The sequence below is a fragment of the Bacillus sp. PSXD-155 genome (assembly GCF_049310765.1).
Classification (GTDB): Bacteria; Bacillota; Bacilli; order Bacillales; family Bacillaceae_G; genus Bacillus_A; species Bacillus_A cereus.
This window is the reverse complement of the sequence record NZ_JBMOWC010000004.1, coordinates 1-57,671: the sequence shown is the minus strand read 5'-3', so window position 1 is coordinate 57,671 and position 57,671 is coordinate 1. Positions and strand designations below refer to the sequence as shown.

The following is a 57,671-nucleotide window of genomic DNA, read 5'->3' as shown; positions in this document are numbered from 1 at the left end:
ATTGTAATCAAATTGAATGAAATGACTGGGGGAAGAAAAATGAGAGTGAAAGAGCAATTGTTAACTTTGAGAGCGTATGTGCCTGGGAAAAACATTGAAGAAGTAAAAAGGGAATATGGATTATCGAAAATTGTGAAATTAGCATCGAACGAAAATCCATTCGGTTGCTCAGCGCGTGTGACAGAAGCATTAACTTCTTTAGCGAGCCAATATGCCCTTTATCCAGATGGATATGCCTTTGAACTTCGGACAAAAGTAGCGGAACATTTAGGTGTAAAAGCAGAACAACTACTATTTGGTAGTGGATTAGATGAAGTCATTCAAATGATTAGCCGAGCGTTACTACATGAAGGAACAAACGTTGTAATGGCGAATCCTACGTTTTCACAATATCATCACCATGCTGTTATTGAAGGAGCAGAAGTTCGTGAAGTATCACTTAAAGACGGTATTCACGATTTAGATGCAATGCTAGAGCAAGTAGATGATAAAACGAAAATTGTATGGATTTGTAATCCGAATAATCCGACAGGTACATATGTTGAGAAACAAAAATTACTTTCATTTTTAGAATCAGTTCCTAAGTCGGCTCTCGTTATTATGGACGAAGCATATTATGAATACGCGGAAGCAGAAGACTATCCGCAAACATTGCCACTTCTTGAAAAGTATGAAAATCTTATGGTTTTACGCACGTTTTCAAAAGCATATGGTTTAGCTGCTTTTCGTATCGGATATGCGATTGGGGATGCGAAGTTAATCGGACAGCTAGAAGTAGCGAGGTTACCATTCAATACATCAACTGTAGCGCAATCTGTAGCACTCGCTGCATTAGAAGATCAAGCCTTTTTACAAGATTGTGTGAAAAAGAATGCTGAAGGTCTAAATCAGTATTATGCATTTTGTAAAGAATATAACGTATTCTATTATCCATCTCAAACAAATTTCATTTTCTTAAAACTTGGTATACCAGGTAATGAAGCTTTCGAACGATTAATGAAAAAAGGATATATCGTTCGTTCTGGTGCTGCATTTGGTATCGATGATGGTATTCGTATTACGGTCGGTTTGAAAGAAGAAAATGATGAAATTATAGAGTTGCTGAAAGAGCTTGTAAATGAGCAAGTACAGAAAGAAGAAACATATTCTTAAGAGATTGTGAAGGCTCCTATTATAGGAGCCTTTTTTATCGTATTAAAAATAAAGGTTGAAGACTGGTAATTAAGTTGTTCTGTAAATCACGGTTTGTATGGCTTGATAATTAGTGAGAGAAGTTATTTGCACGGTCATAAAAGAAAGCGGTACAATAGAAGATGATGATAAGGTATCGGTGTCATATCCGAACCTTTTGAACAATTACCTACTCTGTAAGAAGAAGTATAAGAAGAAGCATGCTCATTCTAAAGGTTGCGTTCTAACAGTGAGTTGCTTATGATAAATGAACAGAAGAGAATATTTTTTAGAATTAAAGGAGACGTTTATGCAAAAGTTTGAACAAGCTGTTTCATATATTGAAAATGGTGAAGCGGAAAAAGGATTACAATTATTAAAAGAACAATTAAAAATTGCAAATGATGAAGAGAAGTATGATATCGCTCGTTACTATCATACACTTGGATTTACAGATGAGGCATTAGCGATTACTGAAGACTTACGTTTACTGTATCCGGAAGAAAGTGAATTCACTGTATTTTTAGCAGAATTATATATTGATCTAGATAAAGAAGATGAAGCGATTGAAGTACTTCATGATATTCCAGAAAATGACGATTTATATGTTCAATCTTTATTACTTGTTGCAGATTTATTCCAAATGCAAGGTTTTGATGATGTAGCAGAGCAAAAACTATTAAAGGCGAAAGAAATGATGCCTGATGAACCTGTTATTACGTTTGGGTTAGCAGAATTATATAGTAGTAAAGGTGAAGAACAAAAGGCAATTACTTATTATGAATCGCTATTAGCTGAACATAAAGTAATGGGTGGTGTTGTAATCGCACTTCGTCTTGCAGAAACGTTAAGTGCGATTGGAAACTGGGAAGAGGCGATTTCTTATTATGAAGCAGGCCTAGAGGAACAAAAAGATATTCACTCATTATTTGGATATGCCTTCACATTATACCAAGGTGAAGAATATCAGAGAGCAATCGGTGCTTGGCAAGAACTAAAAGAATTAGACCCTGAGTACGCATCACTGTACATGTATTTAGCGAAAAGCTATGAAAAAGAAGGAATGCTTCAAGAAAGCTATGAAACGCTTCATGAAGGAATTAAAGTAGATGAGCTTTCAGTTCCGTTTTATGTAGAGTTAGCGAACATTGCGGCGAAATTAGGAAAAATAGTAGAAGCAGAGGAAGTTCTTCAAAAAGCACTTGAGTTAGACCCAGGGCATTTAGGCGCAACATTAAAATATGCGTATATCTTAAAAGGACAAGAAAAGTACGAAGAGTTAATTGCAATTGTAGAGCGTGCTATTGATAGTGGAGAACCAGATACACAACTACTTTGGGACCTTGCGTATGCAAAAAAACAATTAGAAATGTATTCGGATGCATTAAAACACTATGAAAGTGCATATACTTCTTTTAAGAATCATCCAGACTTCTTAGAAGAATACGGTTATTTCTTATTGGAAGAAGGAAAGCGAAAAGAGGCGAAAGAAGTATTTACCCAGTTATTACAACTAGACCCGACACAAATTCATATTGAAGAGTTGTTATATAATTTAGAGGATTTTTCATAAGTTGGAAGGAAACTGAATGCCGCTTCTTGAATCTAAAAAGAAAAGAGAAAGACAGAGGAGGGACTTAATTGCTATGAATACCCCTGTTTCTGTAAACGAGAAGAAGGATTTTGTAAAATGGTTTTTGAATAATTACCAACTGAAACAGCGTGAATGTGTATGGATTCTGAATTATTTAATGAGTCACGACCAATTGATGCATAAAGTCCACTTCGTAGAGCATGCAAAATATTGTCCGCGTGGCTTAGTGATGTCAGCGAATTGTGTGAAAGACACACCGTTTCACTTTTTTAAACAAAATGTTATGACAACAGATGCTGAAAAATCGTTTCATGATATTCGTTTAAATCGAGATGAGGATATTTATATTCAACTCAACTTTAAATCATCGTTTCAAAATGCGAATTATGTAGCTGTATTAGAAGAAAACCCATATCTACCAAAGCATATTGAAGTAAATGAAAAAGATCGTTTACTTGCAGAAAGGTTTTTGGAAGAAAGTGTATTTTCATTTAGGAGAGAACGCCTTTTGAAACAAATTGATGAAGCGTTAGATAAGCAAGATAAGGAAGCGTTTCATAGATTAACGGCCGAGTTAAAGACTTTATAGAATTTATTTGGATTAATAAATTTTTACAAATTTCAGACTTTCGCCAAGAAAAACTACCTATATTGGGTAGTTTTTCTTTTTTTACCTCTTTTAGTATGGTTTAATATATATAAAGTGAAAGTTCTGTCATTTGCAAGTGAAGGAGGGAAGGAATTTGAAGTGGAGTGTAAAAGATGTGGAACAGTTTGAACAAGCAAGAGAGTATGTTGATACAGGAGTAATACCGCTTTTATCAATTTCGGCAGCACAAGAAATGAAAATGGTTGTAGAACAAGGTGAATTTATCGAATTGTTGAGCACGGAATTGGAAAGAGAGTATAAAGGAAGAGTGCTTTTACTACCTGCGTTTACTTATTTGGTAGAAAGTCAAAAGAATGAAAAAGGTCGTTTGCAAGAATGGACAAATCATTTACGAAGCGAAGGTTTTAAGCATATTGCTTATGTTACAAGTGATTTTTCATGGAAAGAGGATATGCAAGAGTTACAGGGAGATTTATTTTGGTTTCCTTCATTAGCATTAGAACAATTTAGTGATCAAGCAAAAAGAGAAGTTATTCATGCACATATAAAAAATATAATGGTGATGTTGGAAGAGAAGTGGGGAAACTCACAATAAACAGAAAGTTCTTATTATTATGAGTAGTATGATATTGACCTGTGCATGAGCGTATTATATCATGATAGTGTCCTAGTTTTTATTTTTTATATAATTTATCACGAGGGGACAATTTCTGATAGAGGGGGGGAATTTTCGTGAGCGAGAAAGAACATCGCGTGTCAAGAAGACAATTTTTAAATTACACACTCACAGGGGTAGGAGGCTTTATGGCTGCCGGTATTTTAATGCCGATGACGCGATTTGCGCTTGATCCGGTGTTAAGAAAAGAAGCCGGAACAGATATGGTTGCTGTTGCGCAAGTAAAGGATATTACAACAGAGCCGAAGCGTTTCGATTTTAAAGTGAAACAGGTTGATGGTTGGTACAAGTCTGAAGAACCAAAATCGGCTTGGGTTCATAAAGATGAAAGCGGAGACATTGTTGCGTTCTCTCCAGTATGTAAACATTTAGGATGTACAGTTAACTGGAATTCGGACAAAGCACATCCGAATCAATTCTTTTGTCCATGTCACGGGGGTCGTTATACAAAAGATGGGATGAACATTAAAGGTACGCCACCCCTTGCTCCGCTGGATGTGTACGAGTCTAAAGTGAAAGATGGAACGCTGTATCTAGGAAAAGCGAAGCCAAGAGGGGGTGCAAAGTAGATGTTAAATAAAATTTATGATTGGGTAGATGAAAGATTAGATATTACACCGATATGGCGTGATATCGCTGATCATGAAGTACCTGAACATGTAAACCCGGCACATCACTTTTCTGCATTCGTCTATTGCTTTGGAGGACTTACCTTTTTCGTTACTGTAATTCAAATTTTATCTGGAATGTTTTTGACGATGTATTATGTGCCTGATATTAAAAATGCTTGGGAATCAGTTTACTATTTACAAAATGAAGTTGCTTATGGGCAAATTGTTCGTGGTATGCACCACTGGGGTGCTAGTCTCGTAATTGTAATGATGTTTTTACATACACTCAGAGTTTTCTTCCAAGGTGCGTATAAAAAGCCCCGTGAGTTAAACTGGATTGTTGGTGTTCTTATTTTCTTTGTTATGTTAGGTCTTGGTTTTACCGGATATTTATTACCGTGGGATATGAAAGCTTTATTTGCTACAAAAGTAGGGATTCAAATTGCAGAGCAAACACCGCTCATTGGTCCTTATATTAAAACATTACTCGCTGGTCATTCCGAAATTGTTGGCGCTCAAACATTAACTCGCTTCTTTGCTATTCACGTCTTCTTCTTACCAGCAGCACTTCTAGGTTTAATGGCCTTCCACTTCATCATGATTCGCAAACAAGGTATTTCCGGTCCACTATAAGAGATTGCTAAATTAAAGGGGAAAGAACTAAAGGAGGGAGATTATGCATCGCGGCAAAGGGATGAAGTTTGTAGGAGATTCTCGGGTACCGGTAGCTCGGAAACCAAATATTCCAAAAGACTATTCTGAATACCCAGGGAAAACAGAAGCATTTTGGCCGAACTTCTTGTTAAAAGAATGGATGGTTGGTGCAGTTTTTTTAATCGGTTATTTATGTTTAACAGTGGCGCATCCGTCGCCGCTTGAGAGAATGGCGGATCCAACAGATGCTGGATATATACCACTTCCAGATTGGTATTTCTTATTCTTGTATCAGTTATTAAAGTATTCTTATGCTTCCGGTTCATTTACTGTAATTGGAGCGTTTATTATGCCAGGGATTGCGTTTGGTGCATTACTGTTAGCTCCATTTCTTGATCGAGGTCCAGAAAGACGTCCATTGAAGCGTCCTGTAGCAACTGGATTTATGCTTTTAGCAATTGCATCGATTATCTTTTTAACTTGGGAATCTGTAGCACACCACGACTGGGAAGCTGCAAAGAAACAAGGAGCAATTGTAAAAACCGCGCCAGTTGATAAAAATGATGATGGCTATAAATTAATGCAAAAAAATACTTGTTTAACATGTCATGGTGACAACTTACAGGGCGGGGCGGCAGCACCAGCACTGCAAAACTTAACTTTAAAGCCAGAAGAAATTGCTAAAATTGCGAAAGATGGAAAAGGTTCCATGCCTAAAGGTGTATTTAAAGGTACAGATGAGGAACTGAAGAAGCTTTCGGAATTCGTTGCAAAGTATAATAAAAAATAATAAAAAGCTGACTACAAAATTTGTAGTCAGCTTTTCTATTTAGTTGGATGAAGTTTGTTATAATAGAGTAGGATTTAGTGAATGAATTACTTTGCTTGAAAGGTGTTGGACATACAGATTGGTGTACTTGTATGCAATGTTAAGACAACGCTCGGTATTATTATTTTTATTGGTTGTTAACATATTAGGTACAATTTACGGGTTTATATGGTACGGAAATCAACTGAAAGAAACGTCACCTATATTTTGGCCGTTTGTACCAGATAGTCCTATGGCGAGTCTCTTTTTTGTCTTTGTTTTAATTGCTTTTTTGACAAAGAGAAACTGGGGATTAATAGAAGCGCTAGCGATTGTTACTTTAATAAAATATGGTATTTGGGCTGTTGTTGTAAATGCGATTATGATTTACGTAAAAGGTCCTATTGGCCTTATGGGCTACATGTTAATGCTTTCGCACTTTGCGATGGCAGTGCAAGGTGTTTTATATGCTCCATTTTACCGTATAAAAAAATGGCATTTTATAGTAGCGGGTGTATGGACGTTGCATAACGATGCAATTGATTATTTATTTTGGCAAATGCCACGATATGGAATTATGCATTTGTTTGTAGAGGAAATTGGTTATTTTACGTTTTGGTTAAGCGTTGCTGTACTATGTATTACATATTATTGTTGCTTACGTGAGCACAGGAAACAATTTTCTTTATGATGGTTAGAACATTTAGGGGGAGAACATGGAGAAAAATAAGAGTGGTACAAAAATATTGGATCGATTGATTACTTTAGTTGTTTCATATAGCATAGCATTTTCTATTTTTGCACTCGCAACAACGGCAGTTGTGTATGGAAAATGGCTGTATTATTTTGAAATTGATTTTTTAAATATTCCTGATTTAGCGGATATGACGAAGGATGAAATTAAAAGAAATTACGATGTGCTTATTACATATTTATCCCCGTTTTATGACGGAGCATTACATTTGCCAACATTAGATATGTCTACAAATGGCCGTATTCATTTTGTAGATGTTAAAAATATTTTAGTAAAGATTCAATATGTGATGTATGCGACAATTATGATTGCAGTGATAGGGGGAATTTATTTATTAAAAAAGAAAAATGAAAAGTTTTTACTGCACGGATCAATTTTAACAATCATTTTTCCGATAGCGCTTATGTTACCAATCGCTATTAATTTTGAAAAGAGCTTTGTATTATTCCATAAGCTTTTATTCAGTAATGATTATTGGATGTTTGATATTGAAACGGATCCAGTTATATTAATGCTACCAGAGGAGTTCTTTATGCATGCTGCGTGTGCTATTTTATTATTCATTTTAGGTGGTAGTATACTTTGTTATAGCTTATATAGATATTTTGTAAAACGATAATATATTTTTCGGTTCAGTTCTGTTCTATTCTTGTCCCAATTAACATATTTTGTACTAGTAGTTATAGGGGGGACCGGGATGAAGAGAACATTAATTGGATTGATAGCATTTCTAATTATAATGTTTCCGTTACGTATATATGCTGAAGAGTGGAATGAGCTAACAGGGTTGTTAGACGACTCGTTACAGTTAGTGAAGCGTAATGAAGATGAAAAAGCGGTACAAGTATTACAACTTTTCTCAGAGCAATTTTTAATGAAGGGGAATGAAAAGAAGCATGAAGTAACACCAGATCACGTTAGAGTTATTTCTTTAGCTTACGACAAGGCGCAGCAATCGCTCTCTGAAGAAGGTTTAGGTAAGCAAGCTAAAATGGATGATGTGTTGGCATTACAACTTGCTGTTGATGCACAAGTATCGAAATATCAACCACTTTGGATGGAAAGAGAAAGGAAAGTAATGGATGCTTTTTCTCAAATGGAAAAAGCGATGGAAAAAGAAGATGCTGGGCAGTTTCAACAAACATTAAATACATTTTTAAATGAATTCAATATTATTTATCCAAGTTTAATGATTGCTTTGCCAGAAAACGAGGTACAGCGTGTAAATGTTCATTTATCTTATTTGGATGAATTTCGTAACGTTATGTTAAAAACGAAAGGTGGCCAAATGCAATTAGGGATTATTAAAGGGGATTTGCAAAAGATATTTCACACAGTAAAAAAGGATGAAATTGCACCTTCTCTCATTTGGTTTATGACAATTACTGGGGGACTTATTTTATTCACATTAACTTATGTTGGATGGAGAAAGTATAAAGGAGAGAGAGAAAAAAGAAAAAGTAATGTGCATTCTAAAAATAGATAATGTAATAAGTAAAGATATGGATTGTAAGGTTTATTCATTGACAATAGTGGCAGAAGAAAATAGAATGAGAAGTACTATAATTAAAACTTCAATGGAGGTTCATGATGTTTTATTTAATTTACTTCGCGATCATAATGATCATACCGTTGTATGCACAGTCAAGAGTACGAAGTGCCTATAGCAAGTATTCACAAGTTTATTCAACATCAGGTATGACAGGAGCGGAAGTGGCTCGAAAAATTTTAGATGAAAATGGATTATACAATGTAGCTGTGGAAGAAACACCAGGTCATTTATCAGACCATTATGATCCAACGGCCAAGACGGTTCGATTATCAACAGATAACTATTATGGACATTCAGTTGCTGGTACAGCAGTGGCAGCACATGAAGTAGGACACGCAATTCAAGATGCGCAAGATTATAACTTTATGCGTATTCGTCATTCGTTAGTTCCTGTGGCGAATTTTGGATCGAATATATCATGGGTATTTATTATGATTGGTATATTTGCGACAATGTCGAAACTATTGTTATTAGGAATTATTTTAATGGCTGCAGGTGTTGTGTTCCAACTTGTTACATTACCAGTTGAGTTCGATGCTTCAAAGCGTGCAATGCAACAAATTGAAGCGTTAGGTATCGTATCAACAGATGAATATGGCCAAGCTCGTAAAGTATTAAATGCAGCAGCATTAACATATGTAGCAGCTGCAGCTGTAGCGGTATTTGAATTATTACGTCTCGTATTAATGTATACTGGTATGCAGCGTAGCGACGACTAAAGACTATCAATTTTGATAGTCTTTTTTTGTTGTGTGGATTGAATTATATAATGTATTACAAATAGAAATAATAGAAGTAATGCGGAAAGGCGGTGGGGGAAATGAAATATCCAGACCATTTAGTAAAACAAGTGAAAGAGCGTAGTGCTCCTTATCAACTAGAAGGTTTTTTAAGTGGACAAGGTCCTGAAAATCCCAAATTTATGTTGTTAGGAGAAGCGCCTGGTGAAACGGAAATTCATAATGGGATTCCGTTTAGCGGGAGGTCGGGAAAACAATTAATGGGTTTTTTAGAGCGTATTCACGTTACGAGGGAAGAAGTATATATTACGAGCGCTGTTCGGAGTAGACCTTATAAATGGCGAGAGAAAAAAGAACGAAATGGTGAAAGCATACAAAAAAAGTATAATAGAACGCCAAATCAAGGAGAAATAGTTGCCCATGCGCCTTTGTTAGATTATGAATTAGAGAAAATAAATCCGAGGCTTATCGTCACACTTGGAAATATTGGTCTTCAACGTTTAACAGGAAAAAATAAAAAAATCACAGATGTACACGGGCAATTATTAAAACAGCCCATTCAAAAATTAAAGGATATGCAAAGTGCAGAGTTTACATGGTCAGAGAATGAATATCATGTTTTTCCAACTTTTCATCCAGCTTCCATTTTTTATAATCGGAGTTTATTGGAGCTTATTTATGAGGATTTGGAGAAGCTTAAAAGACTTGTAATAAAAAACTAGAAAAGCTAAGGCGCTTTTCTAGTTACATTTAATTATGTAAAGGGTTTTTATTTTCATCTAACGTAAATCCTTCACCAACTACATCATGTACATCACTTACAGCGACAAATGCATGAGGATCTACTGAAGTAATAATATTCTTTAATTTCACGATTTCATTTTTAGCAACAACGCAATACAGTACGTTACGTTCCACTTTTGTATACGATCCAACAGCCTTTAAAAAGGTTGCTCCGCGCTCCATTTCAGATAAAATTTTGGCAGCAATTTCATCGTTTTTCTCTGAGATAATAGTCGCTCCTTTGGCGGCATAGGCTCCTTCTTGCATAAAATCAATGACTTTAGCCCCGATAAAAACAGCAACTAACGTATACATACCCTCGCGGTATGATAAATAGGTAAGAATAGAGACGACGATAACGACAGCATCGAACATAAACATCGTTTTACCCATACTCCAGCCAACATATTTGTGAGCTAGTCGTGCGATAATATCTACACCGCCAGTAGTCCCGCCATATTTAAATATTATCCCAAGGCCGATACCGATAAATGCCCCGGCGAATAAAGCTGCGAGTGTCATATCATTTTGCAAGTTTAAATGTAAGTTGAGCACTTCGTAACGCTGGAAAATCCATAGAAATAAAGATACGCTAAATGTGCCGATTAATGTATATAAAAATGTCGTTCTGCCAAGTAACCTCCAGCCAATAAAAAATATAGGGATATTTAAAATTAAGTTTGAGTAGGAAGGATCAAACTTAAATAAAAAATACAATAATAGTGTAATACCAGTAAACCCACCTTCTGCAAGGTGGTTTTCAATATTGATATTGACAATACCGAAAGAAAATATAGCGGAACCGATTAAAATAAAAATAATATTTCGCATCTTCAATTTTGATGTCATATAGAAATCCCCCTAATTATGTAATGATTACATTGCTCCGCTGAAACGGTAAAACATAATAATAAGTAATTTCTAGTTGCTAGTGAAAATAGTAAGAACTCGATTAGTATGGGCTAATCTTTTGCAAAAAGCGCAAAAGAAAGTTTCACTTTACCCCGTTCCAACGGCTGGTAGGAGATAAAGCTCTGAAGAAAGGCGAACCAGCCGTAGGAACCCGATTGGTTCAACTAATCTTTTGTAAAAAGCGCAAAAGAAAGTTTCACTTTATTATAGTCTATCCAAAAAAGGGTCGCAAATAGGTGTTTGGCGGGGAATAATATTTGTCAAATCGCGATGAATTGGCTAACATGAAAGAGGAAGGATTAGAGGTGAATAGTATGGAAGCAAAAACGATGAAAGATATGCAGAAAGAAGTAGATGCATATATTGGTCAGTTTAAAGAAGGTTATTTCAGTCCGCTTGCAATGATGGCTCGTTTAACGGAAGAAATGGGAGAGCTTGCGAGAGAGGTAAATCATTATTATGGTGAGAAACCGAAGAAAACAACTGAAAAAGAAAGAAGTATTGAAGAAGAGCTTGGAGATGTATTATTTGTTATGATTTGTATGGCAAATAGTTTAAATATTGATTTAGAGACAGCACATAACATTGTAATGAATAAATTTAATACACGTGATAAAGATCGCTGGACACGTATTGATGAGGGAGAGAAAGAATAATGAAAGAAATTAAAGTAATTATCGCCGGACCAAGAGGACGTATGGGACATGAAGCAGTCCTTCTTATGGAAAGAACGGAACATTTTAATTTAGTAGCAGCAGTGGATTATAAGCATGGTGGTGAGAAGATTTCTGATTTACCTGGCATGCCAGCATTACATGCACCGATTTACGCTGATTTACATACTTGTTTAGATGAAGTAGAAGCAGATGTGTTGTTAGATTTAACAACACCAGAAGTTGGGAAACAACACGTTACACTTGCAGTTGAGCGTGGACTTCGTTCTGTTATTGGTACAACTGGATTTACAGAAGAAGAATTGGCACATTTAACAGAGAATGCAAAAGAAAAAGCAGTAGGAACAATTATTGCTCCAAACTTTGCAATTGGTGCAGTTCTTATAATGAAATTCTCACAAATGGCAGCGAAATATTTCCAAGATGTTGAGGTAATTGAATTACATCATGATCAAAAATTAGACGCACCATCTGGTACAGCTGTAAAAACGGTAGAATTAATTCGTCAAAATCGTGAATCAAAGCAGCAAGGTCATCCAAATGAAGTAGAGCAACTAGCAGGTGCACGTGGTGCAAATGTAGACGGTATTCACATTCATAGTGTACGTTTGCCAGGGCTTATTGCACACCAAGAAGTAATGTTTGGTGGAGATGGACAAATGTTAACAGTTCGTCATGATTCATTCAATCGTGCATCATTTATGTCAGGTGTAAAACTATCAATTGAGACAGTAATGAACCTTGATCATCTTGTGTACGGTTTAGAAAATATTATCGACTAAAGGGGAGACAACGGATGAAAATTGCCTTAATCGCACATGACAAAAAGAAAAATGATATGGTTTCGTTTGCATACGCATATAAACCAATTTTTGAGCAACATGAATTATTTGCAACAGGAACGACAGGGCTTCGTATTATGGAAGCGACTGGATTAGTTGTAACAAGATATCAATCTGGCCCTCTTGGTGGAGATCAAGAAATTGGTGCAATGATTGCAAAAAACGATTTAGATATGGTGATTTTCTTCCGCGATCCATTAACAGCACAGCCGCATGAACCGGATGTGAATGCATTGCTTCGTTTATGTGATGTATATGCGATTCCACTTGCAACGAATATGGCAAGTGCTGAAATGTTGATGCACGCATTAGAGCGAGGAGATTTAGATTATCGTAAGTTAAGAAAATGAGGGGAACAATTATGAGTGGATTACATATATTAGCGTTTGGTGCTCATGCCGATGATGTTGAAATCGGCATGGCTGGTACCATCGCTAAATATACAAAGCAAGGGTATGAAGTAGGTATTTGTGATTTAACAGAAGCTGATCTTTCTTCCAATGGAACGATAGAGTTGAGAAAAGAAGAAGCAGAGGTCGCAGCTCGTATAATGGGAGTAAAAACGAGGCTGAATTTAGCGATGCCAGACCGTGGTTTGTATATGAAAGAAGAGTATATACGTGAAATTGTCAAGGTGATCCGTACATATAAACCAAAACTAGTTTTTGCGCCATACTATGAAGATCGTCATCCAGATCATGCAAATTGTGCAAAGCTTGTGGAAGAGGCTATTTTTTCAGCAGGAATCCGTAAATATATGCCGGAACTTTCACCACATCGTGTGGAGTCTTTTTATAATTATATGATTAATGGTTTTCATAAACCGAATTTTTGTATAGATATAAGTGAGTACCTCTCTATAAAGGTGGAAGCATTAGAAGCATATGAAAGTCAATTTTCAACAGGAAGTGATGGGGTTAAGACACCGTTAACAGAAGGATACGTTGAAACTGTGATTGCTCGTGAGAAGATGTTTGGAAAAGAAGTTGGAGTCTTGTATGCCGAGGGATTTATGAGTAAGAAACCGGTTTTATTACATGCTGATTTATTAGGGGGATGTAAATGAAATTAAAAATAGGTATTACATGTTATCCTTCTGTAGGTGGTTCTGGAGTTGTTGGAACAGAATTAGGAAAGCAATTGGCGGAACGCGGGCATGAAATTCACTTTATTACATCGGGTTTACCATTCCGGTTAAATAAAGTATATCCAAACATATATTTTCATGAAGTGACGGTAAGCCAGTACTCTGTATTTCAATATCCACCATACGATTTAGCGTTAGCAAGTAAAATGGCAGAGGTTGCACAAAGAGAAAACTTAGACATTTTACATGTGCATTACGCAATACCACATGCAATTTGTGCATATTTAGCAAAACAAATGATCGGAGAGCGTATTAAAATTGTTACAACCTTGCATGGAACAGATATTACTGTGTTAGGTTCCGACCCTTCGTTAAATAATTTAATTCGTTTTGGTATTGAGCAATCGGATGTTGTTACTGCTGTCTCGCATTCATTAATTAACGAAACGCATGAGCTTGTAAAACCAAGTAAAGAAATTCAAACGGTATATAACTTTATAGACGAACGTGTATATTTCAAACGTAATATGTCTCAATTAAAGAAAGAATACGGTATAAGTGAGAGTGAAAAAGTACTTATTCATATTTCGAATTTCCGTAAAGTGAAACGTGTGCAGGATGTTGTTGAGGCATTTGCTAAAATTGTTAAAGAAGTAGATGCGAAGTTGCTTCTTGTTGGAGACGGACCAGAATTCTGTACGATTTTACAGATAGTGAAGAATTTACATATTGAAGATCGTGTTTTATTCCTAGGGAAGCAAGATAATGTTGCAGAACTACTTGCGATGAGTGATTTAATGTTGCTTCTATCAGAGAAGGAAAGTTTTGGTCTTGTTTTATTAGAAGCAATGGCGTGTGGTGTACCTTGTATCGGAACACGGGTTGGAGGTATTCCAGAGGTTATTCAACACGGGGAAACAGGATATTTATGTGAAGTTGGCGATACAACAGGAGTGGCAAATCAAGCTACTCAGCTCTTAAAGGACGAGGAACTTCACCGTAATATGGGAGAACGAGCAAGAGAAAGTGTTTATGAGCAATTTCGCTCAGAAAAAATTGTTTCACAATATGAAACGATTTACTATGACGTACTAAGGGATGACAAAAATGGAAAGATTTAAAAAAGCTAGTTCTATTATTGAGACATTAAAACAACAAGGACATGAGGCTTACTTTGTTGGTGGGAGCGTACGAGATCTTATTATCGATAGGCCGATTGGAGATATTGATATTGCGACATCTGCTTTACCAGAAGAAGTGATGGCTATATTCCCAAGAAATGTTCCTGTTGGTCTTGAGCATGGAACTGTAATTGTTTTAGAAAATGGTGAGCCTTATGAGGTAACTACTTTTCGAACAGAAAGCGAATATGAAGATTTTCGAAGACCTAGTAGTGTTCAATTTGTTCGTTCATTAGAAGAGGATTTAAAACGTCGTGATTTCACGATGAATGCAATTGCTATGACAGAAGAAGGCGAAATGGTTGATTTATTTGCTGGGCAGGAAGCCATTCAACAGAGAGAAATTGTGACAGTTGGAAATGCTGCGGATCGTTTTCAAGAAGATGCCCTGCGAATGATGCGTGGTATTCGGTTTGTAAGCGCGTTAGGTTTTTCATTAGAAACGAAAACGAAGCAAGCGATTGAAACGTATGGACATTTGCTAGAACATATAGCAATTGAGCGCATTACAGTAGAGTTTGAGAAATTGTTAACTGGTACATATTGTGTGAAAGGTCTCAAAGAATTAGTAGAGACGAAGCTATTTTCTCATTTGCCATATTTACAAATGTCAGAAGAGAGACTGTTAAAAGCTACGCAGTATAAATGGGATTCTTTCGAAACGGATATTGAGGCGTGGGCATTTTTCTTATATTGTATCGGAGAAGAACATCCATCTGTCTTTTTACGTCAATGGAAGTTTTCGAATAAAAAAATAAAAGATATTGTTGCAGTTTTATTGGCAATCCGTACTAGAAAGGAGAAGGATTGGGATACAGTCCTTCTTTATAAAACGGGAATTTATATCGCTGAAATGGCAGAGAGAGTATATGAAGCGATGATTGAAAGCTATGATCCTACATCTGTTAAACGAGTACAATCAATGTTTCATGCATTGCCAATCCAGGGTCGTCAAGAAATGAATGTGACTGGTAATGATTTATTAAACTGGGCAAACAAAAAGCCTGGTCCGTGGGTTGCTGACATGCTTCAGAAAATCGAGGAAGCAATTGTAAAAGGAAACGTAGTTAATGAGAAAGAGCGTATAAGGGAGTGGCTGCAAGGATGCAATCTACTATAAGAAAGCAGTTATTACAAGTTTTTTCTGAAGCGGATGGCGAGTTTGTATCCGGCCAAACGATTAGTGATAAACTTGGTTGTTCAAGAACTGCTGTGTGGAAACATATGGAAGATCTCCGGAGTGAGGGATATGAACTTGAAGCTGTGCGCCGATTAGGTTACCGAATTGCAAGTAAGCCAGACAAAGTGACTGCTAATGAAATTCAGTTAGGGCTACAAACGAAGCGAATTGGTAGAACAGTGTATTTTGAAGAAACTGTTGAATCAACGCAGCACATTGCAGCAAAACTTGCTTATGAAGGTGCAGAAGAAGGAACTATCGTTGTAGCAGAAGAACAAACAGCGGGAAGAGGTCGTTTAAGCAGAAAATGGCATTCACCAAAAGGAACAGGAATTTGGATGAGTATTATTTTACGCCCATCGATTCCAGTTCATCATGCACCGCAACTTACTTTGTTAGCGGCTGTTAGTGTTGCACAGGCAATTGAAAAATGTACAGGTGTAGACGTGGGAATAAAATGGCCAAATGACATTTTAATTCAAGGTAAAAAGGCTGTAGGTATATTAACAGAAATGCAAGCGGATCCTGATAAAATTAATGCTGTCATTATGGGCATCGGTATTAATGCGAATCAAAAGCAAGAACATTTTGATGAAGAAATTCAGCACATTGCTACTTCATTAGCGATTGAATCAGGTAAGCCGATTGTTCGTGCAGAACTTATGCAACAAATCTATTTACAACTAGAAAAATTATATGAAGAGTATTTAAAAAATGGTTTCTCTGTCATTAAAATTCTTTGGGAAAGTTACGCTGTGAGCATCGGGAAAGAAATTACCGCTCGAACGATGAGAGAGACGATTACGGGGTTAGCAAAAGGAATCACAGAGGATGGTGTATTACTTCTGGAGGATCATGAGGGGAAAGTACATCATATTCATTCTGCAGATATCGAAATTAAGTAAAAGAAGTTCCTCTTTTGGAACTTCTTTTTATTTCAATATTTTTGAGTTAAATTTGTAACATGATAATAAATCCTTTTCATATTTAAAGTTCATTTCAAGATATCTTCCGTCTAGTTGGCCTGGCATGTTATTTGACGATTACTTTGCCTTCCATTCCTTTAAGGAGATGGTATCGACATATTAATTCATATGTACCAGTATTTTTAGGTTTCACGGTAATATTCTTTTCTTTTCCTGACTCAACTACGACGTCAATGCCGAGTTTTTTCACTGTAAAGGTGTGCTCGTTTTTACCTTTATTTTTCAATAGTAATGTTGTTGATCCTTCAAGCGGAATCGTGATGACATTTGGATTAAAGTAATCATCATTTAGTTCAACCTCAATCACGTTCGTTACATCGGTGGGTTGTGTTACGACATTAACTGAGGCAAATACATGAAAGGATCCTAAAGACATCCACCATACAATCATTACAAGCAAACTGCTGAATCGAAATAACCACCTGTTCATAGACATCTGCAATTCTCCTTTGTTAAGTACTTTTCCTCAATTAACCTGCATCATTAGTTTAAGAGTTATACTATACAGTTAAATTGATTACAGAAGAAATTAACTTGGAATTTTTTAACATGCGTTGAAAAAACATGTATCTTTTCAGGATTGAATTATCTATAAAAACTTTATCCCGCTATTTACTGGGCAATAAGACCTCCACCTCAAAATTCAGCGGAAGCAAAGAAGTTAGGTGGGGAGCGGGCTGATTAAAGTTTCACTTTCTAGCATATATACTCTCTTGTTAAATTTCATATACCGTAATCAGAATAAAAAATTATTTTTTCAAAAAAATGTAGTAATTCCCTTTTGTAGTTTGCTATAATTAGTTCGAATGTGGGCAGTATCAGAGCGAACTGCACCATGATTCGAAGTAATACGAAAAATAATAACTTGGATTCTGCCTTGATCCAATAACGGACTGGGACAGAGGGATGAATAATGCCGACTAACACACAACCCTTCTGCCCTTTTATGGCCAGAGGGGTTTTTTATATGATTGCGGCCATCTCCTCTCTCCTGCATAAAGGAGGAGTAGTTTTTGAAAACAAAAACAGATTTTTTGAAGATGAAAGAGCAAGGTGAGCCGATTACAATGCTAACGGCGTATGATTATCCATCTGCTAAATTAGCAGAAGAAGCTGAAGTTGATATGATTTTAGTTGGAGATTCTCTTGGAATGGTTGTACTCGGATACGATTCAACAGTACCTGTAACAGTAGAGGATATGATTCATCATACGAAAGCTGTACGCCGTGGAGCGAAAGAGACGTTTATTGTAACTGATATGCCATTTATGTCGTATCACGTATCATTACAAGAAACGATGGTGAATGCACGCCGCATCGTTCAAGAGAGCGGGGCGCATGCACTGAAGGTAGAAGGTGCTGGAGAAGTTATATCAACGATTCAATATTTGACGAACGCAGGAATTCCTGTTGTAGCGCATTTAGGTTTAACCCCTCAATCTGTAGGAGTGTTGGGTGGATATAAAGTGCAAGGAAAAGATGCGGAGAGTGCAAAGAAATTAATAGAAGATGCAAAGAAATGTGAAGAAGCTGGTGCAATAGCGCTTGTGTTAGAATGTGTACCAATGCAGTTAGCAGAACTTATTTCAGAGCAACTAACAATACCGACAATTGGGATTGGTGCAGGACAAAAAGTAGATGGGCAAGTGCTTGTTTATCATGATCTTATCTCATACGGCGTGAATCGTGTGCCGAAATTTGTGAAGCAATATACATCTGTTCAAGAGGAGATTGTGCGTGGGATTTCACAATATGTTACTGAAGTAAAGACAAGGCAATTTCCTGAAGAAAAACATTCGTTCACAATGAAAGAGGAAGAATGCTTAGCGTTATACGGAGGAAAACAATAATGAAAATCGTAACTACAGTGCAAGAGATGCAGCAAATTACAAACGAACTTCGTGCAAGTGGAAAGAGTATTGGTTTTGTTCCAACGATGGGTTATTTACATGAAGGGCATGCTACCTTATTACGTAAGGCAAGAGAAGAAAATGAAATTGTAGTTTTAAGTGTATTTGTAAATCCGCTGCAATTTGGCCCAAATGAAGATTTAGATCGATATCCTCGTGATATTAATAGAGATGAAAATGTAGCAAAAGAAAACGGTGTAGATTATTTGTTTTATCCGAGTGTAGAAGAAATGTATCCAGCAGAACAAACAACAACAGTAGAAGTTGTGAAGCGCACGGACGTATTATGTGGTCAACAAAGACCTGGTCATTTTGCTGGTGTTGCAACTGTACTAATGAAACTATTTAATATTACGCTGCCAACGCGTGCTTATTTCGGTATGAAAGATGCTCAACAAGTTGCAGTAATTGAAGGATTTGTAACTGATTTCAATATTCCGGTTACAATCGTACCAGTTGATATTGTAAGGGAAGAAGATGGATTAGCGAAAAGTTCTCGTAACGTGTACCTATCACAAGATGAACGTGAAGAGGCTCTTCATTTATACCGCAGCCTATGTATAGCGAAAGAAAGAATTGAGGTAGGTGAACGTAATCCGGAAATCATTACAAATCTTGTGAAAGAGTATATTGAGACGCATACGAAAGGCACTGTAGATTATGCGGATTTATATGCATATCCGTCATTAACAATGGTAGAGAAAGTCGAAGGACGAATCATTTTAGCTATTGCAGTTAAGTTTGAAAATGTAAGATTAATTGACAATATAACATTAACGGTTAAATAAGGGGGAGCACCTATGTTTCGCACAATGATGAGAGCAAAGTTACATCGTGCAACTGTAACGGAGGCAAATTTAAATTATGTAGGTAGTATTACAATTGATGAAGATTTAATGGATGCAGTAAATATTGTAGAAAACGAAAAAGTCCAAATTGTAAATAATAATAATGGTGCTCGTTTAGAGACATACGTTATTAAAGGGGAACGCGGTAGTGGTGTTGTTTGTTTAAACGGTGCTGCGGCAAGGCTTGTACAACCAGGGGACAAAGTAATTATTATTTGTTATGGGCTAGTTACGGAAGAAGAGGTTCATAAACAAGAACCCAAAATTGCAGTACTAGACGATAATAATCAAATTATTGAAATGTTAGGTGCTGAAAAAGCGGGTACGATATTATAAGTAGAAAGGCTATCTCCATTGCGGAGATAGCTTTTTTGTGCATCTTTTCATTAAGATGAGATAAAACGTGGTATAGTAACATTATATAAATTATTGTTGTTTGAAAGGTAAGAAATTGAGGTGTTACATATATGAGTAAGCGTTATGTCGTTGTTGATTTAGAGACGACAGGGAACTCCTGGAAAGATGGGAAGGATAAAATTACCCAAATTGCAGCTGTTGTAGTAGAAGATGGAGAGATATTGGAGATTTTTTCGTCTTTTGTTAACCCAAAGAGAGAGATCCCACCATTTATTACAGAATTAACAGGGATTGATGAAAGTCTTGTAAAACAAGCCCCGTTATTTCAAGATGTAGCCCCGATGATTGTTGAGCTATTACAAGGTGCGGCTTTCGTTGCGCATAATGTTCACTTTGATTGGAATTTTTTAAATGAAGAATTAAGACAGGCTGGATATACAGAAATACATTGTCCTAAAATCGACACGGTTGAATTGGCTCAAATTCTTTTGCCGACAGCTGATAGTTATAAATTACGTGATTTAGCTAAGAAGCATGAACTAGAACATGATCAACCACATCGTGCGGATAGTGATGCTCTTGCAACAGCGGAATTATTTTTACAATTTTTAAATGAAATTGAAAAGTTACCACTTGTCACGTTGCAATCACTTTATGAATTAAGCGATGTGTTCCAAAGTGATATAGCTGATGTGCTTTCTGAAAATATTTTAAAGAAAGTAATGAATGGTAAAGAAGATATAGCGGAGTATGAAATACATCGAAATATTGCGCTGAAAAAGCGGAACTATTCCTTAAACCTTGGAGAAACGTGTTCATCAAAGTTTGATGCTTTCTTGAATAAAACGATGGATAAATTGGAATCACATATGCCAAAGTTTGAAAGAAGAGAAAGTCAACAACTGATGATGAAAGAGATATATACGGCGTTAAGAGACTCTCGTTTTTCACTAATTGAAGCCGGTACAGGAACAGGAAAGACTCTTGCATATTTGCTTCCTAGTCTTTATTTTGCAAAGAGAAAAGAAGAACCTGTCATTATAAGTACACAAACGGTACAACTCCAACAACAAATATTAGAAAAAGAAATACCGTTATTACAAAAAATAATGCCATTTTCATTTGAGGTAGCTCTTCTTAAAGGAAGAAAGCATTATCTTTGCTTACACAAATTTGAGTATGCTTTACAAGAGGAAGAAAAAAATTATGATATGGCACTTACGAAGGCGAAGATTTTAGTTTGGCTATTGCAAACTGAAACGGGTGATCAAGACGAATTAAATATTCCTGAGGGCGGAAAGTTACTTTGGAATCGTATTTGTAGTGATGCGTATAGTCCAGGCGGTATGCAAAGTAATTGGTTTAGTCGTTGTTTTTACCAGCGAGCGAAGAATAAAGCTTTATTTGCAGATATCGTTATCACAAATCATGCGTTATTATTTCAAGATTTTTCAAGTGAAGAACCGCTGTTTGCTTCATGCGAACATATTATTTTTGATGAAGCTCACCATATTGAAGAAGCTGCGAGTAGAACATTGGGTGAACAGTTCTCTTGTATGTATTTTCAATTGGTTATATCTCGTCTTGGGACGCTAGAAACAGAAGATGTACTCTCCAAAGTATATAAAATGATGAAAAAATCAGAGCAAGCATCTCGTTCAACTTTCCGTATGATAAGTTATAGTTTGAAGGAACTTAAGTTTGATGCGGATGAACTCTTCCAAATGTTACGTACTTTTATATTTAAACAAACAAAGCAAGAACAAGGAACGAATAATATGCCGCTCATCTATAGGTATAACGCAGAACTAGAAAAAGGTAAGTTGTGGGATAGTATCGTTGAATTAACAAATCGTTTTATATATGAATTAAGAAGGGTAGTAACTGCTCTTGAGAAGCAAGTGGATATATTGCAAAGTAAGTTAGAATGGGAGATGCATGTTGTAACAGGTGAATTTATGCATTTAATTGAGTTGCTGAGAAAGATGGCAGAATCATTACAGTTACTCGTATTAGAAAAGAATTCGTATGTAACTTGGATGGAGACTGAAACGAAAGGGACGATTCATTCAACAGTTCTATATGCACAGCCTGTTCATATTGGTGAAAGATTTGCTGATGAATTTTTAACAGAAAAAAAGAGTGTTATTTTTACATCCGCAACACTAACAGTTAACGATACGTTTGATTATATAAAAGAGGAACTTGGTTTACATGATTTCGCTCCAAATACTTTAAAGGTTCCATCGCCATTTCGTTATGATGAACAAATGAAATTAATGGTTTCAACGGATGTACCTTTTATTAAGCAAGTAAGTAATGAGCGATATATTGAATCTGTATCGGAACATATTGCAAAGATAGCGAAAGCCACAAAGGGCAGAATGCTTGTTTTATTCACTTCGTATGAAATGTTAAAAGAAGCGTATGCGAATTTAAAAAATAATGATGAATTAGAGGGTTATTTATTACTCACACAAAGTGTGAATAATAGAAGTCGAAGCCGTTTAATTCGAAAGTTTCAAGAGTTCGACAAATCAATTTTATTAGGGACGAGCAGTTTCTGGGAAGGGATAGATATTCCAGGAGATGCCTTAAGTTGTCTTGTTATTGTCCGTCTACCATTTACGCCGCCTCATCAGCCGATGATGGAAGCGAAAGGTGAGTGGCTAAAAAATCAAGGTGAGGATGTATTCGCTAAATTAGCGCTGCCACAAGCAATATTACGTTTCAAACAAGGATTCGGCCGCTTAATTCGAACGAATACAGATACAGGAACGGTAGTAGTGTTAGATCGTCGTTTGACGAGTTCTTCCTATGGAAAACGATTTCTACAATCGATCCCTAACGTACCTCTTTATGAAGGACCATTAGAAGAATTATTAGTACAATTAGAAGAACCATCAAATGAATAAAAATGGAAGAAAAATACGCCTGAAATACTTATAAACTTCAGGCGTAAAAAATGTGGGTAGGAGGAATTTTATTTTTCTTACTTCTTGTATACAAAATGTGTTGGTTTTCGACTTGAAACCTTTTTTTGCTGTACATGTCCTGCTATAATAGATGGGTGATGAAGCAGGGGTTGTAAAGAATGTACTCTTATTGTAACCGCATTGCGTTCTTCTATAATTAGAAATTTTTGTGTAACGGAGGAGTTTTTTCATGGAGAAGAAAATCGAAGTACTATCAACGACGCGTATTAAATATTCGTCTGATTTGTATAAAATTGTTGATAGTTTGAATCGTACGTTAAAAGAGCAGGACCTCATGTTCGGACTAGCATTAGACGAAAAAGATAAAGAAACAGCTGTATTTACGATTTACAGAACGTAGTGATACAATGAAAAAGTGGATCTTTGCAATCATTATTGTTATCGTTGCTAGCGGAATATATGGGGCGTATGTTTATAATAAAGCAATGGGGAAGAAAATTCCAAAAGAGTCGAAATTTGTAGAAATTGCTAAAGAAAAAGCAAAGCTTACAAAGGTGAAATCTGTTGATTATTACAACGGAAAATCTGCATATATAGTCGTGCAAGGTACAGATGAAAAGGGAGAACAACTTATCGTTTGGGTGCCGGAGAAAAAAGGGGATACTGTAGTAAGGAAAAAGAGCGAAGGTATTTCTGAAAAAGAGGCTATACAAAGAACATTAGAACAAGTCGGCAATGAAAGTAAGGAATCAAAAAGTAAGCCGAAAGAGATTATGAAAGTGAAATTAGGCTTTGAAAATGATGTACCACTATGGGAAGTTACATATATTGATGATGACAATCGTTATAGTTATTACTATCTTGAATTTAAAGATGGAAAATTTTTAAGACGATATAGCATTGAAAAATAGATGTAGGGGGAACTACAAATGAAATTAGCAAAGCGAGTAGCTGCTTTAACACCGTCTTCAACTTTAGAAATTACAGCAAAGGCACAAGCATTAAAAGCAGAGGGTCATGATGTAATTGGATTAGGGGCAGGGGAACCTGACTTTAATACACCAGAGCATATTATGGATGCTGCACATAAAGCGATGTTAGAAGGGCATACGAAGTATACACCAACAGGTGGATTACAATCGTTAAAACAAGAAATTGTGAAGAAATTTACTCGCGATCAAGGTATTGCGTATGATCCATCTGAAATTATTGTATGTAATGGCGCAAAGCATGCATTATATACATTATTCCAAGTATTACTTGATGAGGGAGATGAAGTTATCATTCCAACTCCTTACTGGGTAAGCTATCCAGAGCAAGTAAAGCTTGCTGGCGGTAAGCCGGTTTATGTAGAAGGTTTAGAAGACAATGAGTACAAAATTACAGCAAAGCAGCTGCGTGAGGCAATTACAGAGAAAACGAAAGCAGTTATTATTAATTCACCGAGCAATCCAACAGGAATGATTTATAGCAAAGAAGAATTACAACAGCTTGGAGAAGTATGTTTAGAACATGATATTTTAATCGTTTCTGATGAAATTTATGAAAAATTAATTTATGGTGGCGTAGAATATACATCAATTGCCCAGCTTTCTAATGCATTAAAAGAACAAACACTTATTATTAATGGTGTATCTAAATCTCATTCTATGACAGGATGGCGTATTGGATATGCAGCAGGAAATAAGCAGCTTATTAAAGCGATGACGAACTTAGCGAGTCATAGTACGTCAAACCCTACTTCAATCGCTCAATACGGCGCAATTGCGGCATATGCAGGCTCACAAGAACCTGTGGAAACAATGCGTCAAGCCTTTGAAGAGAGATTAAACATCATTTATGATAAATTAATTCAAATCCCTGGCTTTACTTGTATTAAACCGCAAGGTGCATTTTACTTATTCCCTAACGTAAAAGAAGCTGTAGCTTTATCAGGATATGCAACAGTTGATGATTGGGCAAAGGCTCTATTAGAAGAGGAAAAAGTGGCTCTTGTACCAGGTACAGGATTTGGTGCTCCAAATAATGTTCGTTTATCATATGCGACATCTCTTGAACAAGTAGAGAAAGCATTAGAACGCATCCATACATTTATGAAAAGTAAAGTGCAAGCTTAATTTTATATTTCATTCATGTAATATAAAAAACCTCCCTATTGATGGGGAGGTTTTTTTGACGAATTGTGGCAAAAAGAAATAGCTAAAGGTGTGTTATACTAGAGAGCGAGGTGTTTGGTGATGAAAAAGAAAATGATGCTACAGTGGTTTGAGCAGGGAAGCATTGCAATTCCAAAATTGCTTATGATGCATTATAAAAAATTAGGTTTAAATGAGACGGAATTTATGGTTGTACTTCATGTACACACATTTTTAGAATCAGGTAATTCGTTTCCGACTCCTTCAGAGATTTCTGAACGGATGACGATAACGGAAATGAAATGTATGGAAGTAATTCAAGCGTTGATTCAAAAAGGTTTTTTATCACTAGAAGGTGGACAAAGATCAGAAGCAATGATGTGCGAAAGTTATTCTTTACAACCGTTATGGGAAAAAATATTACATTTCTTAATGGATGAATCAATAGAGGAAGAGCAAAAAGAAAAAAAACAGCTGCAAGTAAATTTATATACAGTATTTGAAAAAGAATTTGGAAGACCACTTTCGCCGTTCGAATGTGAAACGTTAGGAATGTGGGAGGACCAAGATCAACATCATCCAAATTTAATTCAGGCAGCTCTTAGAGAAGCTGTAATGAGTGGGAAACTAAATTTCCGATATATTGATCGTATTTTATTTGAGTGGAAAAAGAATGGAATTAAAACGGTAGATCAGGCTCAAAATCAAGGTCAAAAATTTAGAGCGAATCAACAAAGAGCACAACAAATGACAAAACAAGAGACGAAATTTACTGGAAAAGTGCCTTTTTATAATTGGTTGGAGCAGTAATATAGGAGGAGAAATATGCTTAACAAAACGCAAATCCGTTATTGTTTAGACACAATGGCGGATATGTATCCAGAAGCGCATTGTGAATTGGTTCATGATAATCCATTTGAACTTGTAATCGCGGTGGCGTTATCTGCACAATGTACAGATGTACTTGTAAATAAAGTGACAAGAAATTTATTTCAAAAATATAAAACACCAGAAGATTATTTAAGTGTTTCTCTAGAAGAATTACAACAAGATATACGCTCTATCGGATTGTATAGAAATAAAGCAAAAAACATTCAAAAATTATGCCGAATGTTATTAGATGACTATAATGGGGAGGTACCGAGCGATCGAGATGAACTTACGAAATTACCCGGTGTAGGAAGGAAAACAGCGAATGTTGTAGTTTCCGTAGCGTTTGGGATTCCTGCAATTGCTGTCGATACACATGTGGAGCGAGTGAGTAAACGATTAGCGATTTGTAGATGGAAAGATTCTGTGTTAGAAGTAGAAAAAACGTTAATGAAGAAAGTACCGATGGATGAGTGGGGGGTTACGCATCATCGTATGATTTTCTTTGGACGTTATCATTGTAAAGCACAACGACCGCAATGTGAGGAGTGCAGACTGTTAGAAGTATGTCGTGAAGGAAAGAAGCGAATGAAGGTGAAATAAGGGATGGAGCGAGTTATAGAAATACCGAAAGAATTTCACTGCTTACCATTTTTTAAAGAAAGCGTAAATTCAATTGAGTATCATACAGACGATTCTTTTGAAGAAATAATACAAAATACTTACTTTATATTTGATATTGAAAGACAGTATGAGCCATGGAAGGAAATTGAAAACAGTATTCCAGCGATGTTGAATGTATGGAAAAATAAGCATGAAGACATTGCTATACTGTTTCGAAATAGAAATAAGCAAGAGGCTGAGGGGCCAATGATTCTTTTTGCAGCTCACTTGTTATCGGTTGTCTATTGGCTAAATGAGCAACCTGTTCATAGTTTGAATGAAATGCAAATAAATACGAATAAATTAAAAGTGCAACCTGTTAATTTTATGGAAAGATATTCATTCATAATAAAGAAACCGAGTAATTATCATTCTTATATTCAATTAGCGCAGTTGTATATCGAAATAGAAAAGCTATATGTAAAGAAAATGATAACAAAAAAGAAGTCCGCTTCTCGTTAAGAGAAACGGACTTCTTTTTTGTTTATTAGGACTCTGTTGTAATAACAGTACCGTCTGCGTGAGGTGTATCTCCTCCGGTATTTTGATGTTGCTGTTCTTGTTGTTTCTTAGCTTCTTCTTCAGCTTTTTTCTTGGCCTCTTCTTCAGCTTTCTTCTTAGCTTCTTCTTCAGCTTTTTTCTTAGCTTCTTCTTCAGCTTTTCTTCTAGCTTCCTCATCAGCTTTCTTTTGAGCTTCTTCTTGCTGTTTACGTTGTTGTTCTTGTTGCTGTTCTTGTTGTTTCTTAGCCTCTTCTTCAGCTTTTTTCTTAGCTTCGTCTTGTTTTACTTTATCTTCATTAGCCTTTTTCTGGGCTTCCTCATCAGCTTTTTTCTTAGCTTCTTCATCGGCCTTTTTCTTAGCCTCTTCTTCAGCTTTTTTCGCATCTGGAGTTCCGCCAGGCGCAGTGAAGGATGCACCAACTGCTGGGCTTGTTCCAGTGCCTTTTTTCGCTACTACAGAGAAGCTGTAAGTAACACCTGGTTTAATACCACCAAGAGTAGCTGTCGTACCACTTATTGATAGGCTACCACTTGAACCATCAGTTGCTTTATAGCTGGCTGCATATGCATCAACTTCTGCTGGTCCAGACCAGTTTAGTGTAACTGTGCTAGCGCCATCGAAAGTGACATTCAGACCACTAGGGGCATCTACTTTAATTTCTTTAATTGCATCTTTTTTCGCACCTTTTACGTATAACTCTCCGTTTATTTCTTGAACAGAAGAAGGACGTTCAAAGCGTGATTTATCTGTAGCGAATTTGCTCATCATTACTTGGAACATTTGCTGTGCAATTTTAGTATAACGATCACTAATGTAGTTTTCTGGACCGTTCTTTACGTAACCCGTCCATACAGCCATCGTATATTGTGGTGTATATCCAGCGAACCAGCTATCCCTGTTTGCATCAGCTGGAATGCCGTATTTCTTTAAATCTTTTGCATCAAAGTTTTGCGTTCCAGTTTTACCCGCTACGTCAACACCTGAAACATATGCTGTTGGTCCTGTACCACCAGAACCAGGTTTTACTACGTCACGAAGAACGTCAGTTACCATGTAAGCTGTATAGTCTTGCATAGCGCGTTGTTCTTTCGGTTTAAAGCTTTTCTTTTTCCCGTCCGGGAAGGTTACTTCTTTTACGAAGTGTGGTTTATTATAGTTACCACTATTACCAAAGGTTGCATATGCACCTGCTACTGCTAATGGAGAACTATCGTTACTACCAATTGCAGTAGATTCATGTACTCCATTTTCAAATGTCATGCCTAAACCTTCAGCAAACTCTTTTGATTTATTAAGCCCAACTGTTTGAGCTGTCTTTAAAGCCGGGATGTTTAATGACTTCTTCAATGCTTCACGAAGTGAAACGTCACCTTTAAAACTCCCTGTAGCATTTTTAATCTTTGTGCCATCAGAATAAGTATATTCAGAGTCATTTAATTGATGATAAGTAGACCACTGAAGATTCTCAATCGCTGGACCGTAGTCGAAAATTGGTTTCATTGTTGAACCAACTTGGCGTTTTAAATCAGTTGCCATATTATGACCTTTGAAAGTGGACTTATTTTCTTTACGTCCAGCACCAATTGCTCGAACTTCTCCAGATTGTGTATCCATAAATACGAATGATCCTTGGAATTGATCGTTTGGATACTTAATAAGATTGCCATCCATAATTTTTTCAGCATAATCTTGAGCATCTTGATCAAGTGTTGTATGAATCGTTAAACCATCTGAACCGATATTTACATCAGGATATTCTTTTTCAACTTCTTTTACAACTGCATCTAAAAATGCTTGATACTTCATCTCAGTTATTTCTGAAGACGGTTGAAGACCCTCTGTTACTGGGATCTTAACTGCGTTATTCATTTCTTCTTTTGTTATATAACCATGTCGATTCATTAATGACAATACGACATTACGACGATTTGTTGCTCGTTCAACATTTTCCTTTTTTGTTGGATCATAAATGTTTGGACCTTGGGGTAAACCAGCGAGCATAGCAGCTTCATGTAATTGCAAGTCTTTTAAATCTTTACCATAATATTTTTGCGCTGCTGTCGCAATACCATATGAACGGTTACCTAAATTAATCTTATTTAAGTACATTTCTAAAATCTCATGTTTAGAGTATTGTTGCTCTAATTTATAAGATAAGTACCATTCTTGTACTTTTCTCTTAGCGGTTTTATCCATCGTTAGAAAATAGTTCTTAACGACTTGCTGTGTAATCGTACTACCACCTTGGGAACCGAAACCACCAGTGACATTTTCCATAACTGCTTTTGTAGTTCGTTTAAAGTCAATTCCATTATGATCATAGAAACGCGAATCCTCAGTTGCAAGGAATGCATTTTCAACTACTTTTGGAATTTGATCATAAGTAACATGCGTTCGTTTTTCAGCACCGTATTCATAGAAGAAATTTCCGTTTTTATCAAGAAACTTTGTTGATAAAGGATTAACAAGTTTGGATTTATCTAATTTTGGAGCGTCCTTTACCATAACAAAGAAAGCGGAAACGCCGGCTACAAGACCAACGATACCAAGAAGTAGACAACCTATAAGGAATTTCTTGAAAAAGGAGCCTTTTTTCTTTGGTTTTTCTTCTTTATTTGTTTTTTTCTCTTGATTTTTTACATGATTTCGTTCTGTACGAGAACGATAATTATCTGACATTATACTTTCTCCTACCTTTCATTCTCTCCCCCAAAAGTCGAAAAAAGAGCCTTAGTGATGACTCTATCACGAAAAATAAACCGTGTCTAGTACACGGATATAGTCAATCCGAGGGTGATAACCGCATGATAATAAGGATCCATGCTCTTCTATTTCTTCTTTCGTAATCGACTTGCGTCCACCTGTATTTTGACGATTCCAAAATGCAATAATATGTTTTGCATCTAATAAATAAAATTCATCAAAAAGTGTAAATTTAATAATGACAAATGCAATTCCATTATGAGCAACCACTTGCTTCATATGTTCTATTTGATGAAGGTGGAAGTTTTGAAGTGGGAAACTAGTTTTATTTTTTGTTTCCTTTGCTTCAAAATCGATGTATTTCCCTTTGTATACACCGTTGTAATCTGTCGTAGAAGGTTGTTTAAAATACGCTTCTTTTACCACTGCAGCACTTCGAGCGGGGTAATCTACTTTTACAATTTGAAGAGGTGTAGGCTTTTTATGTACACATGCAATATTATGGGTTAAGTAATATTGATTTGTTTCATTCAATTCCTCTTCAAGGGACATACCTCTATTACTATAAGTATGTGTTTTTATAGGTGTTTTTTGAGGTTGTGAAGCTTGATTATACCTTTTTCCATTTGGGTAACGAATGGTCATAGTGTGTCCACTCCCAACTTGCTAAGAATTACTTACAAAGGTGATTATATCAAAAAATGAAAAAAGATGTGACCTTTTTGATGAAAGGTATGATGACTTATTTATGTTTACATGGAATGATTATATGAAAATTAAACAAAATCGAGAAAAAAATTTTTGTACAGAGAAAGAAAAAGCGATCATTCGCAATATTAAAAAGAAAACAGAAATAGCTAATGTGGACAATATTTCTCGGACACAATCTTATCACGAATATTATTTAAGAAATAGTGAAATCAGGTGGGCCTTTTTAGCGAGTATGGTTTCGAGAAATGCGGGATGGAATATGACTGATTTAGAAGGGAGATATTATGCCACTGTATTACCTGAAACGGTAAAAAAACATTTATTTCTTCTGTACGAACAAGCTAATTGGATTATTTTCTTAGATGCATTTCCTCAGCTATTATTGTATGAGGAAAGTAAGAAGAGACGGGCACCTCTCTTTCATTTGTTGCAATATTTCAGCGTATCAATTTTTATGGAAAAAGAATGGTTACTTTTCTGGGAAAGAAGAGATATGAATAGGCTTATGACAGCGCTTATTATAAATGAACAAAATAAAATTCAAAAACCAGTCATTGAGAACACATTTTTTAAAAAACATGTATTCCATACTGCACTTTTTAAAGTACAAGAAAGATTTCATATTAGTGCAGTTATCTTCCCAACAATTGAAGGGAGGATGTATGGATTTTCGGTTTATCAATTTGAAACGTTACAACAGCGTATAGAACTAGGAAAAAAATTAGCATGGTTATTGTTTCATCCAATTTATAACGGTTCGTTTTATAAGTTTGCATTGCAAACTACACATACTGGGTCTAGAGAAGATTATGAAGTTTACGCACAGGAAACTCGAAAGTCTTATACGCCAACACTTAGAGATATTTATCCTGTTATTTTACATGAAGAAATAAAAATGAGAGATTGGTTTTGTGCAAATATGAAAATGAATGTGCTATTTGTACTTGAAGAACCTAAAGAGGAAGTTAATATAACAGAATGGTATAGAAGAAAGAGAGAACAAATCTATAGGCTATCTATCGTAAATCGTTTTGCTAAAAGGATGGATGAGTTCATGATATAATAAAAAAGAAGTCCCGTCTTCCATTTTGAAGACGGGACTTCTTAATTTGAAACAATCCTGCTATGCGTGCTACAACTTTAATTTCAAAACGTAATGCTAGTAGGAGATTAAGGATGATTTGAAATCTACCTGTTCGTAATAAAGTCTCGCTTTATGTAGCAGGGAAGTTTGGACCATCTAGCTTTGGATTGCCAGTCTCAGGTTTATTTTGTTGTTTGTTTTGGTTTTTCTTTTTTTCATTTTTGTTCTTTGCCATTGTAATACACCTCCTTTTTGTATTGTTACCATTTCTATAAATGACATACGAAATGATTTCTTTGACGAATAACAACTAGTTTTGTCATGTGGGCAGGAGTGGTGAATCATTCGGCGAAATTACATGACAAAGGAAAAGCAAAGAAGGAGGCGTTTTGTATATGGCGATGGTTCAGAAGGAAGATGTAATGAAAAAAATGGATCAAATGTTAAGTTCTCTCGATTTGCTGGAAATGAATATAGGGATTAGAATGAATCATGCATTAAAGGATGCGAGTGAAAAAATATGCAATAAGATAGAAATAACAGAAATGCATATTGAACATATGGAAAATAAATTAGTGCATCACGAAGAAAAAGGGAATTGGGTAAAGACATTTCAAAACGTCGTAGTGAGTGCATAATAAGGTGGGAAAGAAATGAAGAATGAATCATTAATACAGTCTTCAGAAAAACTCATGCAGTATAATAATGAAGCGAATGTAAAAAAAAGAGAACTAACCGAATACGACTTTTATAAGGATATGAAACCGTTTGTAGATATGGTAGATGAGGAATTAGAGAAGTGGAAAGAATTAGCTTATACGTGGATTAAAGAAGAAAAGCCAAAGTATATACATGTACAGCAAATTGATCAAGTATACGATAATTTACAAACGAATGTGTTACAATGCTTTGTAAATAAAGGTAAAGGTAAACGATTCTTTGAAACACACCAAGCCGTTTCGTATACTTTGCAAAATATAGTTGAGCAATGTAAATAACAAGAGGGAGAACCCTCTTGTTATTTTTATGCTTCTGTCATTGTTGTAGGTTTTGTTGCGCCGTTTATTTCTAATTCTTTTATTAATGTTCGATAATCTGATATGCATATTTTTCCTTCGAGATACCAATGTCTCGCAAAGTCTAATAATTCATTTGCATTCTCTGTGCAATACCCCTTTTTTTGAGAAAACGCTTGTTTTAAATCCCCTAATACCATGTTGATTCCTCCCCCATGAGAATCTTCTTCTTAATTATCATAGCATGGAAGGGTTTTCTTTTTTAATTTTTTAAAAATTTAAACTTCCGACAAAAATAGACAGATACTCCATCACACATATTATTTTATAGGTACATATTATATATGTAGAAACTTATGTAAAGGAGGAGAGAATGCATGTTTCAACAATCTAACGTATATCAGCAAACGTATCCATATGCACAGCAAAATATGTACCAATATAATACGGATACATATTTACGGTATAATATGTATCCTTTCGAGCCTTATTATGGAAATCAAAATTATTATCAACCGTTTGAAGTGTCATTTATGAATCAAGCTCAACAACAGCAGCAACCTTATGTAAATCAGGCTCAACAACCACAACAGCAGCAACCTTATGTGAATCAAGCTCAACAATCACAAGCTCAGCAACCATACATGAATCAACAACAGCAGCAGCCTTATATGAATTCACAATATTATATGCCACCACAAGCGCCCTATGCTAATCAACAAGGGATGTTTTATCCACCAAAACAACCGTATCCGACACAGAGTAAACAAAAGCAACAACAGCCAAGTCAGTTTTCTAGTTTTGTTTCTCAATTTAAAACATCAGATGGTAACTATGATGTAAATAAAATGATGAACACAGCTGGCCAGATGATGAATGCGATGAATCAGGTGACAGGTATTGTAAAACAAGTTGGAGGCTTCTTTGGTAAGTAATGTTGAAGGGTTGTCTATGAAAGTATTGTATATGAAATAAAGGACTAGACAAATTTCCTTGTAATAAATGGGTATATATAACAATCGGCTTTCTCTCTTTTCTCATACTGTAAAGTGTAATCAGATTTTTTTAACGAGAGAGGAGAGAAAAAACTATGCATCATTGTCATCCTTGTTTTGGAGGGCATAAGCCTGTAGGACCTATTTGTACAACTGCTCCTGTCGTTCATCCGACGAAACAATGCGTAACACACTCTTTTTCAACAACGGTGGTGCCACACATTTTCCCAACACATACAACACATGTACATCATCAACAAATTAAAAACCAAAACTTCTTCCCACAAACAAATTCAAATGTAAATGTTGTGGACCCAATCGACCCAGGATTCGGCGGTGGATGTGGACCGTGTGGTCATGGACATCATGGACATCATGGACATCATGGACATCACGTATCTCCATTTGGTCCAGGACCAAATGTATCTCCGTTTGGACCAAACGTATCACCATTCGGACCGAATATTGGACCAAACGTATCACCATTCGGTCCAAATATTGGACCAAACGTTGGTGGAATGTTTAAAAAGTAAATGATATGTTAGAACTAGCGAAATGCTAGTTCTTTTTTTGTAATTGGAGTGTTGATATGAAAGTTATTGCAGTAACAGGATATAAGCCATTTGAACTTGGAATATTTAAAAATGATCATCCAGGGGTGGAGTGTATAAAAAAGGCATTATACCGTAAATTAACCACTTTTGTAGAAGATGGTTTAGAGTGGGTTATAATAAGCGGCCAGTTAGGTGTAGAATTATGGGCTGCTGAAGTTGTTTTTGAAATTCAAGTAGAATATCCAGATTTAAAATTAGCGGTATTCACTCCGTTTTTAGAACAAGAAGAAAATTGGAAAGAAGATAATCGTGAATATTACGAATTTATTCTTTCTCAAGCAGACTATGTTGATAGTATCACGAAAAGGAAGTATGAAAGCCCAGAACAATTTAAATTAAAAAATCAATTTTTTATTGAAAAAAGTGATGCGCTTTTAGCGGTATATGATGAAGAAAAACCAGGAAGTCCCAAATATATTGTAGAAGCAGCAAAGAAAAAAGGGGAAATAGAAAATTATCACAGTTATTTCATTCTTTTTTCTGATTTACAAGATATAATAGAAGAGGAACAGTGGAATAATGCAGAGTAATATGTAATATAGTACTCGTATATATGATTGACAAAAAGCATTGTTTCTGAAAAAATTTAGTTAATGAAAGTTTTGGTAAAAATTTGAGGTGAAGAAAATGATTTCGGATAAAATTAAATTAACAGCGAAAGATATTTTAGAAAAAGAATTTAAAACAGGTATGAGAGGTTATCAGCAAGAAGAAGTAGACAAGTTTCTTGATATGATCATTAAAGACTATGAAGCTTTCCACAAAGAGTTTGAGCAATTAAAGCAACAAAATGCTCGTTTAAAGCGTGAATTAGAGGAACAAAAACTAGCAGTAACGCAAGTTCCACAACAACCTGTACAAACACCAGTTGCACAACCGGTTTATAACAACACGAATACGGATATTTTAAAACGCTTATCTAACTTAGAAAAAGCTGTATTTGGAAGTAAGTTATACGAATGATGTAAGGTGGGAAAAGGTTTAAGCGTTTTACATAGAAAAAAACGTTGCAAAATCTTTTTGTTTCCACTATACTAATGGATGTCATAACGTTTGGGTAATCGCTGCAACGCCAACGTTGTAGAGGAAAGTCCATGCTCGCACGGCCTGAGATGGCTGTAGTGTTCGTGCCTAGCCAATTCATAAGCTAGGGTATTCTGGCTGTAAGGCTGGTTTAACGGCAGGGAAAAAACCTAAGTCCTTTCGGATATGGTTTGACTACCTTTAAAGTGCCACAGTGACGAAGTCCTTGAAGAAATGATAGGAGTGGAACGAGGTAAACCCCACGAGCGAGAAACCCAAATAATGGTAGGGGAATCTTTTCCAAGGAAATGAACGACGGGAAAGGACAGGTTTTATAACCTGTAGATAGATGATTGCCACCGGAGTACGAGGCGTGGGCCGTTTGTAGTACAAAGGAACAGAACATGGCTTACAGAACGTTATGAACCAACTATGAAATAACTCAGCTCTCCTTTGTTAGAGGAGGGCTTTTTATTTGTATGAAGTTGTAAAGTATGAGTTAAAATGGTTAATGAGAAAATTTTTCGTAAAATGTAATGATTAATAGGACCAATTGCTATTAATTATTGTTTGAATATACATAAGAGGTGAATGCAAATGGGAAAAGTTACTTTAATTGCAACAGCGGCAATGGGTATTGAAGCGTTAGTTGCCCGAGAAGTTCGCGATCTTGGTTATGAATGTCAAGTAGAAAACAGCAAAGTAACATTTGAAGCAGATGAAAAGGCGATTTGTCGTACGAATTTATGGTTGCGTACTGCGGACCGTGTAAAAATTAAAGTTGGCGAATTTAAAGCAACAACATTTGATGAGCTATTTGAAAAAACGAAAGCATTAAACTGGGGAGATTATATTCCAGAGAATGGCGAATTCCCTGTTATCGGTAAATCTTTAAAATCTGAATTATTCAGTGTTTCGGATTGCCAACGTATCGTTAAAAAAGCTGTCGTTGAAAAATTAAAAACAACATATAAACGTACAACTTGGTTTGAAGAAGATGGTCCGTTATTCCGTATCGAGATTGCAATGCTCAAGGATATTGCAACATTAACAATTGATGCGAGTGGTGTTGGACTTCATAAACGTGGATACCGTATGGATCAAGGGGAAGCTCCGTTAAAAGAAACATTAGCTGCGTCTTTAATTAAATTAACAAACTGGAAGCCAGATCGTCCATTTGTTGATCCATTCTGTGGATCAGGTACAATTCCGATTGAAGCAGCATTAATTGGACAAAACATTGCACCAGGATTTAACCGTGGTTTCGCATCTGACGAGTGGGGCTGGGTAGGTAAACAAAACTGGCGTGAAGCTCGTCAAGAAGCTGAAGATTTAGCGAACTATGATCAACGCTTACAAATCATTGGATCAGATATTGATCATCGTATGATTCGAGTTGCTCAAGATAACGCAGAAGAAGTAGGCTTAAGCGATTTAATTACATTTAAACAAATGCAAGTAAAAGATTTCACAACAAAAGAGGATTATGGCTACGTTGTAACGAATCCTCCATACGGAGAACGTTTAAGTGAAAAAGCACTCGTTGAACAACTGTATAAAGAAATGGGACAAGTATTCCGCCCGTTAGATACATGGTCAGCGTATGTATTAACAAGCTACGAAGCATTTGAGAAGTGTTACGGAAAAGATGCGTCGAAGAAGCGTAAACTATTTAACGGATTTATCCGTACAGATTACTACCAATACTTCGGAAAACGTCCACCGCGTAATTCATAGTATAAAACTCCTCCAGCGCGCATATACTGGCTATTATGTAATGCGTAAAGGAGGAAGTGATATGGATAATTTCCAATTATCAATGATTCAAAAAGCTATTCACCGTACGTATGATGAGCTCGGAAAAGAAGTGGATAGTCAAGGTGCGATTGTAGATGAAATACAAAAAGCACAAGAAGAATATTTGTCAGCTCTTTCACATGAAACAGCGATTGATAAACGGTATTTAAAGTCATTAATATAGAAGAAAATTTTCCTTTTTCGAAAGGAAAATTTTTTTTCGTGAATTTCTATGTATTGCAACAGGGGAAAGCAAATGCATACATATGCGTAGCAGTTGCTATTATTTTTTTATAGAAAAACTTTTTGGTTGGAGGCTAAGGATGTTTACTGAGAAGAGATTACCATTTGAAGTAGGAAAACAAGATAATTTTTATGATAAGTTGAATGAGTGGATTGGAGATGTGTTTTACGACATCCTTCCGGAAAAAGGCTTTGAAGAGCGTGATGAACAAATTTTTATGGCGTTTCAGTTAGAACGCGCTTTCCAAGAAAAGAAAGTTATGTTCGCAGAAGCTGGTGTAGGAACAGGGAAAACAATTGTATATCTTCTATATGCAATTTGTTACGCGCGTTATACTGGGAAACCAGCTATTATTGCTTGTGCAGATGAAACGTTAATTGAGCAGCTTGTGAAAGAAGAAGGGGACATCGCTAAGTTATCTGAAGCATTAGGGCTATCTGTTGATGTAAGGCTTGCAAAATCAATGGATAATTATTTATGCTTACGTAAACTTGAAGATGTTATGAGTGGACGAGCTCCAGAAGTAATTGAAGACGTATATTATGAGTTACCACAGTTTGTATTCGATCATGGTACGATGCAAAACTTTACTCACTATGGTGACAGAAAAGAATTTCCACTTTTAAATGACGAAGAATGGTCAAAAGTAAATTGGGATTACTTCCAAGATTGCTTTACTTGTGATTCTCGTCATCGTTGTGGACAAACTCTTTCTCGTGAACATTATCGTAAAGCAGCAGATTTAATTATTTGTTCTCAAGATTTCTATATGGATCATATTTGGACGTACGATGCTCGTAAGCGTGAAGGACAAATTCCATTATTACCAGAAAGTAGCTGCGTTGTATTCGATGAAGGACATCTTGTAGAATATGCAGCTCAAAAAGCTTTAACATACCGTTTAAAGCAAACGATGATGGAGCAACTTTTAACGAGATTGCTACAAAACGATATTCGTGAGGAGTTTGCACATTTAGTAGAAGAAACAATTTGGCAAACAGAGCGATTCTTTGATGTGTTACAAGAAAACAAAAAAGAAATTGCTGGTTCTGATCGTTTAGAAATTACTGTGACAGAAAAAGTAACAGCTGAAGCGAAACGACTTTATGCAAAAATCGGTGAAGTTGGAGATGCATTAGTATTCGAAAGTGAAATGCATACAGTAAACACGTATGATTTAAATATTGTTGATGAGCATTTAGATGTATTAGAACATTCACTTCGTTTGTTCATGCACGAGAAAAATGTAATTACTTGGGGTGAAGAAGGTGATGGTGCCTTCACATTAGTGATTATGCCGCGTGCAGTTGAAGAAGTATTACAAGAGAAAGTGTTCTCGAAGAAAATACCGTATATTTTCTCTTCTGCGACATTATCGAACAATGATTCATTCGCGTTTACAGCTAATAGCCTAGGGGTAAAAGATTACTTATCATTCTCAGTTGCTTCACCGTTTGATTACGAAGAGCAAATGGCAGTAAACTTACTATCGCATACGAAAGAAAATGAATGGGAAAGAAAGTGTCAATATACACTTGAAAATATACAAAAAACAAATGGACGTACGCTTGTATTATTCCGTACAACGCAAGAGCTTGCAGCGTTCAAAGAGTATGTAAGTAAGGAGCAAATGTCGGTTCCGTTCTTATATGAAGGAGATCAGGAAATTAGCCAGCTCGTTTCTCGTTTCCAAAATGAAGAAGAGACTGTACTTTGTGCGGTTCATTTATGGGAAGGTTTAGATATTCCTGGTTCATCATTATCACACGTTATTATTTGGTCATTACCATTCCCTCCAAACGATCCTGTGTTTGAAGCGAAACGTAAGCACGTAAATGATCCATTCTGGGATGTAGATGTACCATATATGATTTTACGACTTCGTCAAGGAATTGGGCGTTTAATTCGTACAAGTGAAGATAAAGGTGCTATATCAATCTTCTTATCTGATTCAGAAGATGAGAAAGTAGTTGCAGCTGTGAAAAATGTACTGCCAGTAGAAGGTAAAGAATTATAAGGAGAAAGCTTGGCGTTTGCCAAGCTTTTTTTCTATTATAAAAGGAATTTATGTTTCCGTGTCGAATTAAGTTTGAGGTAGAAAAAGGAGGCTTTTATACGATGACAGTTGCTACATATGAGGTAGAAAAACAATTTTTAACATACGTGAAGAAGATACAGAATTACGGAGAAGCATTAAGTTTAATGTTTTGGGATTTAAGAACAGGTGCACCAAAAAAAGGTGTAGATCAGCGTTCAGAAGTAATTGGTATGCTTTCGTCAGAAGTGTTTGCTATGTCGACTTCAGATGAGATGGGAAACTATTTAACAGAACTTGAAGCTTTAATACGTGAAGATAAACTTTCTGAAACGACAAAGAAAATGGTTGAAGAGTGTCGGAAAGAATATGATAGAAATAAAAAAATTCCACAAGCTGAATATGAGGCTTATGTGAAATTAGAAGCGAAAGCAGAGAGTGTGTGGGAAGAAGCTCGCGAAAAATCTGATTTCGAAATGTTCCGCCCGTACTTAGAAAAAATTGTTGAATTTAAAAAGAAATTTATTACATATTGGGGTTATGAAACATATAAATACAATACATTATTAGACATGTATGAGCCAGGTATTACAGTAGAAGTTTTAGATCACGTATTTGGTCAACTTCGTGAGCGCATCGTGCCGCTTGTAAAAGAAATCTCTGAGTCTAAAAAAGGATTAAAAACAAGTGCTTTATCGGAACAGTTTTCAAAAGAAAAACAAAAGAACTTTACATTAGAACTATTAAAGCAATTGAATTATGACTTTGAAGCAGGTCGTCTTGATGAAACAGTACATCCTTTCGAAATTACATTAAATAGAGGGGATGTTCGTATTACGACACGCTATGATGAAAAAGATTTCCGTATGGCTGTATTTGGAACAATTCATGAATGTGGTCATGCAGTATATGAACAAAACATTGCAGAACAATTTGAAGGTACACCACTTTGCAGTGGTACATCTATGGGTATTCACGAATCACAATCATTATTCTTTGAGAACTTTATCGGCCGTAATAAATCATTCTGGAAGAAAAATTATGATTTATTAAAAGAGTATAGCGATGGTCAATTTGATGATATGTCAGTCGATGAGTTTTATGATGCAATTAACGAATCGAAGCCGTCATTCATTCGTATAGAAGCAGATGAGCTTACATACCCGCTTCATGTTATGGTGCGTTATGAATTAGAGAAAGAATTATTTGATGGTACATTACAAGTGAAGGACTTACCAGCAGCTTGGAATGATAAGATGGAAGCATATTTAGGAATTCGTCCGGAAAATGATGCGCAAGGTGTATTGCAAGATGTTCACTGGGCTGGTGGCTCATTTGGATACTTCCCATCTTATGCGCTTGGTTACATGTATGCAGCGCAATTTAAGCAAAGAATGTTAAAAGACATTCCGAACTTTGATGCATTATTAGAAGAAGGAAACGTAACACCGATTCGTGAATGGTTAACAGAACATATTCACCAATATGGTAAAACGAAAAAGCCGCTTGAAATTTTAGAAGATGTAACAGGTGAAGGCTTAAATGCAAACTACTTAGCCGATTATTTAGAAGCGAAATATAGAGCGATTTATGAGTTGTAAAAAAAGAGCTGCTTAATTGCAGCTCTTTTTATTAAAGGGGATGATAGAATGGGTTATACATATACAGTAATGAAGCAAGAAGAAGCGGAGGAAATTGCGTATAACTGGCATTATGAAGGGAAATATTCTTTTTATGATATAGAGGCAGATGAAGAAGATTTAGCTGAATTTTTACATGGTGAGAGTAGAGGAGATCATACATTTTCTGTGAAGCAAAATGGCATTCTCATTGGTTTTTTTACTGTTTGTAAAATGAATGATGGAACGGTTGATATAGGACTTGGAATGAGACCTGATATAACTGGCAATGGATTTGGTTTACAGTTCGTGAATGCTGGACTAGCTTTTAGCAAAGAAAAATACGGATGCAAATATATAACACTATCAGTAGCGACATTTAATGAGAGAGCGATAAAAGTGTATAAAAGGGCGGGATTTGAAGTGGTTGGAACGTTTATACAGAAAACAAATGGTAGTTGTTTTGAGTTTTTGAAAATGAACTATATATGTAAACGTGATTAAAAAACAGAGGGATCTTCTGTTTTTTTATTTTGATTTAGAAATATATGATACATATTTTTTTACTTGTTGTAATTGAGGGTTTTGAAATTTTGGTAAAGGATGTGTATGATAGAAGTTTAGTAGCGAATAGTAGGTTTAGCAAGGAAAGGTAGAGGTAGTATGATTACAATTAAAACGAAAAATGAAATAGATTTGATGCATGAATCTGGAAAATTACTTGCTTCATGTCATAAAGAAATTGCGAAAATGATAAAGCCAGGTATAACGACGCAAGAGATTAATACGTTTGTTGAAATGTATTTAAAAAAGCATGGTGCCACATCTGAACAGAAAGATTACAATGGTTATCCATATGCGATATGTGCATCTGTAAACGATGAAATGTGTCATGCGTTTCCGGCCGATGTTCCTTTAACTGAGGGTGATATTGTAACAATTGACACGGTAGTAAACTTAAATGGGGGTCTTTCAGATTCTGCTTGGACGTATAGAGTTGGAAAAGTTTCTGATGAAGCAGAAAAGTTGTTGCTAGTAGCTGAGAATGCTTTATATAAAGGGGTTGATCAGGCGGTAATCGGTAATCATGTAGGAGACATTGGCTATGCAATTGAAAGTTATGTAACAAATGAAGGTTTTTCTGTCGCAAGAGACTTTACGGGACATGGAATCGGTAAAGAGATTCATGAAGAACCAGCAATTTTTCATTTTGGGAAACAAGGACAAGGGCCTCAGTTACAAGAAGGAATGGTGATTACGATTGAGCCGATTGTCAATGTAGGTATGCGATATTCGAAAGTAGATTTAAATGGGTGGACTGCACGAACGATGGATGGGAAATTATCAGCTCAATATGAGCATACACTTGCGATTACAAAAGATGGGCCAATCATTTTAACGAAGTTGTAATTGGGAATGAAAGAGTTTACAAAACTCGAACGAAAATAGTAGTTTTTAAAAATTCGTACGTGTTTTTTCGATAAATGCTTTTCAAAGTATAAAAAGTGCGTTATAATCCTTCTATAAAATAAATAGTTAGCTACACTCATATAATCGCGGGGATATGGCCTGCAAGTTTCTACCGAAGTACCGTAAATACTTTGACTATGAGTGAGGACGAATATAATTGCTTGTTTGGCATTCTTTTTTGCGAAACTCCAAAAGCGCGTCTCTCACTTGTAACGAGTGGTGGCGGCTTTTGGAGTTTTTTTATTGCATAAGAGGGGGAACAAACATGAAAGTATTACAAGAAAAGATTTTGAATGAAGGAAAGGTTTTATCTGGTGACGTATTAAAGGTGGATGCATTTTTAAATCACCAAATTGATCCAGTACTTATGCAAGAAATCGGAAAAGAATTTGCTAAACGTTTTAAAGAAGAGAACATTACAAAAATCGTGACGATTGAATCTTCAGGCATTGCACCATCTGTTATGGCTGCATTAGAGCTTGGTGTAAAAGTAATCTTTGCAAGAAAACGTAAATCGTTAACGTTACAAGATAATATGTACGTTGCAAACGTATATTCATTTACAAAACAAGAAACAAATGAAATTTCATTATCTCGAAATCATATTGATGAAAATGATCGCGTGCTAATCATCGATGACTTTTTAGCAAACGGTCAGGCTGCTTTAGGTTTAATGAGTTTGGTAGAGCAAGCAGGAGCAAGTATTGCAGGAATTGGAATTGTTATTGAAAAAGCATTTCAAGATGGAGGAAAGAAGCTTCGTGAACAAGGCGTTCGTGTTGAATCACTAGCAGAAATTGCATCACTTGATAACAGCACAGTTACATTTGTACAGCAAGAAACTGCGGAGGTGAAATAAACGATGAAGCAGCATCCATTTAAAATTGCATCGCTTGGTATGCAACATATGCTTGCAATGTATGCTGGAGCAATTATCGTTCCGCTTATTGTGGGCGGTGGACTTGGTTTAAATCAAAAAGAATTAACATATTTAGTCTCAATTGATTTATTAATGTGCGGCGTTGCAACAATTTTACAAGCATTATCAAATCGCTTTTTCGGTATTGGACTTCCCGTTGTACTCGGTTGTACATTTACAGCCGTTGGACCGATGATTGCGATTGGAAAACAATACGGTGTGTCTTCTATTTATGGAGCAATTATTGCTGCTGGGTTATTCGTTGTTATTTTTGCGAAATTATTTGGAAAGCTTGTAAAACTATTTCCACCTGTTGTAACAGGATCTGTTGTTACTGTAATTGGAGTTACACTTGTTCCAGCAGCAATTAATGATATGGCTGGCGGAGTAGGAAGTAAGGATTTCGGTAGTCTTGAAAATTTAGCATTAGCATTTGGTGTGTTACTATTTATCATCATTATGTATCGTTTCTTTGATGGATTTATTCGTTCAATCTCTATTTTACTAGGTCTATTGTTCGGTACAATCGTTGCAGCGTTTATGGGGAAAGTAAGCTTGCAAGCGGTTGGAGAGGCTGATTGGTTCCATGGTATTCAACCATTTTACTTCGGTACACCAACATTTGAATTAACACCAGTTATTACGATGATTCTCGTCGCTTGTGTAGGGATTGTGGAAGCAACGGGTGTATACTTTGCATTATCTGATATTTGCAATAAAAAAATCGGTGAAAAAGAATTAACAAAGGGCTATCGAGCAGAAGGATTAGCGATGGTGTTAGGTGGCATTTTCAACGCGTTCCCATATACAACTTACTCTCAAAACGTAGGACTTGTTCAATTAACTGGAGTAAGAAATCGCGTTATTATTTATACTTGCGGTGGTATGTTAATCGTTCTTGGATTCATTCCTAAAATCGCAGCTATTACAACAATCATTCCGAAATCAGTACTTGGCGGTGCTATGCTCGCAATGTTCGGTATGGTAATGGCATATGGTATTAAAATGTTAAGTAGCGTTGATTTTGGCAAACAAGAAAACTTATTAATTGTTGCATGTTCTGTCGGAATTGGGCTTGGGGTTACAGTTGTTCCTACATTATTCTCACAACTTCCTGAAAACATTCGTATTTTAACAGATAACGGAATTGTACTTGGAAGTGCGTCAGCAGTACTTTTAAATATCGTATTTAATATGGTGCCGCAGCGTAAAGTGAAAGTAAAAGAAGAGCCGGTGTCTATGCAAAGTGCAGTAAGAGAAGCGTAAAAAAGCAAGGTCTCGTTATGAGACCTTGCTTTTCTTTTTAAGTGGCATCATTTTCCCGTAAGTACCAAGACGCCAAATGTACTCAAGTGGTCCGTATTGGTAATGTGAAAGCCACCAGCGGCTAATAAAGATTTGTAACGTGTAGAAACTAATGCAGAATAGTGGTCCAACCCATAGTGGAGCCAGATAATCATTTTTAAACAATAGCCCGAATACAAGTAATGTAACAATTGTATGCGAGATGTAATTTGTTAATGCCATTCGTCCAACGTATTGGAATGGACGTAATAACGTTTGCCATTTTTCTTTTTGTAATAAACGCATTAACGTGACAATGTAGAAGATGAACAATGTCTTTCCGCTTATCATCGTAATGCCCATAAGTGAAAATGGTGTGTATGGTTGATTGTTCATAAAGAAGTAAACCATAATAAACCACATCGGTAATGTTAAAATGAACATAATGATTTGCCATTTTTTAAGTTTTGGATCTAATTCCTTAGCACGGCGGAAAATGTCTTTTTTACCGGCATATAATCCGAGTAAAAACAATCCTAGTGTTTCAGGAAGCATAATAAGACTGTTACTTATTGCTTCAGAATAGAATGAATAGAATCTGTCTGTAATTTGTAAGCCCCAGTTTTCTAACGGCATAATGGCTATGGAAAGGCCTAGTTCATCTACCGGCACTAATAACATGACAAGAGAACCTAATAATGTGAACAATTGCATGAAACTTAATAGTACAATTGACCATATTAAAATAGTACGTGTCTTTCTTTTGTAAAATAAAAATAAGAAAAACCCGGTAATTGCATAAGTATGTAAAATGTCACCGTCCCATAAAAGAACGTAATGTAAGAACCCGAATAATAATAAGATAAGTAAGCGGCGAACAAACAAAGTTTTTGGACGATCGGTCTTCGCCTCAGCACGATTCATAAAAATATAAAAACCTAATCCGAATAAAAACGAAAAAATTGTATAAAATTTCGTTTGAATAAACATATCGTAAAATAGGCGAATATAGCTGTCTATCCCTTCGTAAATTCCTGTAATATCACGTGAGTCAACCCCGGCAATAATTGGCCAGTTAACAAGAAAAATACCTAATACAGCTATTCCTCTAATAATATCAATGGAGTGTATCCTCTCGCCTTGTGTGAGATTTTGTGTCATTTTTTTCCTCCTTGTTAAGTAATTCCCTTTTATTATACAAAATGTAAGATGGAGGTGATAGGGGATATTTCCATTTTTTTAAACTGTTAAGTTATGTAGGATGAGATATAATAAGAGTGCACAACAAGTTTTAACCTTTTTCAAAACAGGCAGTAAAGCTCCTTCTTATAAGGAGCTTTCTTTATGGAAAGTGTTGATAATGATTCTCTTTAATGATAAAATGTATTCAAAAGTGATAATCATTATCAAAAAAAGGTTGGTGCATGAGTATGGTATATGCATTAGTAGCAGGTACAGTTGCTGTATATGCAGTTATTGCAAAGTATGTTTTAAATGGAGTAGGAACAGCAAAATGAGTGATATGACATAAAATCCCTTTCATTTGTAAAAAGAATGAAAGGGATTTTTTATTTTTAATGAGAATATGCTGAAAATTTAGTATGATAGTAAAGTGAAACTGTAATCAATGGGTAGGTGTAACTCTCACTGGTTATGAGCTCGCAATTAGCGGGGAAAAGTATATACATCTTGGATAAAGGGGAACAAGGGGATGACAAACATAGTACAGACAAACGGTATGAAAAAACTTGTTTGTTTTTATGAAGAGTGGCAAAAACACGGCGATGCAGAGAATAGCTTAAAGTTGTTTGAAGTAATTCAAAAATATAAACGAGAACAGCTTATGATAGCGTTCTGCGGTCACTTCTCAGCAGGGAAATCAACGATGATGAATCATCTATATAAAGCGCAGTTGTTACCAACAAGTCCAATTCCGACAAGCGCTAACGTCGTTAAAATTGAAAAGGGATTTGATCGTGTTGTTGTAACGATTAAATCTGGAGAACAGTACGAATATGACGGTGCATATTCAGCAGAAGAATTAAAGCAAATTTGTAAAGATGGCGATGAGGTAATTGGTGTTCATATTTATCGGAATGATGCACCAATTCCTGAGGGTGTTATGTTAGTTGATACACCAGGGATTGACTCAACAGATGATGCCCATCAACTAGCGACAGAATCAACGCTACATCTAGCAGACGTAATTTTTTATATGATGGATTATAATCACGTCCAATCGGAAGTGAATTTGCAATTTGTTAAAGAATTGAAACAACGTAATAAAACGGTTTATCTCGTTGTAAATCAAATAGATAAACATAAAGAAAATGAATTATCATTTGAGGATTATAAAGATAGTGTGAAACAATCGTTCTCTAACTGGGATATTGAAGTAGATGGAGTTTATTATACGTCATTACGAATGATGAACCATCCACATAATGAAATTGGAAGCTTAGAAACATTAATTACTTCTATTATGAAAGAAAAAGAGCAGTATGTAAGAGAGGGAATGGAGCGAGAAACAGAACATTTAATGGGAGAACATTTCTCGTTTATTGTTTCTGAAAATGAAAAAGCTCTTTTGACATATGAGGAAGAGTTAGCATCACCGCTTTTGATTTCAGAAATAGTTGAAAAGAAAGAAGAGCTAACGGAAACTAAACATCGCGAGGCTAGTAAAGAATCTCATGTGAGAAACGAATTTATAAAAGGTTTACAAGCTATATTAGATAACGCGTATTTAATGCCATTTGAAATGAGAGAATTGGCAAATGCATATTTAGAAACGAAATTAACAAAGTTTAAAGTTGGTTTGCTATTTGCGAAAGGAAAGACGGAGCAAGAAAAACAAAGACGTGTAGAGGCGTTTTATTCTGCCCTTCAAAAGACTGTTGAAACGCAACTTGATTTTCATGTGAAAGAATTTATTGTAGCCTTCTTAAAAGAAGAAGGATTGTTCACGGAGGAAATTGGGAAAGACATATATGCTTTAGAAATCGCTTTTGGACCAGAAATGTTAGCTGAAGTCATTAAACAAGGTGCAGGTTTCACAGGTGATTACTTACTTCTTTATACAGCGGATGTAGCGAATGAACTGAAGAAACGTTATTTTACAAAAGCACAGCAAATTTTTGATAAAAGTGCAGTTGTTTTAAAGCAAAAAGTGAAGGAAGCAGTTGCTCGTATGGAAGAAGAGATTGAAAAATATACGATGTTGCAAACGGCAAAAGAGACGGAATTACAATACAGTAACAATTTAGAGACATATGAAAGTTATTTACAAAATGTTTGGCACGAGCGTGTTGCTACACCAGAAGGATTGCAAATAGAGGAGATATTGCAACGTGAAAAACAAATTGTTAGTGAGAAATTCACACTACAAGAGCAGGAAATGGTAAATGATAACGTAGTGGCTCATGAAGAAGAGATAAAAGGAACGGCAGCTTTAAATATTCAGCGTATATTAGAGAAAGTGAAGAAAGCTGAAATGATATTAGAGCCATTGCCAGCGCTGAAACATGTACAGCAAGAGGTGATAGAAAAAAGGCGTCGTGTGGAAACGAAACAATTTACAGTAGCGTTATTCGGAGCTTTTAGTGCTGGGAAATCATCATTTGCCAATGCCTTACTTGGTGAGAAGGTACTTCCTGTATCACCAAATCCGACGACGGCAACGATTAATCAAATTTTGCCGGTTACAGAGGAAAAACCACACGGAACAGTAATTGTTCAGTTTAAATCAAAGCAAGCTCTATTAGAAGATATGAAAGCTGTTTATAAGCTGTTTTATTATGAGATTACTACGTTAGATGAGGCGTTAGCACAAATTGATAAAGTTATGAAATATCCTTCACCGACTGGGAAGCAAAAAACAACATTTAGCTTTTTACGAGCGGTACAAAAAGGGTATGATGCAGTTTCTACTTATTTGGGAGAACAAGTACAAGTCACATTAGAAGAGTTCTCTGATTATGTAGCGAATGAAGAAAAATCATGCTTCGTTGAGTATATGGAGCTTTATTATGATTGTGCTTTAACAAGGCAAGGAGTAGCGCTTGTAGACACACCTGGAGCGGATTCTATTAATGCTCGCCATACGGATGTTGCATTCCAGTATATTAAAAACGCAGATGCTATTTTATTTGTAACATATTATAACCATGTATTCTCTCGTGCTGATCGTGAATTTTTAATTCAGCTTGGTCGTGTAAAGGATACTTTTGCCCTTGATAAAATGTTCTTCTTAATTAATGCGGCGGATTTAGCAGAGTCTGAAGAAGAACTTGAAATGGTAAAAGGTTATATCGCAGATCAGCTACTGCAATACGGTATTAGAAATCCGCGTTTATTTGCAATTTCAAGTTTATGTGCGCTTGAAGAGAAACAAGGAAAGAATGTTGAAAAAGAGAAGTATGGTATTTTACAAAACTCTGGAATTACTAAGTTTGAGGAATCATTTACGTCCTTTATGATGAGAGATTTAATGCTTGTTTCTGTGCATGCTCTATATGGTGCGTTGCAAGGGGCAGATCAGCTTTTAGTAAACATGATAAATGGTGCAAAGCAGGGGAATGAAGAGAAAGAGAAGCAAACGAAAAAATATGAAGCAGAGCGTGATCAACTACTTCATATTATTTCATCATATAGTGTACTTGCTGAAGAACAGGCGATGCAAAATGAAGTGAAAGAGTTGCTTTATTACGTGCAACAGCGTCTATTCCTACGTTATAACGATGTGTTTACTGAATTTATTAATCCGGCGTCACTTCGAACGGATGGAAATGTGAAAACACAATTGCAACAGTGTGTTATGGAATTAGTAGCATTTATTCAGCATGATTTATTACAAGAAATGCGTGCGACATCATTACGTCTTGAAAAATGGATAGACGAAGCGATGAAGCGTGCAAAGGACGAAATTGTAGTGAACTGTAAAGTAGAAAATCAATCAATTTCTATGAATGGAACAGTGGAGTATGAATATAAAGATATTACACATAAAGAACCGTTCCCTTCAGTTGAAATAAAAGATTTCAAAAAAGCACTGGCACATTTTAAAAATGAGAAAAGCTTTTTTGAAAAGAATGACAAAGCTTTTATGCAAGAAGACGCTAAATCTGTATTAGAACCGCTCGTATCAAACTATGTAGCCGATGAAAAAGATTTATTTGTTCATCATTATAAGCAAGAATGGGATATGAAGTGGAACTTATTCCAAAAAGTGATGCAACAAGATGTGATGAACTATTATGAAAGTATATTGTTTGCATTGGCTGAAACGATCGATGTATCTCTATATGAACAAAGTAAAGAACAATTGCACAATCAGTTAGTAGAGATTGAAAAAGAAATTTATGTTATATAGTCGTTATGAGAAAAAGATTCGTTCAATTTTCTTTTGCAGTACAGTATCTAAAGATTTGACAAATCCAGCAAATTCATCTGTAGAAATCATATGAGTAAGAACGAGTCGTCTGCCATCTGGTGTTTCACCGCATAAGACGAATGAAGAAAATTCATATGTTTTATTTTCAACTACTAATTTTGGATAGGAATACGTGTCGCTTTTCTTCTTCTTTCCATCAATAGAGATGACGTTGCATTTTTTCTCATTGTTGTCCATGGTGAATCCCTCCTTTCTATTATTTATGGTAGACAAGGAGGGTTTAGAACAATAGAGATGGGGGGATTTTTTATGTCTTTTGTAATAGAACGTATTTTAAAAGAGGCTATACCGAAGTCTTTATTGCTACTTGCTGATCCAAGTGAACGGCAAATAGCTACATATGTACAAAGAGGATTAACATACGTAGCAAAGCAAGGGGGCAGCATCATTGGTGTGTATGTTCTTTTGGAAACAAGGCCGAAGACGATGGAAATCATGAATATTGCGGTTGCAGAGCATTTGCAAGGAAAAGGGATTGGGAAGAAGCTATTAAGGCATGCCGTAGAAACTGCTAAAGGATATGGTATGTCAAAACTTGAAATTGGTACAGGCAATTCTAGTGTTTCACAACTTGCTTTATATCAAAAATGTGGATTTCGTATTTTTTCTATTGATTTTGATTACTTTTCGAAGCATTATGAAGAAGAGATTATTGAAAATGGCATTGTATGCCGTGATATGATTCGGCTTGCAATGGAATTGAATTAGAACGTATAACTTATTTAGGGGGAAGAGAAGATGGAAGTACATAAAGCAATTACAGCACATTCTCGTAAACAAAATGAAAGTGTAAAAGCATGTTTACAATTAGATGCGCAGCGTGAAGCAGCTATTGAAGCAGCCGTATCTCTTGCGTCAAATGGGAAAGAATTTTCGGTTGATGTCATTAATGTTGTAACAAAGCAAATTAATGATCTTGCAAAAAATGGTGTTACCTTGCAGCGTAAATATGTTACAGAAGAAATGGTTATGGAGTATGTAAGTCGTTTACAAGAGAAAGAAGGTCGTTAAAGATGATAGTTACAGTCGAATGGTTACGTGAGCATATAGAAGATGAGAACGTCCGTGTAATCGATTGTCGTTTTGATTTAGCGAATCCTAATTGGGGTAGAGAAAAGTATGAAGAAGAACATATTCTTCATGCGTTATATTTTGATTTGAATTTAGATTTATCAAGTCCTATAGCAGAACATGGTGGCCGCCATCCGTTGCCAAGCATTGAAGAGTTTGCGGACAAGCTTTCGGAGGTTGGTATTGATGAACATACGACAGTAATTGCGTATGACAGTCAAGCTGGTGCAAATGCTGCTCGTTTATGGTGGTTATGTAACTATGTAGGACATGAGAAAGTATATATATTAGATGGTGGTTTCCCGGTTTGGAAAGAGAATGGACTACCGATAACAACGGAAATTCCTGTTGTTATACGAAAAACATTTAAAACAAACATACAAGATCATATGCTTGTATCGATGGAAACAGTAAGAGAGAATATCCAGGCAGGTGCAGATGTTACGTTAATTGATTCAAGAGAGCCAAAACGTTATGCTGGTGTAGAGGAACTTGTCGATCATAAAGCAGGACATATTCCGACAGCAACAAACTATTTTTGGAAGGATGGAATGTTGCAATCAGGACAATTTAAGAATGAAGCTGAGCAACAAGAACGATTCCAAAATCTGTCGAAAGATAAGGAAACCATTGTATATTGTGGTTCTGGTGTTACGGCATGTCCAAATATCATTGCGTTAAAATTGGCTGGATTCCAAAATGTTAAATTGTATGCAGGTAGCTGGAGTGATTGGATTTCTTATCCAGAAAATCAAATTGCAAAAGAAGAAGATTAATCACTTGCATGCAAAAATAATTTGTATTAAAATAAGGTCACAAGCAAGAGATTGCTCGAAAAACTTTGTATTTTACACATTGGAAACAATGTGATAATATAACGACAAGTAAATAATACATCCTGCGGTGTACGTAACTTATTTATGTCTAAAACCGATGTTAGTTATACGGAAGCTCAATATTTAGCGACCATCATCAAGCCTTCCTTGTGGAGGAAGATGTACGGTAACTGTGAGGGCATCCACCTGCGAGTAGCGGGTTTTTGGACATTTACGAGGAGCGGCACGTGCGGGGGTCTTATTTCAACTAACCTTATATAAAATTCCTACGGTGTACGTAGCTTATGCATGTCTTAAACCAATAAGTTTAATATGGAAGTTCAATATTTAAATGTAGCTAACATGCCATCTTTTTAAGAAGGAAGTTACAAACATTTGTGAGAGCATCCACCTGTGAGAGCAGGTTTATGGACATCTAGAGAGAACGGCATATGTGGGGCTATATAAAAACCTTACGTTTTATACGTAAGGTTTTTTTGTTGCATAGATATATCAATATTATCTTGATTCACCTGTGAAGTTTCCGTAATAAATGTAGCACTTTCTGTCTTCATCAATCTCTCTTGAATCCAAGGAGAATTCCATAGACATGCCGTCTCGCTGAATATATATAATATCTGAATGAAGAGATGGTAAAATTTCTTCGTAGTTCCATACATCTTGACTATCTACTAAGCTTGAACTCGTTTCACTTAGTTCTCTAATTTCAAAACCGATGTGGGAGTATGTAGGGTCTGAAGGGTCATTGACGAAAACCTCTTTTTGAATATAAATAACTGCTGTTCCGTCTGGATCAACCGAAGTTGCAGTAACAACATAAGTATTTTTCTCTTTAATAAAATATTCACAAGTCATGCGTGCGATAATTTCAGAATTAGAAATATTGGCGTAGTTCCATAAAGCAGGATACCCTTTCGTTTCATCATTAAGTCGATATTCTAAGCGCATTTCATCCCTCTTCTTCCTTTTTCTTCTACTTTATCATGCCATCCTATATAATAGGAATAGAATTTAAAAAGGGGAGTGCGAAGGTGACAAAAACGAAATGGCTAGTAGGTGGTGTCGTAACGTCTTTAATGACTGGCACTTTATTTGGTTGCGCACAAGATCTTCCCCCAAAACCGAATGATAATAGTTGTTCTGATTGGGATTGGGATGATGAACTTGGGGTATGGCAGTGTGATGATAGTAGTTCAGGTTATCGTGGGCATTATTTCTATGGTGGGCGATACTATCAAAATAAATCCACTTTTAAAAATTCATCGGCGTTTAAATCGTATCAATCGTCTGCTGAATTTAAAGGTGGAATTGGAAGCGGTTCAAAGGGAGGATTTGGGGGCTAAAATATGTCACAATACATAAGGGATCGAAAAGAATTTTATTTAAAATATCCGAATTTTTGGTCGGATTTATATGAATGTGAGTATAGTTTGTTTCATGTTTTTTCTATAACAAATCAGACTTTGGACCAATTACACTTAGCGACTGAACGAATGGGGAAAATATTTTTTAAGACTGCTAGACTGCTGCGTAATTTAAGTGACGAACAGCTTCTAGATCTTGGCTTTCCATTCGCGAGTTTATCATTCATTAGAATGAAAGGGCTTTATCCTGAATCTGTAATTTCGCGATTTGATTTCGCTGTAACAGAGGATAACAAAATCAAAATGCTTGAGTTTAATAGTGATACACCAACTTTTATTGTGGAATGTTTTCAAATGAATGGGAAAGTATGTAAAAATCTAGGCTATGATGATCCAAACTCGGATCAAGAACGATTGCTATCTTCTGGTGTAACGAAAGCAGTAATGGAAGCGACAAAGGGATTAGATAATTCAAATGTTGTTTTTACAGCACATCATGAACATATCGAGGATTGGAATACCACTATGTATTTAAGTCAGCTATGCCATGTTGAAAATAAAGTAGTGCCAATGTCAGAACTTAGAATTACAAAGGATGCTCTAGTCGATAAAGATGGGGCGAAGATTGATGTTTTATATCGCCAAACATATCCGATAGAAGATTTAATTGAGGATCAAGATCCTGAAACAGGAGATTTGGTAGGTGTGGAACTGTTACAACTTGTAAAAGCCGGAAAGCTTTTTATAATAAATCCTTTGTCAGCATTTTTACTTCAGCCAAAATCAATTCAGTGTCTTATTTGGGGATTAGCAGAAGAAGAGGCCTTTTATACAAATGAGGAACAACAGTGGATTAAAGAATATATGTTACCTACATATTTAGAACCAGATTTATTTTTAGGAAAAGGTTCTTTCGTTCAAAAACCTTCATTTGGGAGAGAAGGAGATACAATTACGATTCGCGATAAAGACGAAAATATTATGCTTCAAAATGCACACGAAACGTATAAAGCGTCACTGCCGATATTTCAAAAGTACACCGAACTGCCAGTCGTATCCTTGGAAACAGAAAAAGGGATCGAGAAACTGTCATATGTGTTTGGTTCGTTTTTAATTGCTGGAAAAGCGAGTAGTATCGGTATTCGTGCGGGAGAAAAGATTACAGGAAATGAATCGTACTATTTACCGGTAGGTATAAAAAGGAGGGGAAAAAATGATTAATTTTTTATTATATTTAGCAGTAACACTCGGCCTTTTATGTATAGGTCTGTTCTTGATGGAAGTGACAACGAAAGTAAAGGAATTTAAGTTAATGGCTCAAGGAAATAAGGCGGTAAGCTATGTGCTTGGAGGACGATTACTTGGGTTAGCTGTTGTTTTATATTCGACAGCAGCTAATTCAATTTCACTTCTTGATATGATTTCGTGGGGAGCAGTTGGGATTTTGGCTCAAATTATCGTCTTTTATTTAGCTGAGTGGCTTACACCACGCTTTAATATAAACAAAAGTCTCGAAGAAGATAATCAAGCAGTTGGTCTTTTTCTTATGTTTTTATCGCTTTCAATTGGGATTGTAATCGCTGGTTGTATAACTTATTAAAAACTTTACGTTTAAACGTAAAGTTTTTTATTTTATCCCGCTATTTGCCGGGCAGCCCGATTGGTGAGGGCTAATAATCAGTGGGAGATGAACAAAACCCCCACTGATTAAAGTTTCACTTTATATACGCTAGTTTGCCATACCTTTTGAAAAAATTGTAGGCTACGGTTGACATCTATTTTAAATAAGAGTAACATTTTCAATGTAATGAAAATAAGTCTCTGTTAGGTGAGGCTCCTGTATAGAGAAATGCTACTGCCCAAAAATGTCGAGAGACGCCAATGGGTCAACAGGAATGATCGAATTAAGGTTTTTCTTAACGTAGCTGGTAATGTACCTATGCTATACAGTGCTAAAACTCGGTGAGGGAGAGGTCCGTAGATTTCTAATTATATTAGAAATCGTTTATTTGTGTATGTAATGGCCACTACTCTCTTAAGGGTAGGGGTCTTTTTTGTTACCAAGCTATGAGTAATTTCATAGTATAAACTATAAAATTAAACGAGGAGGTGAGGAGCATGTCAAATTCTGACTCGGTTCCGTTACCCATATACTTCAAATCAAAAATATATGATGTAGGCAGGAAACGATTTGTTCCTCCCTCTATATTTATCACAATGTAGCGTTTATAAAGCGCTAGACACTTTCACAGTAAAGTGGATAAATTGAGAAACAAAGCGTTTCTTCCTATGTTCTAAAGGAGGAGACGATAATATGTTATATGCAAACAAAACTGTGGGTAACACGTCATATAAACTAAATAAAAAATCAATAAAAGAACAAACAATGCTCCAAAAAAATAAAGATTTATTAATTGAAATTGCAACAAGAGATGTAAAATCTGTATTTGCATACTTTAAAACAACAAGAGACGGACTATCAATGAAAGAGGCGCAAAAACGTATTCAAGTATATGGCCGAAATGAACTAACTTCAAAAAGAGCAATTCTTGCAGAAGTAATGATGAAGCTTGGTGGCATGATTCCAGGTTTTTCAAAACAACGTGTGTGTGATGAATTGCAACGTGAAACGATTACTGTATCTAGAGTAGAATGTTCTAGTAGTACAGGGCTAAATAGTGAACTGAAAATGATGGAGATACCAGTGCAAGAACTTGTACCTGGAGATATGATTTTTCTTTCGGCTGGAGATGCTGTGCCAGCTGATGTACGTATTATTTATGCAGATGATTTATTAGTGAATGAGTCTGTGTTAACGGGAAACGAAGCGAGTATAGAGAAGTTTGAAAGCTGCTATCACCTTGAACGTAAACGATTTATTCCATTAAAACGGATGAAAGATTATAATCCACTTGAGCTTGAAAATGTATGTTTTAAAGGTTCACATATCGTTAGTGGAAGTGCAAAGGCTGTCGTTGTTTCTACTGGAAAAAATACGTATTCAGGCATATTGCATACTTGTTGTAGTAGAACGTCTTAATGTGTTAATGGTGCTAAATATACAAAAACAATGTATAATAGACAAAGTTGAGCAAAAACGTAGAATGGTAATCTATTTATATAACCTTACGTGATAACGTGAGGTTATTATTTTTTTAATAGGAGAGGAATTATGAAAAAAGTATTATTAGTTGATGGTATGGCACTATTATTTCGTGCTTTTTACGCAACAAGTGTCTACGGACAATTTATGAAACGACAAGATGGAACCCCTACGAACGGGATTCATGGTTATATGAAACACTTGTTAACAGCTACGCAAGCGATCGAACCAACACATATCGTTACATGCTGGGATATGGGAAGTACGACATTTAGAACAGAATCGTTCTCGAATTATAAAGCAAATCGTGCAGCGCCACCAGAAGAATTAATTCCTCAATTTGATTTAGTGCAAGAAATGACTGCGAAATTATCCATTCCAGTTATCGGTATGAAAGGCTACGAAGCGGACGATTGTATCGGTACGCTTGCAAAACAATACTGCAATGAAGCTGAAGTTTATATTTTAACTGGTGATACAGATTTACTTCAACTTGTTGATAAGAACGTTACAGTTATGCTTCTGCGTAAAGGAATTGGAAATTACGAATATTACACACCGGAGAAAATCATGGAAGAAAAAGGTGTAGAGCCGTGGCAAATCGTCCATGCAAAAGCTTTCATGGGAGATACAAGTGATAATTATCCAGGTGTAAAAGGTATCGGTGAAAAAACAGCGTATAAGCTTATTCAAGAGCACGGAACAGTATCCGCTGTACTAGAAAATGTAGAATCATTAACAAAAGCGCAGCGTACGAAGATTGAAAGTGATTTAGAGAACTTAAATATTTCGTTGCAATTAGCACAAATTCACTGTGAAGTTCCAATTTCATGTTTACTAGAAGAGGGATTACACACAATGGATGAAGAAAAACTTAGATTTGTTTGTGAAGAAATGAATTGGGGAAGACCTGAAATATTAATAAATATGCTATAAATAGTTTGGAAAGAGGGATGTTGCATAAGTCGAACTTTGACTTGGTGACACCTTCTTTTTGTTTTTGTAAACAGTATTATAGTAAATAAAATTATGTCGAACTCAATTTTAAATATATAAATGTTTCGACAAGATATAATGATAAAAGTTGATGGAAATAGTAATTTTTATAATGAAGTGAATTAATTTCAACATAGTTTTAGAGAGTCTTTTTTTCGTGTTCACAAAGTTGTCAGAAAATAAACGGAATTTTCATATGAAGTTCAAATAGAATTCACAACAATCAATTATTATAAGGACACACAGATAATTCTTTATCTTTTATATAAACCATCCCCCAAGGAGGACAATGAAAATGAG

The 57,671-nt window shown here is 35.8% G+C and carries 62 protein-coding genes, 3 other RNA genes and 2 riboswitches; of the genes, 56 read left to right on the top strand and 9 right to left on the bottom strand.

All coding sequences use genetic code 11. The features are described 5' to 3' along the window. The first annotated feature begins 39 nt into the window (after positions 1-39). The 12 genes from hisC to ACO6VI_RS04885 all read left to right on the top strand — a co-directional run bounded on the left by hisC (position 40) and on the right by ACO6VI_RS04885 (position 9,891). Entirely contained in the window at positions 40-1,152 is a 1,113-nt protein-coding gene (gene hisC, locus ACO6VI_RS04940; RefSeq protein ID WP_001264022.1) for a histidinol-phosphate transaminase, read from the top strand. Positions 1,153-1,480: 328 nt separating this feature from the next. Then, positions 1,481-2,743, top strand: coding sequence for a tetratricopeptide repeat protein (locus ACO6VI_RS04935; RefSeq protein ID WP_001168673.1), 1,263 nt, complete (start codon positions 1,481-1,483; stop codon positions 2,741-2,743). A 73-nt stretch (positions 2,744-2,816) separates the two neighbouring features. After that, a complete protein-coding gene (locus ACO6VI_RS04930) occupies positions 2,817-3,353 on the top strand; it encodes a ReoY family proteolytic degradation factor (protein WP_001095925.1) in 537 nt (178 codons plus the stop codon). Positions 3,354-3,507: 154 nt separating this feature from the next. Then, positions 3,508-3,969 carry a YpiF family protein gene (locus ACO6VI_RS04925; protein WP_000872171.1) on the top strand — a complete coding sequence of 154 codons (462 nt, stop codon included), beginning with the start codon at positions 3,508-3,510 and terminating at the stop codon, positions 3,967-3,969. Between the two features lie 137 nt (positions 3,970-4,106). Further along, positions 4,107-4,619 (top strand): menaquinol-cytochrome c reductase iron-sulfur subunit, encoded by a 513-nt coding sequence (gene qcrA / locus ACO6VI_RS04920; RefSeq protein WP_001290420.1) that lies wholly within the window; start codon positions 4,107-4,109, stop codon positions 4,617-4,619. Beyond that, positions 4,620-5,294, top strand: coding sequence for a menaquinol-cytochrome c reductase cytochrome b subunit (gene qcrB, locus ACO6VI_RS04915; RefSeq protein WP_000932700.1), 675 nt, complete (start codon positions 4,620-4,622; stop codon positions 5,292-5,294). 43 nt (positions 5,295-5,337) lie between these two features. Beyond that, positions 5,338-6,105 carry a menaquinol-cytochrome c reductase cytochrome b/c subunit gene (gene qcrC, locus ACO6VI_RS04910; RefSeq protein ID WP_000554601.1) on the top strand — a complete coding sequence of 256 codons (768 nt, stop codon included), beginning with the start codon at positions 5,338-5,340 and terminating at the stop codon, positions 6,103-6,105. 118 nt (positions 6,106-6,223) lie between these two features. Then, positions 6,224-6,814, top strand: a complete 591-nt coding sequence (locus ACO6VI_RS04905; RefSeq protein WP_000262838.1) for a DUF1405 domain-containing protein — start codon at positions 6,224-6,226, stop codon at positions 6,812-6,814. Between the two features lie 25 nt (positions 6,815-6,839). Next, the gene (locus ACO6VI_RS04900; RefSeq protein ID WP_161520008.1) at positions 6,840-7,496 is read left to right on the top strand and encodes a TIGR01906 family membrane protein; all 657 of its coding nucleotides are present in this window, start codon (positions 6,840-6,842) and stop codon (positions 7,494-7,496) included. Between the two features lie 78 nt (positions 7,497-7,574). Beyond that, entirely contained in the window at positions 7,575-8,363 is a 789-nt protein-coding gene (gene ypjB, locus ACO6VI_RS04895; RefSeq protein WP_161520009.1) for a sporulation protein YpjB, read from the top strand. Positions 8,364-8,464: 101 nt separating this feature from the next. Continuing rightward, positions 8,465-9,148, top strand: a complete 684-nt coding sequence (locus ACO6VI_RS04890) for a zinc metallopeptidase (RefSeq protein ID WP_011109966.1) — start codon at positions 8,465-8,467, stop codon at positions 9,146-9,148. Positions 9,149-9,249: 101 nt separating this feature from the next. Then, complete coding sequence (locus ACO6VI_RS04885) at positions 9,250-9,891, top strand: uracil-DNA glycosylase (protein ID WP_000876861.1); 642 nt, start codon at positions 9,250-9,252, stop codon at positions 9,889-9,891. A gap of 28 nt (positions 9,892-9,919) precedes the next feature. On the opposite strand, the gene ACO6VI_RS04880 is transcribed toward ACO6VI_RS04885, so the two are convergent. After that, positions 9,920-10,801 carry a YitT family protein gene (locus ACO6VI_RS04880; protein ID WP_000202121.1) on the bottom strand — a complete coding sequence of 294 codons (882 nt, stop codon included), beginning with the start codon at positions 10,799-10,801 and terminating at the stop codon, positions 9,920-9,922. A gap of 377 nt (positions 10,802-11,178) precedes the next feature. Here ACO6VI_RS04880 and ACO6VI_RS04875 point away from each other — a divergent pair, with 377 nt between their 5' ends. Genes ACO6VI_RS04875 through ACO6VI_RS04845 form a run of 7 tightly spaced genes read left to right on the top strand, consistent with a single transcriptional unit; the run spans position 11,179 to position 16,733 of the window. Beyond that, entirely contained in the window at positions 11,179-11,520 is a 342-nt protein-coding gene (locus tag ACO6VI_RS04875) for a nucleotide pyrophosphohydrolase (protein WP_002108639.1), read from the top strand. Next, positions 11,520-12,320 carry a dihydrodipicolinate reductase gene (gene dapB / locus ACO6VI_RS04870; RefSeq protein ID WP_422423006.1) on the top strand — a complete coding sequence of 267 codons (801 nt, stop codon included), beginning with the start codon at positions 11,520-11,522 and terminating at the stop codon, positions 12,318-12,320. The genes ACO6VI_RS04875 and dapB overlap by 1 nt, the downstream gene beginning before the upstream one ends. A 14-nt stretch (positions 12,321-12,334) precedes the next feature. Then, the gene (mgsA, locus tag ACO6VI_RS04865) at positions 12,335-12,730 is read left to right on the top strand and encodes a methylglyoxal synthase (protein ID WP_000684765.1); all 396 of its coding nucleotides are present in this window, start codon (positions 12,335-12,337) and stop codon (positions 12,728-12,730) included. An 11-nt stretch (positions 12,731-12,741) separates the two neighbouring features. Continuing rightward, a complete protein-coding gene (bshB1, locus tag ACO6VI_RS04860) occupies positions 12,742-13,446 on the top strand; it encodes a bacillithiol biosynthesis deacetylase BshB1 (protein ID WP_000015660.1) in 705 nt (234 codons plus the stop codon). Continuing rightward, positions 13,443-14,588: an N-acetyl-alpha-D-glucosaminyl L-malate synthase BshA gene (bshA, locus tag ACO6VI_RS04855; RefSeq protein ID WP_000768317.1), complete on the top strand. Its 1,146-nt coding sequence runs from the start codon at positions 13,443-13,445 to the stop codon at positions 14,586-14,588. Before bshB1 ends, bshA begins: the two co-directional genes overlap by 4 nt. Next, a complete protein-coding gene (locus tag ACO6VI_RS04850) occupies positions 14,575-15,768 on the top strand; it encodes a CCA tRNA nucleotidyltransferase (protein ID WP_000439311.1) in 1,194 nt (397 codons plus the stop codon). Before bshA ends, ACO6VI_RS04850 begins: the two co-directional genes overlap by 14 nt. After that, positions 15,753-16,733 (top strand): biotin--[acetyl-CoA-carboxylase] ligase, encoded by a 981-nt coding sequence (locus tag ACO6VI_RS04845; RefSeq protein ID WP_001192055.1) that lies wholly within the window; start codon positions 15,753-15,755, stop codon positions 16,731-16,733. The genes ACO6VI_RS04850 and ACO6VI_RS04845 overlap by 16 nt, the downstream gene beginning before the upstream one ends. Before the next feature lie 127 nt (positions 16,734-16,860). On the opposite strand, the gene ACO6VI_RS04840 is transcribed toward ACO6VI_RS04845, so the two are convergent. Beyond that, entirely contained in the window at positions 16,861-17,250 is a 390-nt protein-coding gene (locus ACO6VI_RS04840; protein WP_000062382.1) for a cupredoxin domain-containing protein, read from the bottom strand. 577 nt (positions 17,251-17,827) lie between these two features. Between ACO6VI_RS04840 and panB the strand changes: the two genes are divergently transcribed. The 10 genes from panB (at position 17,828) to ACO6VI_RS04790 (ending at position 26,995) form a co-directional block, all read left to right on the top strand. Then, complete coding sequence (gene panB / locus ACO6VI_RS04835) at positions 17,828-18,664, top strand: 3-methyl-2-oxobutanoate hydroxymethyltransferase (RefSeq protein WP_000851108.1); 837 nt, start codon at positions 17,828-17,830, stop codon at positions 18,662-18,664. Further along, positions 18,664-19,512 carry a pantoate--beta-alanine ligase gene (panC, locus tag ACO6VI_RS04830; RefSeq protein ID WP_053564883.1) on the top strand — a complete coding sequence of 283 codons (849 nt, stop codon included), beginning with the start codon at positions 18,664-18,666 and terminating at the stop codon, positions 19,510-19,512. Before panB ends, panC begins: the two co-directional genes overlap by 1 nt. Positions 19,513-19,524: 12 nt before the next feature. Beyond that, positions 19,525-19,908, top strand: a complete 384-nt coding sequence (gene panD, locus ACO6VI_RS04825) for an aspartate 1-decarboxylase (protein WP_000490186.1) — start codon at positions 19,525-19,527, stop codon at positions 19,906-19,908. A 131-nt stretch (positions 19,909-20,039) separates the two neighbouring features. Then, positions 20,040-22,844, top strand: a complete 2,805-nt coding sequence (gene dinG / locus ACO6VI_RS04820) for an ATP-dependent DNA helicase DinG (protein WP_000044967.1) — start codon at positions 20,040-20,042, stop codon at positions 22,842-22,844. A 250-nt stretch (positions 22,845-23,094) separates the two neighbouring features. Then, complete coding sequence (locus ACO6VI_RS04815) at positions 23,095-23,265, top strand: YpmA family protein (RefSeq protein ID WP_000412179.1); 171 nt, start codon at positions 23,095-23,097, stop codon at positions 23,263-23,265. A gap of 7 nt (positions 23,266-23,272) precedes the next feature. Beyond that, positions 23,273-23,776 carry a DUF5590 domain-containing protein gene (locus ACO6VI_RS04810; RefSeq protein ID WP_000758740.1) on the top strand — a complete coding sequence of 168 codons (504 nt, stop codon included), beginning with the start codon at positions 23,273-23,275 and terminating at the stop codon, positions 23,774-23,776. A gap of 18 nt (positions 23,777-23,794) precedes the next feature. After that, positions 23,795-24,982: an aspartate transaminase AspB gene (gene aspB / locus ACO6VI_RS04805; protein WP_000761571.1), complete on the top strand. Its 1,188-nt coding sequence runs from the start codon at positions 23,795-23,797 to the stop codon at positions 24,980-24,982. 120 nt (positions 24,983-25,102) lie between these two features. After that, complete coding sequence (gene dnaD / locus ACO6VI_RS04800) at positions 25,103-25,810, top strand: DNA replication protein DnaD (protein WP_000728542.1); 708 nt, start codon at positions 25,103-25,105, stop codon at positions 25,808-25,810. A 15-nt stretch (positions 25,811-25,825) separates the two neighbouring features. After that, positions 25,826-26,473 carry an endonuclease III gene (gene nth, locus ACO6VI_RS04795; protein WP_000933035.1) on the top strand — a complete coding sequence of 216 codons (648 nt, stop codon included), beginning with the start codon at positions 25,826-25,828 and terminating at the stop codon, positions 26,471-26,473. A 3-nt stretch (positions 26,474-26,476) separates the two neighbouring features. Then, entirely contained in the window at positions 26,477-26,995 is a 519-nt protein-coding gene (locus ACO6VI_RS04790; RefSeq protein ID WP_000442658.1) for a YpoC family protein, read from the top strand. Between the two features lie 25 nt (positions 26,996-27,020). On the opposite strand, the gene ACO6VI_RS04785 is transcribed toward ACO6VI_RS04790, so the two are convergent. Then, positions 27,021-29,714: a PBP1A family penicillin-binding protein gene (locus ACO6VI_RS04785; RefSeq protein ID WP_098818416.1), complete on the bottom strand. Its 2,694-nt coding sequence runs from the start codon at positions 29,712-29,714 to the stop codon at positions 27,021-27,023. Between the two features lie 66 nt (positions 29,715-29,780). Next, positions 29,781-30,383 carry a Holliday junction resolvase RecU gene (recU, locus tag ACO6VI_RS04780; RefSeq protein ID WP_000155599.1) on the bottom strand — a complete coding sequence of 201 codons (603 nt, stop codon included), beginning with the start codon at positions 30,381-30,383 and terminating at the stop codon, positions 29,781-29,783. Positions 30,384-30,486: 103 nt separating this feature from the next. On the opposite strand from recU, the gene ACO6VI_RS04775 reads away from it, so the two are divergent. Then, positions 30,487-31,512, top strand: coding sequence for a DUF2515 domain-containing protein (locus ACO6VI_RS04775; protein ID WP_000495657.1), 1,026 nt, complete (start codon positions 30,487-30,489; stop codon positions 31,510-31,512). A 151-nt stretch (positions 31,513-31,663) separates the two neighbouring features. Here the strand turns inward: ACO6VI_RS04775 and ACO6VI_RS04770 are convergent, their stop codons facing one another. Next, positions 31,664-31,843 carry a hypothetical protein gene (locus ACO6VI_RS04770; RefSeq protein WP_001987054.1) on the bottom strand — a complete coding sequence of 60 codons (180 nt, stop codon included), beginning with the start codon at positions 31,841-31,843 and terminating at the stop codon, positions 31,664-31,666. 85 nt (positions 31,844-31,928) lie between these two features. Here ACO6VI_RS04770 and ACO6VI_RS04765 point away from each other — a divergent pair, with 85 nt between their 5' ends. Both ACO6VI_RS04765 and ACO6VI_RS04760 read left to right on the top strand, forming a co-directional pair. Then, positions 31,929-32,171, top strand: coding sequence for a hypothetical protein (locus tag ACO6VI_RS04765; protein WP_001252036.1), 243 nt, complete (start codon positions 31,929-31,931; stop codon positions 32,169-32,171). A 15-nt stretch (positions 32,172-32,186) separates the two neighbouring features. Next, complete coding sequence (locus tag ACO6VI_RS04760; RefSeq protein WP_000787408.1) at positions 32,187-32,531, top strand: YppE family protein; 345 nt, start codon at positions 32,187-32,189, stop codon at positions 32,529-32,531. Positions 32,532-32,557: 26 nt separating this feature from the next. On the opposite strand, the gene ACO6VI_RS04755 is transcribed toward ACO6VI_RS04760, so the two are convergent. After that, positions 32,558-32,749, bottom strand: a complete 192-nt coding sequence (locus ACO6VI_RS04755) for a YppF family protein (RefSeq protein WP_000242652.1) — start codon at positions 32,747-32,749, stop codon at positions 32,558-32,560. Positions 32,750-32,926: 177 nt separating this feature from the next. Here ACO6VI_RS04755 and ACO6VI_RS04750 point away from each other — a divergent pair, with 177 nt between their 5' ends. From ACO6VI_RS04750 to pbuX, 13 genes are all read left to right on the top strand, one after another. Beyond that, positions 32,927-33,484 carry a YppG family protein gene (locus ACO6VI_RS04750; protein WP_000487718.1) on the top strand — a complete coding sequence of 186 codons (558 nt, stop codon included), beginning with the start codon at positions 32,927-32,929 and terminating at the stop codon, positions 33,482-33,484. Positions 33,485-33,639: 155 nt separating this feature from the next. Beyond that, positions 33,640-34,077 carry a CotD family spore coat protein gene (locus tag ACO6VI_RS04745; RefSeq protein WP_422423005.1) on the top strand — a complete coding sequence of 146 codons (438 nt, stop codon included), beginning with the start codon at positions 33,640-33,642 and terminating at the stop codon, positions 34,075-34,077. A gap of 56 nt (positions 34,078-34,133) precedes the next feature. Then, positions 34,134-34,688: a DUF1273 domain-containing protein gene (locus tag ACO6VI_RS04740; protein ID WP_161520010.1), complete on the top strand. Its 555-nt coding sequence runs from the start codon at positions 34,134-34,136 to the stop codon at positions 34,686-34,688. Positions 34,689-34,785: 97 nt separating this feature from the next. Then, positions 34,786-35,121 (top strand): cell division regulator GpsB, encoded by a 336-nt coding sequence (gpsB, locus tag ACO6VI_RS04735; RefSeq protein WP_000622431.1) that lies wholly within the window; start codon positions 34,786-34,788, stop codon positions 35,119-35,121. Between the two features lie 86 nt (positions 35,122-35,207). Next, positions 35,208-35,598, top strand: an RNA gene (gene rnpB, locus ACO6VI_RS04730) — RNase P RNA component class B. Positions 35,599-35,778: 180 nt separating this feature from the next. Next, the gene (locus ACO6VI_RS04725; RefSeq protein ID WP_000521227.1) at positions 35,779-36,918 is read left to right on the top strand and encodes a THUMP domain-containing class I SAM-dependent RNA methyltransferase; all 1,140 of its coding nucleotides are present in this window, start codon (positions 35,779-35,781) and stop codon (positions 36,916-36,918) included. 61 nt (positions 36,919-36,979) lie between these two features. Continuing rightward, on the top strand, positions 36,980-37,162 hold the full coding sequence (locus tag ACO6VI_RS04720) for a DUF3921 domain-containing protein (protein ID WP_000368570.1): 183 nt from the start codon (positions 36,980-36,982) through the stop codon (positions 37,160-37,162). Positions 37,163-37,301: 139 nt separating this feature from the next. Further along, complete coding sequence (locus ACO6VI_RS04715; RefSeq protein ID WP_000493700.1) at positions 37,302-39,239, top strand: ATP-dependent DNA helicase; 1,938 nt, start codon at positions 37,302-37,304, stop codon at positions 39,237-39,239. 101 nt (positions 39,240-39,340) lie between these two features. Then, entirely contained in the window at positions 39,341-40,858 is a 1,518-nt protein-coding gene (gene ypwA, locus ACO6VI_RS04710) for a carboxypeptidase (RefSeq protein WP_023521517.1), read from the top strand. Between the two features lie 48 nt (positions 40,859-40,906). Further along, positions 40,907-41,380: a GNAT family N-acetyltransferase gene (locus ACO6VI_RS04705; RefSeq protein WP_053564873.1), complete on the top strand. Its 474-nt coding sequence runs from the start codon at positions 40,907-40,909 to the stop codon at positions 41,378-41,380. A 159-nt stretch (positions 41,381-41,539) separates the two neighbouring features. Then, entirely contained in the window at positions 41,540-42,286 is a 747-nt protein-coding gene (locus ACO6VI_RS04700; RefSeq protein ID WP_065228543.1) for a type I methionyl aminopeptidase, read from the top strand. Between the two features lie 116 nt (positions 42,287-42,402). Continuing rightward, a riboswitch (purine riboswitch) is annotated at positions 42,403-42,504 on the top strand. Positions 42,505-42,611: 107 nt separating this feature from the next. After that, positions 42,612-43,205, top strand: a complete 594-nt coding sequence (locus ACO6VI_RS04695) for a xanthine phosphoribosyltransferase (RefSeq protein WP_161519754.1) — start codon at positions 42,612-42,614, stop codon at positions 43,203-43,205. 3 nt (positions 43,206-43,208) lie between these two features. Next, complete coding sequence (pbuX, locus tag ACO6VI_RS04690; protein ID WP_000809230.1) at positions 43,209-44,531, top strand: xanthine permease PbuX; 1,323 nt, start codon at positions 43,209-43,211, stop codon at positions 44,529-44,531. Positions 44,532-44,546: 15 nt separating this feature from the next. Here the strand turns inward: pbuX and ACO6VI_RS04685 are convergent, their stop codons facing one another. Further along, complete coding sequence (locus ACO6VI_RS04685) at positions 44,547-45,710, bottom strand: DUF418 domain-containing protein (RefSeq protein ID WP_000193179.1); 1,164 nt, start codon at positions 45,708-45,710, stop codon at positions 44,547-44,549. A 550-nt stretch (positions 45,711-46,260) separates the two neighbouring features. Between ACO6VI_RS04685 and ACO6VI_RS04680 the strand changes: the two genes are divergently transcribed. Next, positions 46,261-49,920: a dynamin family protein gene (locus tag ACO6VI_RS04680; protein WP_161519755.1), complete on the top strand. Its 3,660-nt coding sequence runs from the start codon at positions 46,261-46,263 to the stop codon at positions 49,918-49,920. Between the two features lie 3 nt (positions 49,921-49,923). Here the strand turns inward: ACO6VI_RS04680 and ACO6VI_RS04675 are convergent, their stop codons facing one another. After that, positions 49,924-50,178, bottom strand: a complete 255-nt coding sequence (locus ACO6VI_RS04675; RefSeq protein ID WP_000369740.1) for a DUF3931 domain-containing protein — start codon at positions 50,176-50,178, stop codon at positions 49,924-49,926. 72 nt (positions 50,179-50,250) lie between these two features. On the opposite strand from ACO6VI_RS04675, the gene ACO6VI_RS04670 reads away from it, so the two are divergent. The 5 genes from ACO6VI_RS04670 (at position 50,251) to ssrS (ACO6VI_RS04650) (ending at position 52,352) form a co-directional block, all read left to right on the top strand. Beyond that, entirely contained in the window at positions 50,251-50,709 is a 459-nt protein-coding gene (locus ACO6VI_RS04670; protein WP_088020766.1) for a GNAT family N-acetyltransferase, read from the top strand. 30 nt (positions 50,710-50,739) lie between these two features. Beyond that, entirely contained in the window at positions 50,740-51,012 is a 273-nt protein-coding gene (locus ACO6VI_RS04665) for a YpbS family protein (RefSeq protein WP_000451820.1), read from the top strand. A gap of 2 nt (positions 51,013-51,014) precedes the next feature. Further along, positions 51,015-51,848 (top strand): sulfurtransferase, encoded by an 834-nt coding sequence (locus ACO6VI_RS04660; RefSeq protein ID WP_088020767.1) that lies wholly within the window; start codon positions 51,015-51,017, stop codon positions 51,846-51,848. A 116-nt stretch (positions 51,849-51,964) separates the two neighbouring features. Further along, positions 51,965-52,147, top strand: a non-coding RNA gene (ssrS, locus tag ACO6VI_RS04655) — 6S RNA. 21 nt (positions 52,148-52,168) lie between these two features. Then, positions 52,169-52,352: non-coding RNA, 6S RNA (gene ssrS / locus ACO6VI_RS04650), on the top strand. Positions 52,353-52,406: 54 nt separating this feature from the next. Here the strand turns inward: ssrS (ACO6VI_RS04650) and ACO6VI_RS04645 are convergent. Then, positions 52,407-52,856, bottom strand: coding sequence for a hypothetical protein (locus ACO6VI_RS04645; RefSeq protein WP_053564870.1), 450 nt, complete (start codon positions 52,854-52,856; stop codon positions 52,407-52,409). Between the two features lie 83 nt (positions 52,857-52,939). Between ACO6VI_RS04645 and ACO6VI_RS04640 the strand changes: the two genes are divergently transcribed. The 5 genes from ACO6VI_RS04640 (at position 52,940) to ACO6VI_RS04620 (ending at position 57,311) form a co-directional block, all read left to right on the top strand. After that, positions 52,940-53,251 (top strand): hypothetical protein, encoded by a 312-nt coding sequence (locus ACO6VI_RS04640; protein WP_000169030.1) that lies wholly within the window; start codon positions 52,940-52,942, stop codon positions 53,249-53,251. A 3-nt stretch (positions 53,252-53,254) separates the two neighbouring features. Next, positions 53,255-54,493: a glutathionylspermidine synthase family protein gene (locus tag ACO6VI_RS04635; RefSeq protein WP_422423004.1), complete on the top strand. Its 1,239-nt coding sequence runs from the start codon at positions 53,255-53,257 to the stop codon at positions 54,491-54,493. After that, positions 54,486-54,872 carry a DUF350 domain-containing protein gene (locus ACO6VI_RS04630; protein WP_000606862.1) on the top strand — a complete coding sequence of 129 codons (387 nt, stop codon included), beginning with the start codon at positions 54,486-54,488 and terminating at the stop codon, positions 54,870-54,872. The genes ACO6VI_RS04635 and ACO6VI_RS04630 overlap by 8 nt, the downstream gene beginning before the upstream one ends. A gap of 213 nt (positions 54,873-55,085) precedes the next feature. Next, positions 55,086-55,251, top strand: a riboswitch (M-box (ykoK) riboswitch). Between the two features lie 335 nt (positions 55,252-55,586). Continuing rightward, complete coding sequence (locus ACO6VI_RS04625; RefSeq protein ID WP_000964944.1) at positions 55,587-56,312, top strand: cation-transporting P-type ATPase; 726 nt, start codon at positions 55,587-55,589, stop codon at positions 56,310-56,312. Positions 56,313-56,444: 132 nt separating this feature from the next. Continuing rightward, positions 56,445-57,311, top strand: a complete 867-nt coding sequence (locus ACO6VI_RS04620; RefSeq protein WP_000757069.1) for a 5'-3' exonuclease — start codon at positions 56,445-56,447, stop codon at positions 57,309-57,311. Positions 57,312-57,671 lie beyond the last annotated feature (360 nt).

Coding starts and splice junctions, on each gene's coding strand:
- hisC (WP_001264022.1), top strand. CDS start 40: ATGAGAGTGAAAGAGCAATTGTTAACTTTGAGAGCGTATGTGCCTGGG.
- ACO6VI_RS04935 (WP_001168673.1), top strand. CDS start 1,481: ATGCAAAAGTTTGAACAAGCTGTTTCATATATTGAAAATGGTGAAGCG.
- ACO6VI_RS04930 (WP_001095925.1), top strand. CDS start 2,817: ATGAATACCCCTGTTTCTGTAAACGAGAAGAAGGATTTTGTAAAATGG.
- qcrB (WP_000932700.1), top strand. CDS start 4,620: ATGTTAAATAAAATTTATGATTGGGTAGATGAAAGATTAGATATTACA.
- qcrC (WP_000554601.1), top strand. CDS start 5,338: ATGCATCGCGGCAAAGGGATGAAGTTTGTAGGAGATTCTCGGGTACCG.
- ACO6VI_RS04900 (WP_161520008.1), top strand. CDS start 6,840: ATGGAGAAAAATAAGAGTGGTACAAAAATATTGGATCGATTGATTACT.
- ypjB (WP_161520009.1), top strand. CDS start 7,575: ATGAAGAGAACATTAATTGGATTGATAGCATTTCTAATTATAATGTTT.
- ACO6VI_RS04890 (WP_011109966.1), top strand. CDS start 8,465: ATGATGTTTTATTTAATTTACTTCGCGATCATAATGATCATACCGTTG.
- ACO6VI_RS04885 (WP_000876861.1), top strand. CDS start 9,250: ATGAAATATCCAGACCATTTAGTAAAACAAGTGAAAGAGCGTAGTGCT.
- ACO6VI_RS04880 (WP_000202121.1), bottom strand. CDS start 10,801: ATGACATCAAAATTGAAGATGCGAAATATTATTTTTATTTTAATCGGT.
- ACO6VI_RS04875 (WP_002108639.1), top strand. CDS start 11,179: ATGGAAGCAAAAACGATGAAAGATATGCAGAAAGAAGTAGATGCATAT.
- dapB (WP_422423006.1), top strand. CDS start 11,520: ATGAAAGAAATTAAAGTAATTATCGCCGGACCAAGAGGACGTATGGGA.
- mgsA (WP_000684765.1), top strand. CDS start 12,335: ATGAAAATTGCCTTAATCGCACATGACAAAAAGAAAAATGATATGGTT.
- bshB1 (WP_000015660.1), top strand. CDS start 12,742: ATGAGTGGATTACATATATTAGCGTTTGGTGCTCATGCCGATGATGTT.
- bshA (WP_000768317.1), top strand. CDS start 13,443: ATGAAATTAAAAATAGGTATTACATGTTATCCTTCTGTAGGTGGTTCT.
- ACO6VI_RS04850 (WP_000439311.1), top strand. CDS start 14,575: ATGGAAAGATTTAAAAAAGCTAGTTCTATTATTGAGACATTAAAACAA.
- ACO6VI_RS04845 (WP_001192055.1), top strand. CDS start 15,753: ATGCAATCTACTATAAGAAAGCAGTTATTACAAGTTTTTTCTGAAGCG.
- ACO6VI_RS04840 (WP_000062382.1), bottom strand. CDS start 17,250: ATGTCTATGAACAGGTGGTTATTTCGATTCAGCAGTTTGCTTGTAATG.
- panC (WP_053564883.1), top strand. CDS start 18,664: ATGAAAATCGTAACTACAGTGCAAGAGATGCAGCAAATTACAAACGAA.
- panD (WP_000490186.1), top strand. CDS start 19,525: ATGTTTCGCACAATGATGAGAGCAAAGTTACATCGTGCAACTGTAACG.
- dinG (WP_000044967.1), top strand. CDS start 20,040: ATGAGTAAGCGTTATGTCGTTGTTGATTTAGAGACGACAGGGAACTCC.
- ACO6VI_RS04815 (WP_000412179.1), top strand. CDS start 23,095: ATGGAGAAGAAAATCGAAGTACTATCAACGACGCGTATTAAATATTCG.
- ACO6VI_RS04810 (WP_000758740.1), top strand. CDS start 23,273: ATGAAAAAGTGGATCTTTGCAATCATTATTGTTATCGTTGCTAGCGGA.
- aspB (WP_000761571.1), top strand. CDS start 23,795: ATGAAATTAGCAAAGCGAGTAGCTGCTTTAACACCGTCTTCAACTTTA.
- dnaD (WP_000728542.1), top strand. CDS start 25,103: ATGAAAAAGAAAATGATGCTACAGTGGTTTGAGCAGGGAAGCATTGCA.
- nth (WP_000933035.1), top strand. CDS start 25,826: ATGCTTAACAAAACGCAAATCCGTTATTGTTTAGACACAATGGCGGAT.
- ACO6VI_RS04790 (WP_000442658.1), top strand. CDS start 26,477: ATGGAGCGAGTTATAGAAATACCGAAAGAATTTCACTGCTTACCATTT.
- ACO6VI_RS04785 (WP_098818416.1), bottom strand. CDS start 29,714: ATGTCAGATAATTATCGTTCTCGTACAGAACGAAATCATGTAAAAAAT.
- recU (WP_000155599.1), bottom strand. CDS start 30,383: ATGACCATTCGTTACCCAAATGGAAAAAGGTATAATCAAGCTTCACAA.
- ACO6VI_RS04775 (WP_000495657.1), top strand. CDS start 30,487: ATGTTTACATGGAATGATTATATGAAAATTAAACAAAATCGAGAAAAA.
- ACO6VI_RS04765 (WP_001252036.1), top strand. CDS start 31,929: ATGGCGATGGTTCAGAAGGAAGATGTAATGAAAAAAATGGATCAAATG.
- ACO6VI_RS04760 (WP_000787408.1), top strand. CDS start 32,187: ATGAAGAATGAATCATTAATACAGTCTTCAGAAAAACTCATGCAGTAT.
- ACO6VI_RS04755 (WP_000242652.1), bottom strand. CDS start 32,749: ATGGTATTAGGGGATTTAAAACAAGCGTTTTCTCAAAAAAAGGGGTAT.
- ACO6VI_RS04750 (WP_000487718.1), top strand. CDS start 32,927: ATGTTTCAACAATCTAACGTATATCAGCAAACGTATCCATATGCACAG.
- ACO6VI_RS04745 (WP_422423005.1), top strand. CDS start 33,640: ATGCATCATTGTCATCCTTGTTTTGGAGGGCATAAGCCTGTAGGACCT.
- ACO6VI_RS04740 (WP_161520010.1), top strand. CDS start 34,134: ATGAAAGTTATTGCAGTAACAGGATATAAGCCATTTGAACTTGGAATA.
- gpsB (WP_000622431.1), top strand. CDS start 34,786: ATGATTTCGGATAAAATTAAATTAACAGCGAAAGATATTTTAGAAAAA.
- ACO6VI_RS04725 (WP_000521227.1), top strand. CDS start 35,779: ATGGGAAAAGTTACTTTAATTGCAACAGCGGCAATGGGTATTGAAGCG.
- ACO6VI_RS04720 (WP_000368570.1), top strand. CDS start 36,980: ATGGATAATTTCCAATTATCAATGATTCAAAAAGCTATTCACCGTACG.
- ACO6VI_RS04715 (WP_000493700.1), top strand. CDS start 37,302: ATGTTTACTGAGAAGAGATTACCATTTGAAGTAGGAAAACAAGATAAT.
- ypwA (WP_023521517.1), top strand. CDS start 39,341: ATGACAGTTGCTACATATGAGGTAGAAAAACAATTTTTAACATACGTG.
- ACO6VI_RS04705 (WP_053564873.1), top strand. CDS start 40,907: ATGGGTTATACATATACAGTAATGAAGCAAGAAGAAGCGGAGGAAATT.
- ACO6VI_RS04700 (WP_065228543.1), top strand. CDS start 41,540: ATGATTACAATTAAAACGAAAAATGAAATAGATTTGATGCATGAATCT.
- ACO6VI_RS04695 (WP_161519754.1), top strand. CDS start 42,612: ATGAAAGTATTACAAGAAAAGATTTTGAATGAAGGAAAGGTTTTATCT.
- pbuX (WP_000809230.1), top strand. CDS start 43,209: ATGAAGCAGCATCCATTTAAAATTGCATCGCTTGGTATGCAACATATG.
- ACO6VI_RS04685 (WP_000193179.1), bottom strand. CDS start 45,710: ATGACACAAAATCTCACACAAGGCGAGAGGATACACTCCATTGATATT.
- ACO6VI_RS04680 (WP_161519755.1), top strand. CDS start 46,261: ATGACAAACATAGTACAGACAAACGGTATGAAAAAACTTGTTTGTTTT.
- ACO6VI_RS04675 (WP_000369740.1), bottom strand. CDS start 50,178: ATGGACAACAATGAGAAAAAATGCAACGTCATCTCTATTGATGGAAAG.
- ACO6VI_RS04670 (WP_088020766.1), top strand. CDS start 50,251: ATGTCTTTTGTAATAGAACGTATTTTAAAAGAGGCTATACCGAAGTCT.
- ACO6VI_RS04665 (WP_000451820.1), top strand. CDS start 50,740: ATGGAAGTACATAAAGCAATTACAGCACATTCTCGTAAACAAAATGAA.
- ACO6VI_RS04660 (WP_088020767.1), top strand. CDS start 51,015: ATGATAGTTACAGTCGAATGGTTACGTGAGCATATAGAAGATGAGAAC.
- ACO6VI_RS04645 (WP_053564870.1), bottom strand. CDS start 52,856: ATGCGCTTAGAATATCGACTTAATGATGAAACGAAAGGGTATCCTGCT.
- ACO6VI_RS04635 (WP_422423004.1), top strand. CDS start 53,255: ATGTCACAATACATAAGGGATCGAAAAGAATTTTATTTAAAATATCCG.
- ACO6VI_RS04630 (WP_000606862.1), top strand. CDS start 54,486: ATGATTAATTTTTTATTATATTTAGCAGTAACACTCGGCCTTTTATGT.
- ACO6VI_RS04625 (WP_000964944.1), top strand. CDS start 55,587: ATGTTATATGCAAACAAAACTGTGGGTAACACGTCATATAAACTAAAT.
- ACO6VI_RS04620 (WP_000757069.1), top strand. CDS start 56,445: ATGAAAAAAGTATTATTAGTTGATGGTATGGCACTATTATTTCGTGCT.